55 protein-coding genes (1 of these 55 running past the window's edge) are annotated in these 56294 nt (G+C 65.8%); 34 read left to right on the top strand and 21 right to left on the bottom strand.

Annotated features, from left to right (window positions below; all coding sequences use genetic code 11):
* Window positions 1-349 (top strand): TAXI family TRAP transporter solute-binding subunit (locus tag FHP89_RS12555; RefSeq protein WP_144173670.1); only part of this gene is annotated, 349 nt, incomplete at its 5' end.
* 89 nt (window positions 350-438) lie between these two features.
* Here the strand turns inward: FHP89_RS12555 and FHP89_RS12560 are convergent.
* The 3 genes from FHP89_RS12560 to FHP89_RS12570 all read right to left on the bottom strand — a co-directional run bounded on the left by FHP89_RS12560 (window position 439) and on the right by FHP89_RS12570 (window position 2846).
* A complete protein-coding gene (locus tag FHP89_RS12560; protein ID WP_144177285.1) occupies window positions 439-852 on the bottom strand; it encodes a hypothetical protein in 414 nt (137 codons plus the stop codon).
* Window positions 853-914: 62 nt separating this feature from the next.
* Window positions 915-1829: a DMT family transporter gene (locus tag FHP89_RS12565; RefSeq protein ID WP_144177287.1), complete on the bottom strand. Its 915-nt coding sequence runs from the start codon at window positions 1827-1829 to the stop codon at window positions 915-917.
* Window positions 1830-2096: 267 nt separating this feature from the next.
* A complete protein-coding gene (locus tag FHP89_RS12570) occupies window positions 2097-2846 on the bottom strand; it encodes a winged helix-turn-helix transcriptional regulator (protein WP_222105386.1) in 750 nt (249 codons plus the stop codon).
* A 116-nt stretch (window positions 2847-2962) separates the two neighbouring features.
* Between FHP89_RS12570 and FHP89_RS12575 the strand changes: the two genes are divergently transcribed.
* Window positions 2963-3550 (top strand): carboxymuconolactone decarboxylase family protein, encoded by a 588-nt coding sequence (locus FHP89_RS12575; RefSeq protein ID WP_144177288.1) that lies wholly within the window; start codon window positions 2963-2965, stop codon window positions 3548-3550.
* 224 nt (window positions 3551-3774) lie between these two features.
* Complete coding sequence (locus FHP89_RS12580; RefSeq protein ID WP_144177290.1) at window positions 3775-5196, top strand: FAD-binding oxidoreductase; 1422 nt, start codon at window positions 3775-3777, stop codon at window positions 5194-5196.
* Between the two features lie 328 nt (window positions 5197-5524).
* Here FHP89_RS12580 and FHP89_RS12585 read toward each other — a convergent pair whose 3' ends face one another.
* The 7 genes from FHP89_RS12585 to FHP89_RS12615 form a co-directional block, all read right to left on the bottom strand.
* Window positions 5525-6313: an SDR family oxidoreductase gene (locus tag FHP89_RS12585; RefSeq protein ID WP_144177291.1), complete on the bottom strand. Its 789-nt coding sequence runs from the start codon at window positions 6311-6313 to the stop codon at window positions 5525-5527.
* 22 nt (window positions 6314-6335) lie between these two features.
* Window positions 6336-6968, bottom strand: a complete 633-nt coding sequence (locus tag FHP89_RS12590) for a thiol:disulfide interchange protein DsbA/DsbL (protein WP_144177293.1) — start codon at window positions 6966-6968, stop codon at window positions 6336-6338.
* A 66-nt stretch (window positions 6969-7034) separates the two neighbouring features.
* Window positions 7035-7604: an SPOR domain-containing protein gene (locus FHP89_RS12595; protein ID WP_144177295.1), complete on the bottom strand. Its 570-nt coding sequence runs from the start codon at window positions 7602-7604 to the stop codon at window positions 7035-7037.
* Between the two features lie 21 nt (window positions 7605-7625).
* Entirely contained in the window at window positions 7626-9359 is a 1734-nt protein-coding gene (gene argS / locus FHP89_RS12600) for an arginine--tRNA ligase (RefSeq protein WP_144177297.1), read from the bottom strand.
* A 74-nt stretch (window positions 9360-9433) separates the two neighbouring features.
* A complete protein-coding gene (locus FHP89_RS12605) occupies window positions 9434-10009 on the bottom strand; it encodes a D-Ala-D-Ala carboxypeptidase family metallohydrolase (RefSeq protein WP_260851589.1) in 576 nt (191 codons plus the stop codon).
* A gap of 13 nt (window positions 10010-10022) precedes the next feature.
* Complete coding sequence (locus FHP89_RS12610) at window positions 10023-15461, bottom strand: CHAT domain-containing protein (RefSeq protein WP_144177301.1); 5439 nt, start codon at window positions 15459-15461, stop codon at window positions 10023-10025.
* Between the two features lie 27 nt (window positions 15462-15488).
* Entirely contained in the window at window positions 15489-16283 is a 795-nt protein-coding gene (locus FHP89_RS12615) for a caspase family protein (protein WP_144177303.1), read from the bottom strand.
* Window positions 16284-16491: 208 nt separating this feature from the next.
* On the opposite strand from FHP89_RS12615, the gene ubiB reads away from it, so the two are divergent.
* From ubiB to FHP89_RS12670, 11 genes are all read left to right on the top strand, one after another.
* Window positions 16492-18021, top strand: coding sequence for a ubiquinone biosynthesis regulatory protein kinase UbiB (ubiB, locus tag FHP89_RS12620; protein ID WP_144177304.1), 1530 nt, complete (start codon window positions 16492-16494; stop codon window positions 18019-18021).
* A gap of 157 nt (window positions 18022-18178) precedes the next feature.
* Window positions 18179-19588 (top strand): sodium:solute symporter family protein, encoded by a 1410-nt coding sequence (locus FHP89_RS12625; RefSeq protein ID WP_144177312.1) that lies wholly within the window; start codon window positions 18179-18181, stop codon window positions 19586-19588.
* A gap of 180 nt (window positions 19589-19768) precedes the next feature.
* On the top strand, window positions 19769-20548 hold the full coding sequence (locus FHP89_RS12630) for a PEP-CTERM sorting domain-containing protein (protein WP_222105387.1): 780 nt from the start codon (window positions 19769-19771) through the stop codon (window positions 20546-20548).
* Window positions 20549-20753: 205 nt separating this feature from the next.
* Entirely contained in the window at window positions 20754-21767 is a 1014-nt protein-coding gene (gene ubiU, locus FHP89_RS12635) for a ubiquinone anaerobic biosynthesis protein UbiU (protein ID WP_144224972.1), read from the top strand.
* A gap of 9 nt (window positions 21768-21776) precedes the next feature.
* Entirely contained in the window at window positions 21777-22679 is a 903-nt protein-coding gene (locus FHP89_RS12640; protein WP_144177638.1) for a U32 family peptidase, read from the top strand.
* A gap of 22 nt (window positions 22680-22701) precedes the next feature.
* On the top strand, window positions 22702-23184 hold the full coding sequence (gene ubiT, locus FHP89_RS12645) for a ubiquinone anaerobic biosynthesis accessory factor UbiT (protein ID WP_144177323.1): 483 nt from the start codon (window positions 22702-22704) through the stop codon (window positions 23182-23184).
* A gap of 80 nt (window positions 23185-23264) precedes the next feature.
* Window positions 23265-24323, top strand: a complete 1059-nt coding sequence (locus FHP89_RS12650; protein ID WP_144177324.1) for a VanZ family protein — start codon at window positions 23265-23267, stop codon at window positions 24321-24323.
* Between the two features lie 53 nt (window positions 24324-24376).
* Window positions 24377-24685: a (2Fe-2S) ferredoxin domain-containing protein gene (locus FHP89_RS12655; RefSeq protein ID WP_144177326.1), complete on the top strand. Its 309-nt coding sequence runs from the start codon at window positions 24377-24379 to the stop codon at window positions 24683-24685.
* A 9-nt stretch (window positions 24686-24694) separates the two neighbouring features.
* Window positions 24695-25342, top strand: a complete 648-nt coding sequence (locus tag FHP89_RS12660) for an alpha/beta hydrolase (RefSeq protein ID WP_144177328.1) — start codon at window positions 24695-24697, stop codon at window positions 25340-25342.
* A 12-nt stretch (window positions 25343-25354) separates the two neighbouring features.
* Window positions 25355-25960: a glutathione S-transferase gene (locus FHP89_RS12665; RefSeq protein ID WP_144177330.1), complete on the top strand. Its 606-nt coding sequence runs from the start codon at window positions 25355-25357 to the stop codon at window positions 25958-25960.
* A gap of 8 nt (window positions 25961-25968) precedes the next feature.
* The gene (locus tag FHP89_RS12670) at window positions 25969-26913 is read left to right on the top strand and encodes an ATP-binding cassette domain-containing protein (protein ID WP_144177332.1); all 945 of its coding nucleotides are present in this window, start codon (window positions 25969-25971) and stop codon (window positions 26911-26913) included.
* On the opposite strand, the gene FHP89_RS12675 is transcribed toward FHP89_RS12670, so the two are convergent.
* Window positions 26902-29619: a PAS domain S-box protein gene (locus FHP89_RS12675; RefSeq protein WP_144177334.1), complete on the bottom strand. Its 2718-nt coding sequence runs from the start codon at window positions 29617-29619 to the stop codon at window positions 26902-26904. The two genes, FHP89_RS12670 and FHP89_RS12675, sit on opposite strands and share 12 nt — an antisense overlap.
* 115 nt (window positions 29620-29734) lie before the next feature.
* Complete coding sequence (gene queF, locus FHP89_RS12680) at window positions 29735-30577, bottom strand: NADPH-dependent 7-cyano-7-deazaguanine reductase QueF (protein ID WP_144177336.1); 843 nt, start codon at window positions 30575-30577, stop codon at window positions 29735-29737.
* Between the two features lie 75 nt (window positions 30578-30652).
* Between queF and FHP89_RS12685 the strand changes: the two genes are divergently transcribed.
* Genes FHP89_RS12685 through dsbD form a run of 3 tightly spaced genes read left to right on the top strand, consistent with a single transcriptional unit; the run spans window position 30653 to window position 33633 of the window.
* Complete coding sequence (locus FHP89_RS12685) at window positions 30653-31444, top strand: ABC transporter permease (protein WP_144177338.1); 792 nt, start codon at window positions 30653-30655, stop codon at window positions 31442-31444.
* Window positions 31445-31451: 7 nt separating this feature from the next.
* Entirely contained in the window at window positions 31452-31781 is a 330-nt protein-coding gene (gene cutA, locus FHP89_RS12690) for a divalent-cation tolerance protein CutA (RefSeq protein ID WP_144177340.1), read from the top strand.
* A 7-nt stretch (window positions 31782-31788) separates the two neighbouring features.
* Entirely contained in the window at window positions 31789-33633 is a 1845-nt protein-coding gene (dsbD, locus tag FHP89_RS12695) for a protein-disulfide reductase DsbD (protein ID WP_144177342.1), read from the top strand.
* A gap of 296 nt (window positions 33634-33929) precedes the next feature.
* Here dsbD and FHP89_RS12700 read toward each other — a convergent pair whose 3' ends face one another.
* The 3 genes from FHP89_RS12700 to FHP89_RS12710 form a co-directional block, all read right to left on the bottom strand.
* Window positions 33930-34490, bottom strand: a complete 561-nt coding sequence (locus FHP89_RS12700) for a YbhB/YbcL family Raf kinase inhibitor-like protein (RefSeq protein ID WP_144177345.1) — start codon at window positions 34488-34490, stop codon at window positions 33930-33932.
* 93 nt (window positions 34491-34583) lie between these two features.
* Window positions 34584-35405: an AraC family transcriptional regulator gene (locus FHP89_RS12705; RefSeq protein ID WP_186300288.1), complete on the bottom strand. Its 822-nt coding sequence runs from the start codon at window positions 35403-35405 to the stop codon at window positions 34584-34586.
* Window positions 35406-35414: 9 nt separating this feature from the next.
* A complete protein-coding gene (locus FHP89_RS12710) occupies window positions 35415-36092 on the bottom strand; it encodes a helix-turn-helix transcriptional regulator (RefSeq protein ID WP_144177349.1) in 678 nt (225 codons plus the stop codon).
* Window positions 36093-36200: 108 nt separating this feature from the next.
* Here FHP89_RS12710 and FHP89_RS12715 point away from each other — a divergent pair, with 108 nt between their 5' ends.
* From FHP89_RS12715 to nusB, 5 genes are all read left to right on the top strand, one after another.
* Complete coding sequence (locus FHP89_RS12715; RefSeq protein ID WP_144177351.1) at window positions 36201-36569, top strand: VOC family protein; 369 nt, start codon at window positions 36201-36203, stop codon at window positions 36567-36569.
* 93 nt (window positions 36570-36662) lie between these two features.
* A complete protein-coding gene (locus FHP89_RS12720) occupies window positions 36663-37262 on the top strand; it encodes a riboflavin synthase (protein WP_144177353.1) in 600 nt (199 codons plus the stop codon).
* Between the two features lie 43 nt (window positions 37263-37305).
* The gene (ribBA, locus tag FHP89_RS12725) at window positions 37306-38436 is read left to right on the top strand and encodes a bifunctional 3,4-dihydroxy-2-butanone-4-phosphate synthase/GTP cyclohydrolase II (RefSeq protein WP_144177355.1); all 1131 of its coding nucleotides are present in this window, start codon (window positions 37306-37308) and stop codon (window positions 38434-38436) included.
* Window positions 38437-38439: 3 nt separating this feature from the next.
* Window positions 38440-38913, top strand: coding sequence for a 6,7-dimethyl-8-ribityllumazine synthase (gene ribH / locus FHP89_RS12730; RefSeq protein WP_144177356.1), 474 nt, complete (start codon window positions 38440-38442; stop codon window positions 38911-38913).
* Window positions 38910-39362: a transcription antitermination factor NusB gene (gene nusB, locus FHP89_RS12735; protein WP_144177358.1), complete on the top strand. Its 453-nt coding sequence runs from the start codon at window positions 38910-38912 to the stop codon at window positions 39360-39362. The genes ribH and nusB overlap by 4 nt, the downstream gene beginning before the upstream one ends.
* Before the next feature lie 69 nt (window positions 39363-39431).
* Here nusB and FHP89_RS12740 read toward each other — a convergent pair whose 3' ends face one another.
* From FHP89_RS12740 to FHP89_RS12750, 3 genes are read right to left on the bottom strand one after another with little or no spacing between them, the layout of a single operon-like run.
* On the bottom strand, window positions 39432-40634 hold the full coding sequence (locus FHP89_RS12740; protein ID WP_144177359.1) for an osmoprotectant NAGGN system M42 family peptidase: 1203 nt from the start codon (window positions 40632-40634) through the stop codon (window positions 39432-39434).
* Entirely contained in the window at window positions 40634-42382 is a 1749-nt protein-coding gene (gene ngg / locus FHP89_RS12745; protein WP_144177361.1) for an N-acetylglutaminylglutamine synthetase, read from the bottom strand. Before ngg ends, FHP89_RS12740 begins: the two co-directional genes overlap by 1 nt.
* A 12-nt stretch (window positions 42383-42394) precedes the next feature.
* Window positions 42395-44167: an N-acetylglutaminylglutamine amidotransferase gene (locus FHP89_RS12750; RefSeq protein ID WP_144177363.1), complete on the bottom strand. Its 1773-nt coding sequence runs from the start codon at window positions 44165-44167 to the stop codon at window positions 42395-42397.
* 392 nt (window positions 44168-44559) lie between these two features.
* Between FHP89_RS12750 and thiL the strand changes: the two genes are divergently transcribed.
* The 11 genes from thiL to FHP89_RS12805 all read left to right on the top strand — a co-directional run bounded on the left by thiL (window position 44560) and on the right by FHP89_RS12805 (window position 52620).
* Entirely contained in the window at window positions 44560-45522 is a 963-nt protein-coding gene (gene thiL / locus FHP89_RS12755; protein ID WP_144177364.1) for a thiamine-phosphate kinase, read from the top strand.
* Between the two features lie 35 nt (window positions 45523-45557).
* On the top strand, window positions 45558-46037 hold the full coding sequence (locus FHP89_RS12760) for a phosphatidylglycerophosphatase A family protein (protein ID WP_144177366.1): 480 nt from the start codon (window positions 45558-45560) through the stop codon (window positions 46035-46037).
* Entirely contained in the window at window positions 46034-46540 is a 507-nt protein-coding gene (locus FHP89_RS12765; protein WP_222105389.1) for a CinA family protein, read from the top strand. Before FHP89_RS12760 ends, FHP89_RS12765 begins: the two co-directional genes overlap by 4 nt.
* Window positions 46541-46569: 29 nt before the next feature.
* Window positions 46570-47607, top strand: coding sequence for a recombinase RecA (gene recA / locus FHP89_RS12770; RefSeq protein ID WP_144177370.1), 1038 nt, complete (start codon window positions 46570-46572; stop codon window positions 47605-47607).
* A gap of 5 nt (window positions 47608-47612) precedes the next feature.
* Complete coding sequence (recX, locus tag FHP89_RS12775; protein WP_144177372.1) at window positions 47613-48059, top strand: recombination regulator RecX; 447 nt, start codon at window positions 47613-47615, stop codon at window positions 48057-48059.
* Window positions 48046-48768, top strand: a complete 723-nt coding sequence (lptB, locus tag FHP89_RS12780; RefSeq protein ID WP_144177374.1) for an LPS export ABC transporter ATP-binding protein — start codon at window positions 48046-48048, stop codon at window positions 48766-48768. Before recX ends, lptB begins: the two co-directional genes overlap by 14 nt.
* 15 nt (window positions 48769-48783) lie before the next feature.
* The gene (locus tag FHP89_RS12785; RefSeq protein WP_144177376.1) at window positions 48784-50196 is read left to right on the top strand and encodes an RNA polymerase factor sigma-54; all 1413 of its coding nucleotides are present in this window, start codon (window positions 48784-48786) and stop codon (window positions 50194-50196) included.
* Window positions 50197-50210: 14 nt separating this feature from the next.
* Window positions 50211-50534, top strand: coding sequence for a ribosome hibernation-promoting factor, HPF/YfiA family (hpf, locus tag FHP89_RS12790; RefSeq protein WP_144177378.1), 324 nt, complete (start codon window positions 50211-50213; stop codon window positions 50532-50534).
* Between the two features lie 123 nt (window positions 50535-50657).
* Window positions 50658-51146 carry a PTS IIA-like nitrogen regulatory protein PtsN gene (ptsN, locus tag FHP89_RS12795; RefSeq protein ID WP_144177380.1) on the top strand — a complete coding sequence of 163 codons (489 nt, stop codon included), beginning with the start codon at window positions 50658-50660 and terminating at the stop codon, window positions 51144-51146.
* Window positions 51115-52053 carry an HPr(Ser) kinase/phosphatase gene (gene hprK / locus FHP89_RS12800; RefSeq protein WP_144177382.1) on the top strand — a complete coding sequence of 313 codons (939 nt, stop codon included), beginning with the start codon at window positions 51115-51117 and terminating at the stop codon, window positions 52051-52053. The genes ptsN and hprK overlap by 32 nt, the downstream gene beginning before the upstream one ends.
* Window positions 52054-52392: 339 nt before the next feature.
* The gene (locus FHP89_RS12805; protein ID WP_144177384.1) at window positions 52393-52620 is read left to right on the top strand and encodes a PsiF family protein; all 228 of its coding nucleotides are present in this window, start codon (window positions 52393-52395) and stop codon (window positions 52618-52620) included.
* 70 nt (window positions 52621-52690) lie between these two features.
* On the opposite strand, the gene FHP89_RS12810 is transcribed toward FHP89_RS12805, so the two are convergent.
* The 3 genes from FHP89_RS12810 to FHP89_RS12820 all read right to left on the bottom strand — a co-directional run bounded on the left by FHP89_RS12810 (window position 52691) and on the right by FHP89_RS12820 (window position 55472).
* Window positions 52691-53560 carry an adenylate/guanylate cyclase domain-containing protein gene (locus FHP89_RS12810; RefSeq protein WP_144177386.1) on the bottom strand — a complete coding sequence of 290 codons (870 nt, stop codon included), beginning with the start codon at window positions 53558-53560 and terminating at the stop codon, window positions 52691-52693.
* A 123-nt stretch (window positions 53561-53683) separates the two neighbouring features.
* Complete coding sequence (gene ttcA, locus FHP89_RS12815; protein ID WP_144177388.1) at window positions 53684-54592, bottom strand: tRNA 2-thiocytidine(32) synthetase TtcA; 909 nt, start codon at window positions 54590-54592, stop codon at window positions 53684-53686.
* 130 nt (window positions 54593-54722) lie between these two features.
* On the bottom strand, window positions 54723-55472 hold the full coding sequence (locus tag FHP89_RS12820; protein WP_222105390.1) for a pteridine reductase: 750 nt from the start codon (window positions 55470-55472) through the stop codon (window positions 54723-54725).
* 116 nt (window positions 55473-55588) lie between these two features.
* Here FHP89_RS12820 and FHP89_RS12825 point away from each other — a divergent pair, with 116 nt between their 5' ends.
* Window positions 55589-56294, top strand: partial view of a class I SAM-dependent methyltransferase gene (locus tag FHP89_RS12825; protein WP_144177390.1) — the 5' portion only. Its footprint extends 455 nt past the window's final position; the window shows 706 of its 1161 coding nt (coding positions 1-706); the start codon lies at window positions 55589-55591; its stop codon lies off the right edge, out of view.

A 56294-nucleotide genomic window follows, 5' to 3' on the forward strand; every position in this document is an offset into this window, starting at 1 on the left:
GACCACCACCTGCGGCGCCAAGCTGGTGCCGCTGACCGGTCCGGCGATCGACAAGCTGGTGGCCGACGCGCCGTTCTACGCCAAGGTTGAAATCCCCGGTGGCCTGTATGCCGGCAACCCCGAGCCGACCCCGACCTACGGTGTGGTGGCCAGCTTCGTGAGCTCGACCAAGACCTCGCCCGAGGTGGTGTATGAACTGGTCAAGTCGGTGTTCGAGAACCTCGACGACTTCAAAAAGCTGCACCCGGCCTTTGCCAACCTGAAGCAGGAGCAGATGATCAAGAACGGTCTGTCGGCTCCGCTGCATGAAGGTGCCATCAAGTACTACAAGGAAAAGGGCTGGATGTAATGGCCTGAACGCGAAAGGGGCACGCCCCTTTCGCTACAACAAAAAAGGGCGGTCCATGTGGCCGCCCTTTTTTGTTGTGCCTCGCCGATCTACACCAGCGAGGGCCCGTCCACAATCTCGCGCGCCTCCTGGTCGGTCAGCGGCACACCGGCCACTGCCGCCACATGCGCCGACAGCCACTGCGCCAGGCGCTCCCGGCCGTCGTCGTCAAAGGCCGTCACATGGCAACCGGCAATGCCCGACTCGGCCGTGGCGCCGCGCACGAAGTTGACCGCCCTCGCCCGCCCGGTCACCACGCCATCAACACCACTGCGCGTGAGCGAAAACCGGAACTCCGTCTGACTGTCGGGTGCCGTCGACACATGCATCGAAAAGCCTTCGAGCGACACGTCGCGCACCGCGATAAGCGCGTTATCGCATTCGAGCATGAATGCCGGTGCCGGCACATGCGCCGATTCAACCATGATCCGCTGACGCTGGCGGCGTTCGTTCACATCGCTCATCACCTGACTCCACTGGGCTGTTCTCTGCCCTATTACGGCGTCACACTGCCGGACTTGACCCCTCAATCCGAATCGGGTCGCAGGACCGCACCCGGGCGGTTGGCCAGAATCACCCCCGTGATCACCATGGCGCCACCGACCAGGCTGGCAAGCACCAGGCGCTCGTCGAGCAACACCACCGACATCACCACCGCAAACACCGGCACCAGATTGGTAAACAAGGTCGCGCGCGCCGGGCCGATCGCTGCCACCGCCTGGTTGTACCAAAAGAACGCCACCGCCGTGCCAAACACCCCGAGATAAGCCATTGCCACCCACGACCAGCCATCCGGCCACGCCAGCGTTGGCGACATCAGGTCGGCACTGGCCGGCACCAGCAGCATCAGCGTGCCCCACAGGGTGGACCAGGTGGTGGCCGACGCCGCACTCATGCCCGCCAGCGTGTAACGCCCGATCACCGTGTACGCCACCCACGACGCCACCGCGATGAAGATATACAACTCGCCGCGCCCGATCGCACCACTGAACACGCTGGCGTAGTCGCCCCGCGTAATCACCATCGACACCCCGCTGAGCGACAGCAACACCCCAAGCACCCGCAGCCAGGTCCAGCGCTCGTGCGCAATAAATCGCATCACAAACATGGTCATGATCGGCGACAAAGCCACGATCAGCGCCGCGCGCGACGCGGGGATATGGCCCAGCCCGCCGAGAAAGAAGGTGTTGTAAGTAAACACCCCCGTCGCCCCCAGCAACACGGTGCCAATCAATTGCCGCTTGTTCAACCGCGTCAGGCCACCACCCACCGTAAGCGTGAACAGAAACAAGGGAATCAGCGCGATCAAAAAGCGCCCGCTCGCCGCCAGAAAATGCGGCATCTGCTGCGCCACATAGCGCCCCGCAATGAAGGTGCCGCCCCAGAAGGCGGTGGTCAGCACCAGCTTGATGTAGATGGACGTCAAAGGAGGCGCGGACATGGGCGACAGGGCCGGAGATCAAGTGCGAGCAGAATAACCGTACGGTCGCGTATCGGCCAGAGACGCTTCCGTCACGACCCGCCGTGACACCCCGACAAACACCCACACGTCAGGAGCCAAGGGGGCGAAAACTGCGTCAATTCGGCGAAAAATTTCGGCCCAACTCATGCAAGAAAATGCCAATCTCGGCACTGTCGCTCGCGAGCGACTTGCGTGGAGCGCCTCCGCTCACCGGTCACTATTGGCCCGGACGGCCGCTACCTCGATCTATTCCACCTTCGAAAACGCGGGATCGACAAAGATGGCGTTGCGCATCCATGCGCCGACGTTCTGTGTCAGCGCGCTGTGTCCCACCACACTCAACCCGCCATCACGCATGGCCTGACGGTATGTGTTTTCGCCCATCCAGATATCGGCCAGGGTCTTGACGCCGCAGGTGAAATAGACGTCGACGTCCTTGCCCGGATCCTTCACGCAGAGATCGATCTCGCCGCCGGCCACTACCAGCCACCAGTCCGGGTAAGTCTCGACATCGGTGAACTTGAATCGGACCACGGTTTCGTTTCCAACCAGCTTTTCGGTCACGATGCTGCGCTTCAGGTACAGCATCAGCATCTCCACGTCATAGTCTTTGTCGGTCAGATTGGATCGCGCCCAGCGCATGCCCCAGCCACCAAGCGCAAGGATGATGGGCTGGAGCTCCCGGCAACATTCGGTCGGAAAGTATTCGTGGCCGCGCTGCCCGGCGATCTTCTTCTTCATGACCAAGCCATGGTCCACAAGCCAGTCGAGGCGCTTGGAGAGCAATGTGGGAGAAATCAGGCTCAACCCCCGGTGCAACTCGTTGAACCGCGAGCCGCCCATCAACAGCTCGCGAATGATCAGCAGCGTCCACTTTTCTCCAATGACCTCGGTCGCCTTGGCGATCGGGCAGAACTGCCCGTATTCCATATGGATCACCCCCGCATTCGACTGGTGGTCGGCGCCAACTACCAAACGTGTAGTGGCCAGCTCCAAGATGTGTAGCGCATCACTACAGGTTCGTGAGTATCCGTCCAAACGCTCTTTTTTTATCGTCTAGGAACCGTAACACACACGCTGTTGCGGTATCCACTCGACACAGGAGCGCCATCATGACCCCATTCAAGATCTATTCCCCCGAGACAGCCCATTCCCCCGCGGACGAATTGCTGACGGGCATCCGGAGCACGTTGGGTTTCGTGCCCAACGTCTTCGGGACCGCTGCCGAATCCACGCCTGCGCTGCAAGCGTTCATGGAGCTCAACGGCCGCTTCGCTGAATCCTCCTTCGACGCCACAGGCCGGGAGTTGATCCAGATCGCCGCCAGCATGGAGAACCAGTGCGGCTACTGTGTGGCCGGCCACACCGCTTTTGCGCAGATGCAGGCCGTTCCCAGCGAGGTGATCGACGCTATGCGCAACAACCGCCCCATCGATGATCACAAGCTCGAGGCCCTGAACCGCTTTACTCGTGCTGTCGTGCGCGAGCGAGGCATGCTCCGCCAGCAGGATCTGAAACGATTCCTGGACAACGGCTATTCACGCGCGCAGGTGCTCGAAGTGATTCTTGGCGTCTGCATCAAAACCTTCAGCAATCTCGCCAGCAATGTGATTGGCATTCCGCTCGACGACGCCTTCGTCGGTCACGCCTGGTCACCTGAAACACCCCATGCGCGCCAGCGCGTTCGCGCAGTCAACTGAGTCGGAGAACGCAACCGCCCGCGGGCGCTGACCCTGAGGCCACGCCGGCATCTGGTGCACACAGTGGCGCGTTGTTCCCCACCCTGCCTGGCAAGGCCGAAGGGTCTATCCAGTGATATCTGCACGCGCCACTTGGCAGCGTCGCGTCACATCGTCAATGCGGTCGGACGCTGTGCGATGCAACAAAAAAGCATTCCGACCGCACCCCATAGGAGATTAATCCCATGATTGAATTCAAGACATCCCAAGGCGGCAAGGCCCGCATTGATGACGACAAACTCGAGGCCCTGCGCTGCGCGCTACGCGGCAGCCTGCTGATGCCGACGGACGATGGCTACGACATATCGCGCACGCTGTGGAATGGCATGATCGACCGCCACCCCGCGGCCATCGTGCGTGCCGCCGGTGCCGGCGACGTGATGCAGGCCATCAATTTTTCGCGAGACAACAACTTGCTGCTGGCGGTGCGCGGCGGAGGCCACAACATCGCCGGCAAGGCTGCCTGCGACGGCGGGCTAATGCTCGATCTGTCGGCAATGAAGTCGGTGCGTGTCGATCCGGCCACCAAGCGGGCACGGGTCGAACCCGGCGCACTGCTGAGCGACTTCGACCGCGAGACGCAGGCCTTCGGCCTGAGCACGCCCACCGGCATCAATTCCACCACCGGCATGTCCGGCCTCACGCTCGGCGGCGGTTTTGGCTGGCAGAGCCGCAAGCGCGGGCTGACCATCGACAATCTCGTGGCTGCCGATGTGGTGCTCGCCTCGGGCGAGTTTGTGCAGACCAGCGCCACGCAGCATCCCGATCTGTTCTGGGCACTACGCGGTGGCGGCGGCAACTTCGGTGTCGTCACCTCCTTCGAATACCGGCTGCACCCACTGGGCCCGCAGGTGCTGGCCGGGCTGGTGGTCTATCCACTTGACCAGGCCAAGCAAGTGTTCGAGGGCTATCGCAAGTTCACTGCGACGGCCAGCGACGATATGACCGCGTGGTTAGTGATGCGCAAAGCACCGCCGCTGCCCTTCCTGCCGGTCGAGGTACATGGCAAGGAGGTGGTCGTCGTTGCCTTCTGCTGGATCGGCGACCTGAGCAGGGGCTCAGAAGTCACGAAACCGCTGAATGGCTTCGGCAAACCCTACGGCGCTCACGCCGGGCCCATGGCCTTTGCCGACTGGCAGACCGCCTTCGACCCGTTACTGGCGCCGGGCGCGCGCAACTACTGGAAGTCGCACGATTTCAAGGCCATGACCGTGGATGTCGAGCGCATCCTGTGCGACGCGGCCGCCAAGCTACCGACCGACGAGTGCGAGGTTTTCATTGCTCATTTGGGCGGCGCGACGAACCGTATCGGTACAGCCGCTACCGCCTACCCGCACCGCGACGCCGAATTTGTCGTCAACGTACACACACGCTGGCGCGAGGCCGCCGACGACAAGACATGCATCGCCTGGGCGCGAGCCCTGTTCGATGCGCTAACGCCGCACGCCACTGGCGGCGTATATGTCAATTTTATGCCCGAGGACGAAGCGCAGCGCGTGGCGGCCGGCGCCTATGGCGCCAACTTCGATCGGCTGTCGGCATTGAAGGCAAAATACGATCCGGCGAACCTGTTCTCGCAGAATCAGAACATTGCGCCCAAAGCGTAAATTCCGGAACGGTCGCCGCTGTTAGCCTCGCAGCCAACAGCAAGCGCAGATTGGGCAGACGAAGGAAGCCCAACACTCGGCGTTGCACGATTGCACTGCTGAGCGTTGGGCTTCGCTGCGCTCAACCCAACCTACATGGTGCCGTTGCGCACTTGCGACGGGCGGCTCCGGGTCGTCAGCGGACCACGCGTATGGACGCATGCCAATGGAATGGATTCTCACTCTCTGCGTCCCAGTGCGACGAGGCGTGTGGCATGGGTGGTAAAAAGACCTAAAAAATGTTGATCGCCGTCTTCATCATTTGTGGCGCCCGACCCGACCGTTCGAACTAGAGCGGCAATCCACGCGGCTTGCGGCCGGCTCGGGCGAAGATGCGGTCGTACACCGGGTCGGGCAGCCAGCCCAGCACCCAGGCGACGAGCCCCATCTGCCACGGAATCACCACATGCCGGCGGCCGGCATCAATGGCGTTCGCCATGCGTTTGGCGGCTACATTAGCGGGCAGCAGGAAGGGCATGGGGTAGGTGTTGACGGCCGTCATCGGCGTATCGATGTAGCCCGGCGAGATTGTGACCACACGCACGCCGCTGCCGTGCAGTTCGACGCGCAGGCTTTCGAGGTAGCGCCGCACGGCGGCTTTGGAGGCGCTGTAGGCGCCGGCGCCAGGCAGGCCGCGCACGCCGGCGACCGAGGCGATGCCGACCAGCGTGCCGGCGCCGGATGCTCGCATCGGCGCGACAAAGGGCTGGAAGGTGTGCAGCATGCCGAGCACATTGGTTTGCATCACGCGCGCGAACGCGTCGGCGTCTTCGGCGTACTCGGTGAGCGTGCCGACCGACACGCCGGCACTGGCGATGACGATGTCCGGCACACCCACGGAGGCGACAAACTGCGCGGCGGCGGTCTGCATGGCTGCGGCGTCGGCCACATCGGCCACAAACACCTGGGCCTTGCCGTCGCACTCGGCGGCCAGTGCTTCCAGTGTGTCGCGCCGACGGCCGACCAGACCGAGCAGCACATCGCCCTGTGCGTAATGACGCACCAGCGCGGCGCCGATGCCGCTGGAGGCACCGGTAATGAAAATGCGCCGTGGCCGGCGGTCGGCGTCACGGCGCATGATCTGGCCCGAAAACGACGGTTTAAGCCTTGGCCTTGCGCGCTTTGGCGATCAGCTCGTCAGCCACTTGCAAGGCGGCCTCGTGGCTGCCGGCCATGGAGGCCGAGGTGGTCCACTGACCATCGATGGCCAGCGTCGGCACACCGTTGATCTTGTAGGCGCGCGCGACCTGGTCGGCGCGCTGGATCTTGCCCTGCACGCCAAAGGACTTGTAGGCATCCATGAAGCGTTTGGCATCCACGCCCTTGCTGGCGACCCACTCGGCCACACCTGTTTCGGTGGTCAGCGGTGCTTTTTCGTCCTGCAGCGCGACGAAAGCGGCTTCGTGAAGCTTGCCAATATCGCCCGACGCTTCGGCGGCGTAGTAGAACTGCGCCAGCGCTTTCAGTTGAGGATTGCCCCAGATCGCCGGCACACGGATGAAGCTCACGTCTTCGGGCAGCTTCTTGAGCCAGTGCTCCAGCAGCGGGTCGAAATCGCGGCAGTGCGGGCAGCCGTAATGGAAGAACTCGATCACCTCGACCTTGGCCTTGTCGGCCGTCGGCTGGATCGGGCTCACCGGCGCAAACCGTGCCCCTTGGGCAAAGGCCGGGGTGCCGATGGCAGTGGTTCCGGCCAGGGCGGCCATCTGGAGCAACAGCTGACGTCGATTCATTGTGTCTTCCTGATCAGTTAAGTGCCTGGTTCAGACGCGGGCGTGGACGCAGAGTTCCCGACCCGGTCAGGGCTTGACCCGCACCAAGGAGCTTTCCATGCCAGCGCGCGCCAACTCGGCACGCGCGGCGTTCATGTCTTCGACTCGATTATAGGGGCCGACGCGCACCCGGTGCACCGTACCCTTGTTGGCCGATTCACCGCGCTGCACCGAGGCCTCGATGCCCATCAACGCCAGACGCGCCTTGAGGTTGTCGGCTTCAGTCGGGTCTTCAAAGGCGCCCACCTGCAGATAGAAACGCTCGGCCGCGGGCCGCGTCGCCTCGACCGGCGCGACGGTGGTCGGCACTTCGACCGCGCCATCGCCCTTGGGCAGGATCTTGTAGAAGTCGAACTGCGGCTTCTCGACCGGCCGATCGCCCGGCTTGCCCGGCAACACGCGCGGTGCCAGCGGGCTGGTGGCCTCGGTGGGCGCGCGGGTGTCTTGGCCGGCAAAGGGGTTGGACCGGGTGAGATACCAGGCCACGCCGGCGGCGAACACGGCGCCGAGCATCAGACCGATGACGATACCGACAAAAACGCCGCCACCGCTGCGCCGGGCCGGCGCCTTCTTGCTGGTTTTACGATTACCGCTCACGCCATCGACTCCTCGGGCGGGTTACATGGAGGTCGGCGCAGACACGCCGAGCAGGGCCAGGCCGGATACCAGCACCTGGCGCACGGCGGCGGCCAGCGCCAGGCGCGCCATCATCAGGGCTTCATCGTCGACCAGCATGCGTTCGGCGTTGTACCAGCTGTGGAATTCGCCCGCCAGATCCTTCAGATAGAAGGCCACCTGGTGCGGCGCATAGTCGGCCGAGGCTGATTGAATCACTTCGGCAAACGCCGCCAGCCGCGCGCACAGCGCCAGTTCGCGCTCGCCGTCGAGGCGCGACAGGTCCACCTCAAGCAGATCGCGCTCGACGCCGTTCCACTGGGCGAGCACCGAGCAGATGCGCGCATGGGCGTACTGGATGTAATAGACCGGGTTTTCGTTGCTCTGGCTCTTGGCCAGATCGAGATCGAAATCCAGATGCTGATCGCTCTTGCGCAGCACATAGAAGAAGCGGCAGGCGTCGTTGCCGACGTCCTTGCGCAGATCGCGCAGGGTGACAAACTCGCCGGAACGGGTCGACATCGCGGCTTTCTGGCCGTTGCGATAGAGCACCGCAAACTGCACCAGCGCGACTTCAAACTTCTCGACCGGCAGGCCAAGCGCGGCGATCGCACCGCGCACCCGCGGGATGTAGCCGTGGTGGTCAGCGCCCCAGATGTCGATGATGCGGTCGAAGCCACGCTCGTATTTGTTGAGGTGGTAGGCGATGTCGGAGGCGAAGTAGGTGTACAGCCCGTTCTCGCGCTGCACCACGCGGTCTTTCTCGTCGCCGAAAGTGCTGGAGCGGAACCACTTGGCGCCGTCCTGCATATAGATGTGGCCCTGCTTTTCGAGGGCCGTCACCGCGCGCTCGACCAGACCGGTGTCGAACAGGCTCTTTTCAGAGAACCACTTGTCGAAAGGCACGCCGAAGCCTTCGAGGTCTTCGCGGCAGTCGCCGAGCTGTTCGGTCAATGCAAAGTCGTGAATCCAGGCGTAGTCCTCGCCCAGCAAGCGCTTGGCGTTGGCGATCAGGCCGTCGAGGTGATCTTCCTTGTCGGCCTCGACCGAGCACACGCCGGCCAGCACCTGCTCCGCGGTTACTTTGGCAAAGCGGTCGCCGTGGGCGTTGCGAATCTCGCCGCCCATGTCGATCACATAGCTGCCCTGATAGGCGTTCGGCGGGAACGGCACGACGATGTCGAAATTGGCCAGATAGCGCAGCCAGGTCGACAGCGCCAGGATGTCCATCTGCCGGCCGGCGTCATTCACGTAGTACTCACGCGCCACGGTATGGCCGGCGAAGTCCATCACCGAGGCCAGCGAAGCGCCGTAAGCCGCGCCACGGCCATGGCCAACATGCAGCGGGCCGGTCGGGTTGGCCGACACGAACTCGATCTGCACTTTTGTACCGGTGGCCGCGCCACGGCCAAAGCGCTCGCCCTGACTCAGCACCGCCTGCACCACCGAGGTCTTGGCGTCTGAGGCGAGCGTGAAGTTGATGAAGCCGGCGCCCGCCACCTCGACCTTGGCCACCTGCGGTGACGCGGGCAGCTCGGCCATCAGCAGCGCGGCGAGATCACGCGGGCTGCGGCGCATCGGCTTGGCCAGTTGCAGCGCCAGGTTGGACGAAAAATCGCCATGGCTGGCCTGCTTTGGCCGCTCCAGCACAATGGGCGTATCCACATGGTCTGGCGCCACGCTTTTCAGCGCCTGGCGCAGCAAGTCGGCAAGAAGGGTTTTCGGGTCGGCGCTCATGGGCACGAATCAGGCTGGAAAACCGCGCATTATACAAGAAGCGCGGGCTTCCTCCGGTGCGCCGACCGCTGGCATCAGGCCACCGCGGCGCGCAGCCCCTCCACATAAATCATCCGCCCCGAGTCCGGGTCGCGGATATAACTCAATTCCACCCGCCGGTTCGCCCCGACGCCGGGGGGTTTTAGCGACACATGCACCCAGCCGGAATTCGGCCCCTTGCTCGGGTCATAACACTCGCAAATCACCTGATCGAAATCGGGCAGATGCTTGACCACCCAGCGCGCCAGGTCCAGCGTGGCCACGCCGGGGACTTCGATATCGCAGGCGCAGCCGGTGGTGTGCTGGCTGGTGCTGATCCAGCTGGCCGGGCGCTGTTTGAGCGCGCGCTCCAGCGCTTGCGAGCGGAACACGCTGTTCGGCGAGTAAGAGCCAAACTGATCGCGCACCGGCTGCAGCACCTGCCGCGCCAGATGCACCGCGGCCTGCAACTGCGCCTCGGTTTCGAAGCCGTTGTCGATGCCACGACGCTCGGCCAGATCGGAGCGGGTCAGCTCGTAGAAGCGAAAATTCGGCGAGATCACATCGCGTGGCGCGAGTCCGCCCAGATGCAGGTCGGCAATCGGTGTCTGGCTATGGTCGGTCGTTGTCATGGTCGTCTCCGAGTCATAGTCCGGCACGGATGGCGGTGATCGCATCGCGCAAGGGTTTGCGTGCGCCCTCGCACAAGGCCACCAGAAAATCGAGATGCTCATGCAAGGTGGCGCGCTGTCGCGGGCTGGCCCCGCGGACCAACGCGCGACGGTACAGCTCGACCACCTCGTCGGCCCCACGACGCGCCGCCCGGGTATTGGGCGCGCGGGCAATCAGGCGCACCAGCGCGCAGTCGGCCTCGCTGGCGGCGTCCCAGAAGTTGGGGTTGGCCGCGTTCTTGGCCCGCGCCACCTCGATCATCGCCTCGCACTCTTCGAGCAGAATTGCCGCGCTGGTGCCGGCCGCGCCGCCCAGCGTGATCGCCAGCACCTCGGCCAGCGCCCAGTTGGTAAAGCCGTAGATCGACCGCCCCTTGCCGGCCGCCTCCATCGCCAGCCGGTAGTAATTGCCCATGTTGATCAGCGCTTCGAGCCGTGGCCCCTCGGCCGCGTGCAGCCAGGCCAGGCGTTTGCAGGCGCTGCCGAGCAAGGTGTAGCGTTCTTCGGTCGGCGCGCGCCGGCAGATCAGGTCCAGCTCGGAGATGGCTTCTTCGATGCGCGTGACCAGCTCGGCGCGCCGCACCTCATCCGCACTCGACGACGCCCGCAAGGCAGCCCAGGCCTGCCCGGCGAGGCGCACCTTGAAGTTGGCGCACTGCTCCACCGCGCGCACCGGGCAGTCGCCCTCGTCATAGCCGAGCGCCCGGTTCAGCCAATCGACGGCCTCGGCAAACGCGCCCGTCTCGCCCCAGGCAAAACCAATGGCGGCAGCCACATCGGCCCGCGCCAGCCAGCGCTCGGACAAGCTCTGCGGCACCCGGCCGAGAATGGCGGCGATGCCGTCGCGCATGCCGGCCAGCGCCTCGGCATCATCGCCATGGCGCTGCACCTGCATCTGCACCCACTGCACATGGTTTTCCAGCGCCACCACCAGTTCGGAGGGCGCATAGAACGGACGCTGGGCGCGCGGCGTGCTGACCCCGGCCTGCCCGCGCAAGCGGTAGCTCGGGTCGCCGTAGCACTGGTAAGCGCCCCAGGTGTTGATGCCGGGGAAGCTGGTCCAGGCTTCTTCGCGCGCGGCACGCACCGCCTCACCGAAGGGCTGGCCCGCCAGCAGATGCTTGTAGAAACTCGCGGCAAAAGCGTTGGCGGCGGCGTCGTCTACCGCCCAGCCGGCGGCCACCACGGCCTTCACGCCCATCTTCACGAACTGCACCGCCAGATTGGCGGCCAGGATATTGAACCGGGCAGACTCACTGCGCGCGGTCTTGCCCAGATGACAGCAGTTGATGAACACCAGCTCGGGCACCCAGCGCATCTGCTCCACATCCCCCGGCGTGAGCACCGCGTCGCGACCGATCACCATGCCCGACACCGTCCGGCCGCGATCCGACGTCATTTCATGCACGCCGTGGCCGGCCAGATGCAGAATGCGCCAGGCGTCGCGATGCAGGCCGGCGAGGATCGAATCGGCCCGTTCGTCGATGCTCTCGCGCACCTCGAACCCGCCGCTGCGCAGCATGGCGACCACGGTTTCGGCCTCTTGGCGCGCGCCGGGCAGATCGGAAAAACTGGCCCAGGCGTCGAGATCGGGGTTGCCCACCACCAGCGCCTTGGCATGCGGCGCATGGGCCGGCTGCTGGCGGAACTGGCTGGCCTTGAGCTGACGCACCAGCCCGGCCGCCACCGCCGGTGGTCGGTCGCCCGCGCTCCAGCGGTTCTCGAGCAGCTCCCACGGATAACGCGCCGAGCGGTCATCGACCATCACCACCATATTGGACTGGCGCGGCGCCATTTCCTTGAGGCTGTTGGGCAACAGCATCTCGAACAGGGTTTTGGCGATTTCGCTGTTGGCCGCCGGCGAGGCCGAGGCCTGGGCGATGAAGGCATCGGCCAGCTCCAGCTGCCCGGCCATGAGGGTTTCTTCGGCGCGGGCACGGTCGGTGGCGAAGATGAAGCGCAGCGCTTCGCGGCCCGGCTCTTCGACAATCTCCAGGCGGTGCCACCAGTCGGGCATCTCGTCGCAGCGCACGCGCCGCCGCCGGCCTTCACCCGACTGGATGTCTCGGCTGTCCCAGCGCAGCTTGCCGGCCAGGTCGCCATCGCGCAGGCAGTTCTCCAGCCCCTCGGCGGCCGAGATGGCCACGTCTTCGAAAATCTCGATGATCTCCACCGCGTCGATCACCACCCGGTTTTCCAGCCCTTGCTCGACCAGCGCGGCACTGGCCGATACGGCCCCGCGCAGGATGGCGTCCACCGAGGCGCCCACCGGCATGCCGCCCGCGCCCGAACCGACCAGCAGGCAACTCACCGCCGCCGAGCGTGGCGCCGAGGCGGGGCCGAAGCGCACATCGTCCGGCCACTGCGCGACCTGCAAGGCGAAGTCGAGCAACGCGCTGCGCACGCCCGCCTCCAGCAGCCCCGGCGACAACTCACCGACCAGACCGAGGCCCACCACGATGGCGCCCGAGGGCTTATGCGTGGGCACTTCGTTGAAGAACAGCGCATGCGTACCATTGGCGGCCGGATACATGCCGAGGTTGAGCCGCTGCGACAAGGCGCCACCGAGGCGCTGGTTAACCGCCGCTTCGGCGCTGACGATGGTGTCGCCCGCGTAGTGGCCGACCAGCACCGGGTAGCGCGCATAGGCCAGATCGCCATGGCGGATGCTGACCGCCAGCGTGGGCGCGGCGGCGGCGCTTTGCGCCTCGGCCGCCGGCCGGCCCGGACCAAAGCCCAATGCGCGCACCGCCGCTTCGTCGGGGAAATCGTCAGTGAAGGGCGTGATCGGCATCGGGAAGCGTGTCGGCTCGGTCACGCCCGCCCGCGCACGCTGCGGCGGACTCGCCGGCAAGCGCTGGGTGGTGCCGGTCATGAGCAGATCGAGCAGGCCGGGGAAGGCGCGCTTTTGTGTACACAGCGCGTCATGGGCGGTGTCTTCCACATACCAGGTCGGCACGCCGGGCAAACGGCCCGAGGCCCAGGTGACGGTGCCATCGCCTTCCGAGGTGGCCTCGAAGGCCAGCGTGCGATCGCTGGCCGGGTCCCATTCGTTGCGCGGCACCACCGCGTAATCGACCACCGTGGCCGGTTGGCAGCCGGCGAGGTAGATCATGTGGCGCGGCTCGGGCGGCGCGTCGAGCAGACGCTGCCAGGTCTTGCGCGCCTCGCGCAGGGCGGCGGCATCGGCCAGCGGCCACACCGCGGTCAGCTCGGCCTTGAGCGCCTTCCAGCGCGCGGCATCGGCGAAGTCGGGGCCGGTGGGATCAAAGGGCAGCAATTCGAGCAGACCGGCGTATTCGCGCACGATATCGGTCACGCCGGTGGTGCTCTGCGTCATATCGAGCAGCGCCAGCTTTTGCTGGGTGGGGTTGCAGGCGGTCAGCCAGCGCACAGCCTCGTGGGAGCCGAGGTTGGGCGTGCCGAGCATCACGAAGCGGCTGTTGGGCAAGGCGGTGATGCGCTGCCACGCGGCGGCACCGGCGCCGCCGTCGGCGATCATGGCGCGCACCACCAGGCCGCCCATGGAGTGCGCCACCAGATGCACCGGCTGGCCGCTGGCTTCGATCTCGGGCAGCCATTGGGTGAGCGATTCGGCCAGGCGCGCGGCGGCGACGGTGACCGACTGGCGCCAGTCGTAGGGGAAGATCTCGACCCGGTGGCTGCGGGCGAGGAACTCGATCATCGGGCCGTAAAAGTCGCCGATCAGGTCCACCGGCTCGACATCGGGCTGACCCATGCGCAGGCGCTTGAGCTGGCCGCGCAGCAGGCGCCAGTAGTCGAGCCAGACGGTTTCGCCGCGCTGCTGCAGCACGCTGCCCATGGTGCCGGGCAGCACCACTGCCAGCGGCCGCGGCGCGCCGCCGGAGCGGCTGCGGCGCACGGCCTCGCGCCAGCGTGGCGCCTCGTGCGGGGCGCTGGCAATCGGCAGGAAACCGCCATCGTTGCCCTCCGGCCGGGTCAGGCCATGGCCCAGCCATTTGACGGTTTTTTCGTTGTTGAAATAGCGGAAGTGATTGACCTCGCCCCCCGCGTCGCGCAGGAAACGGGCGCCGCCGTCGGGGCGACGCAGGCCGCCGAGCATGGAGCCGGTATTGACCACCAGATCGTGATCGGCGCCATAGAACCAGTCGGTGGCCAGCAGCTTGATCTGCTGCCACAGCGAGTCGCCCTCGATGTCGCCGGCGATCACCGACAGGTCGGCGGTGACGGTGAGATCGGGCGACTGCAGCAGCCGGGTCAGGGCCGAGCCTGGCATCATCGCCTCGACGCCCGGCAATGTGCGCGGGTCGGTGCGCGCCTTGACCACCGCGAGCAGGAAGTCGACCGCCTCGCCAAACAGGCCGCCGCCGGAGATGAAGTCCATCACCGACAGCCAGCGGTCGAGCCGCCCGGCCGCCAGCGTGGTGCCGCGCGCCGGACAGGCCACGCGCACGAAGCGGGTGATGCGCAACTGCTTGGCGTCGAGTTCGGCGACGAGCGCCTTGAGCGCTTTGCGGTCGCCGTCGTAGGCGGCATCGCGCGCCTTGGCGGCGGCGGTGTCGAGCGGCGACAGGCCGATCTGCTCGGCCACGGTGCGGTCGGCGGCAAACAAGGTGTCGATCAGCTTGCTGTCGAGCGGGTCGGTGTTCGCGTCGCGCATGCCCAGGCACAGCAACTCGCCGACCAGACCGCCGCGCGAATGGCTGACCAGATGCACCTCGGCACCGGCCGGCAGGGCACGGGCCAGGGCCAGCGCGTTTTCGATGGGGCTTTCGGTCAGGGTGCGATGCTGCAGCGCGAAGGCCCGCTCGCCATAGCGCTCGGCCAGCCGCGCGCGCAAGGCGGCACCGGCGGCGTTGTCCTTTTCCCACAGCCCGCCAAAGCTGCCGGTAGCACTTGAGGCCGTGCCATGCAGAAACACCAGCAGCGGCGTGGCGCCCGCGGACACGCTGCCGCTGACCGCCTGCAGGTCGGGCGAGCTGCCATCGAGCGACACCCGATACAGGCCCGGCGGGCCGTCGAGCGCGCGGTCTTCCAGCGCCTTGCCAAGTCTGGCCGCGGCGATGTTCTTGAGATCAACGCCAAAGACTTCGAGCACCCGCACACCGAGCCCGAGCCAGCCGCGCGAAGTGCCCGCCGTGGCGTGGCCGGGGCGCGGACCGAAATCGAGCCGCCACAGCGCCTCGCCGTCGCGCCCGACACTGCGCTGCCCGCGCTCGCGCAACAGGTCGTCGGCGCGCGACCACAGGACGAAGCCGTTTTCGAGCTCGACCCGCAACACGGCGTCGGCGTCGATCTCGGTCGCCGACTCGCCGCCTCGCGCCACCCCCGGCACGATCCGCCGTGCCGAGGTCACACTCACCTGATCGGTGCGGGGCTGACGGGCGGCGGCGGCAGCGCCGCTGAGGCGAAAACGCGGATCGATGGGCATGGGCAGAGTCCTTGGCGGTGGCGGGGATCAGGAGAAGAGTTCGAAGTGACGAGCGGTGCGCGAGCCGAAAATTTGCGGGCTCTGCGGCAGGCGGGTCGAGGGCAGGTAGTGGCTGATGGCGCGGAACCACTGCTGGTAGCTGGCGCCCGGCAACAAGGTGTGGAGGCTCTTGATGGCGTAGTAGGTGAAGGCGCCGTTGGGTCGGCCGCGGAACTGGGTGTCCCAGCTGAACTCGGTGTCGCGGCAGCCGGCCAGCAGCAGGTCGCCGCCGGCGCGGGTCATGCCGCCCATCAATGTGGGCGGCCGGCTGCGGGTGGCGGCGAGTGCGCTGAGGCTCATCCAGCTGGCCGGCGGCAGAAAACGGGCGCGTGGCAGGCTGGGGTCGAGGTCGGCCTCGTCGCCGCGGGTGACCGAGCCGGAGTGGCAGCTGTCGGAAATGAGCACCACCCGCACGCCGGCGGGTCGCTGGTCGAAAAGCGTGCGCAGATCGTCGTCGAGCAGGATCTTGCCGTCGCCGATGTCGTGCGGACACAGCGCCTCGTCGCGCCCGTCGGCCTCGTCGCCTGAGCGGTCGGGCACCCAGGTGCCGTGGCCCGAGTAAGTGATGATCAGCGAGTCACCCTTGACCGCGCTGGTGATCAGATCGCCGATTCTCTCAACCATGGCGTCCAGCGTCGCCTCGTCGTCGAGCAGCGAGCTGACCGCGTAGCCTTTGCCGCCCAGCACGGCCGCCCAGTCGCGGGCGTCGTTGATGCATCCCGACAGATCCCCGTCGGTGCCGGGGTAGTCGTTGATGCCGATGGTTAAAGCGCGTTTGCTCATGAGGCACCTCGCTTGCTGCGTCATCGGGCGGGCACAGGCCGGCCCCGGTCATGACGATGGCTTCTTCTGATTAAAGCATGTAGCCCCCTCAGAGCAAGGCGACACTTTGTATCAAGCCACGATATCGGCGCCCGCGGCGCCGACGCGGCGCGCCCCTGAGGGGGTGTTTGGGGCACAATTGCGCTTTTGCTTTTGTTGGCTTCTGCCCGTGCGTCTGTTGCGTCTCGCCAAAATCGTCATCGTCAGCCTGCGCTTCGGGCTCGATCGCATGGTCCTCACCGCCGACCGCAGCGGCCAGCTGGTGCGTCTGTGGCGCATCGTGTTCTTCTGGCGACGCTTCTCCGAGCCGCGTGCGGTGCGTTTGCGCAAGGCGCTCGAATCGCTCGGCCCGATCTTCGTCAAGTTTGGGCAGATGCTGTCGACCCGGCGCGACCTGCTGCCGCTGGACATCGCCGAAGAGCTGGCGCTGCTGCAGGACCGCGTGCCGCCCTTCCCCAGCAACGAGGCCATCGCAGTCATCGAAAAGCTCTACGGTCGGCCGGTCGACGAGGTCTTCGCCAAGTTCGAGCGCACGCCGGTGGCCTCGGCCTCGGTGGCGCAGGTGCACTTCGCGCAGCTGCAGGACGGCACCGAGGTGGCGATCAAGGTGCTGCGCCCCGGCATCGAACGCGTCATCGCCCACGACATGGCCTTGCTCGACGCCGGCGCCACACTGCTCGACCGCCTGTGGCCCGAAGGCCGCCGACTCAAGCCGCGCGAAGTGGTGGCCGAATTCGCCAAGCACCTGCGCGACGAACTCGACCTGATGCGCGAAGCGGCCAACTGCTCGCAGCTGCGGCGCAATTTCACCGACTCCAAACTGCTGGTGGTGCCCGAGGTGTATTGGGACTACTGCGGCAAGTCGGTGATGGTGATGGAGCGCATGCACGGCGTACCCATTTCGCGCACCCCGGCGCTGCTGGCACAGGGCACCGACCTGTCGGCGCTGTCGCGCGCGGGGGTCGAGATTTTCTTCACCCAGGTCTTCCGCGACGGTTTCTTCCATGCCGACATGCATCCGGGCAACATCTTCGTGCATGCCGACGGGCGCTACATCGCGCTCGATTTCGGCATCATGGGCACGCTCACCGATGTCGATAAAAACTATCTGGCGCAGAACTTCCTGGCCTTCTTCCAGCGCGATTACAAACGCGTGGCGCAAGCGCACATCGACGCGGGCTGGGTGCCGGCGCACACCCGGGTGGATGAATTCGAATCGGCCATCCGCGCGGTGTGCGAGCCGATTTTCGACAAACCCCTGAAAGACATCTCCTTCGGCAAGACGCTGTTGCGCCTGTTCCAGACCGCGCGCCGCTTCGAAATGGAGGTGCAGCCGCAGCTCGTGCTGCTGCAAAAAACCCTGCTCAATATTGAAGGCCTGGGCCGCCAGCTCGACCCGGAGCTGGATCTGTGGACCACCGCCAAACCCTTCCTGGAACGCTGGATGGGCAATCAGGTCGGGTTCAGCGCGCTGGTCCGCCATGTCAAGGAAGAAGCGCCCTACTGGGCCACGACCCTGCCGCAACTGCCCCGCCTGATCCACCACGCACTCAGCACGCCCGACCGCATCGAAGCGGCCCGACGCGACATGGCGCGGCTGGCGCAGGCCCAGCGTCGGCAGAGCCTGGGGCTCACCGTGGTCGGCACCTTGCTGGCCGCGCTGCTGGCACTTGAGCTGTGGCGCCTCATCGGCAGCTGATGATCGCGGCATGATCTCCAACGATCCCGGCACGATGCGGTAAAAAAACCGCCCCCTGCCAGGGCATCGTTGCTAAAATCGCGCCGAAAAAAATGATCGGGGCGATCGCAGCAAAAACCGGCCCCGCCTATCCGCATCTGCTCTGGAGCCCACCGCCATGCTGCTCTGGCTTGTCGCTGCCTATCTCGCCCTGTCCATCGGTGTCGGCCTGGTGGCCGCCATGCGTGTCCACAACGCGAAAGACTACATCCTCGCTGGCCGCAATCTGCCGATGTACGTCGTGGTCGCCATGGTGTTTGCCACCTGGTTCGGCGCCGAAACCGTGCTTGGCATCTCGGCCACCTTCCTCGAAGAAGGCTTTCACGGGCTGATCTCCGACCCGCTCGGCGCCTCGATCTGCCTGATCCTGTTCGGCCTGTTCTTCGCTCGCCGCCTGTATCGGCAAAACCTGCTCACACTCGGCGACTTCTTCCGCAAGCGCTACAACCGCACGACCGAACTGATCCTCTCGATGTGCATCGTGGTGTCCTACCTCGGCTGGGTGTCGGCACAGATCACCGCCCTCGGCCTGGTCTTCAACGTGCTGACCGAAGGCAGCCTCAGCATGAATCAGGGCATGATGATCGGCGCCACGGTGGTGCTCGCCTACACGCTGCTCGGCGGCATGTGGTCGGTCGCCATCACCACCTTCATCCAGATGATCGTCATCGTGCTCGGCCTGCTCTACATCGCCTTTGAGGTCTCCGACCTGGCCGGCGGCGCGGGCAAGGTCATCCGCCACGCGGCCGACGCCGGCAAGTTCGAATGGCTGCCCGAGGCCAACATCGGCGCCATCATCGCCTGGATCGCCACGCTGCTGACCATGGCCTTCGGCTCGATCCCACAGCAGGACGTCTTCCAGCGCGCCAACTCCGCGCGCAACGAAAACGTGGCGGTCAACGGCACGGTGCTCGGTGGCATCGCTTACTTCCTGTTCGCCGGCATCCCGCTGTTTCTCGCCTACTCGGCGGTGCAGATCGACCCGGCACTGGTCGAACGTTACATGGCGGAGGACTCGCAGCTCATCCTGCCGAACCTCATCCTCAACCACATGCCGTTCACCGCCCAGGTCATCTTCTTCGGCGCGCTGCTGTCGGTGATCATGAGCACCGCATCGGGCACCCTGCTCGCCCCGTCGGTCACCTTTTCGGAAAACATCCTGCGCGGCTTCATGCCCAACCTCAGCGACCGCGCCTTCCTGCAGCTGACCCGCGTCACCGTGGTGGTCTTCGCCATCATCGTCACCGGCTACGCCATGCAGACCGAGAGCACCATCCACGAAATGGTCGAGAACGCCTACAAGGTCACCCTCGCCGCCGCCTTCGTCCCGCTCGCCGCCGGCCTCTACTGGCGCCGCGCCAACAACCTGGGCGCCGCCCTGGCCATCGTCTTCGGCCTCACCACCTGGATCGCGCTCGAATTCATCTCGCCCGAAGGCATCATCCCGCCGCAACTGGCCGGCCTGTGCGTCAGCGCGGTGGGCATGCTGATTGGCGGTCTGGCGGGCCGGCAACAGCGCGCTTACTAATCTGCCCGCACGCCGCCACAATGAGGCCGATGCCCAACAATGGCGTCGGCCTTTTTTACATTAGGGCATAGGCATATCGAGAAGGCCACACCAACCGACTGAAACAAAAAGAATATTTGGTTTGGCTCGACTTTTGCTTAAACCGGCTCGTCGCATTAATAATCACGCAAGGAGCCCATAATGCTATCCAAGACCTCACTCAAGTCCGCCCTCGCCATTGGCGTAATGACCGCCTCCGCGTCGGCATTCGCCCTGCCGAACGTCTTCAACGACACCATCGCCAACGGCATCAGCCAGTTCGATTCCACCGTAGCACTGGCCGGCTCGACTGTCGCAACGGCGCAAATCGTGAGCGGCACCAGCGTGTATAACTACACCGACCTGGGTGGCAATCCGGCCACCGTCACCATCACCCGCCCCGACGGCAGCGCGGCCAGCTTCCGCGGCCCTTACACCAGCGGCGGCATAACAACCACCGGCGGCATGATCAACATCAATCCGCAAGACGGCGGCGAAACCATTCCCGGCTTCAATTCCGGCGTGACCTTCACCTTCTCCTCTGCCATCAATGCCCTGGGCTTTGAAGTTGGTGACTGGGCCACCTGCTGCATGTCCGGCACTCGCCCGGTGGGCACGCCCTCGACCGGTTCGGGCCTGTGGATCGCCTTCGACGGCGGCCAGGCCTTCCTGACCGCCAACGCCCTGACCGCGACCGACAACCCGGGTTACGCCGCCGCCAACAGCTTCACCAACTTCATCGGCGCCATCGACGACACCAGCACCTTCACCTCCGTGACCTTCTTCGGCGACGGCTTTGGTGAAGTTCTGAACGTTGGCGGCACGCTGCGCTTCTCGGCCGTGCCGGAAGGCTCCGTGACCAACCCGGTGCCGGAACCCGGCACCCTGGTGCTGGCCGGTCTGGCGCTGGTCGGCCTGGGTCTGTCCCGCCGCAAAATGTAATCCTGCCCGCGGCAGCGCACGAAGCGCTAACGCCAAACGGATCGCACACAATGCCCACGCCTCGCGTGGGCATTGTGCTTTTCAACCCGGGACGCCACGCGAAATATGAGCACGCCCGACCAAGGTGTCGGCGCTATTGACACGTATCAATCCCATTTTTCCGGCGGCGCCCTAGACTCTGGCGGCACTTTTTCTTGCTGCCGCCATGACTGCCAACCACCCGATCGAACTCGTCTGCCCCGCCGGCAGCCTGCCCGCCTTGAAAACCGCCGTCGATGCCGGCGCCGACTGTGTTTACGTCGGCTTCAAGAACGCCACCAACGCGCGCAACTTCACCGGTCTGAACTTTACCGACGCCAGCATGCGCGAGGGCATCCGCTACGCGCATGACCGCGGCCGAAAGGTGTTGCTGGCGCTGAACACCTATCCGCAAGCCGGCAACTGGCCGGAATGGACCAAAACCATCGACGCCGCCGCCGAGATGGGCGTGAATGCGGTGATCCTGGCCGATCCGGGCCTGATGCGCTACGCCAACCGCACCCATCCCGAGCTGCGCCTGCATCTGTCGGTGCAGGGCTCGGCCACCAGCTACGAAGCCATCAATTTTTATCACGAGCACTTCGGCGTCCAGCGCGCGGTCTTGCCGCGGGTGCTGTCGCTGCCGCAGGTCGAGCATGTGATCAAAAAGACCCCGGTCGAGATCGAAGTCTTCGGTTTTGGCGGGCTGTGCGTGATGGTCGAGGGGCGTTGTTCGTTGTCGGCCTACGCCACGGGCGAGTCGCCCAACTGCAACGGCGCCTGCTCGCCGGGCAAACATGTGCGTTGGGAGCAGACCGCCAAGGGCATGGAAACCCGGCTCAACGGCATCCTCATCGATCGCTTCGCGGACGACGAGCGCGCCGGCTACCCCACGCTGTGCAAGGGCCGCTTCGCCGTCGGCGACGACACTTACTACGCCATTGAAGAGCCGACCAGCCTGAACACGCTGGAATTGCTGCCCGATCTGGCCCGCGCCGGCGTGCGCGCCATCAAGATCGAAGGCCGCCAGCGCAGCCCCGCCTATGTGCAGCAGGTCACCCGCGTGTGGCGCGCCGCCATCGACCGGCTCAAGACCGACGGCGACCGCTTTGCCGTCCAGCCCAAGTGGATGGCCGCGCTGAACAATGTCTCCGAAGGCCAGAGCCATACGCTCGGCGCCTACTATCGCCCCTGGAAATAAGTCGTGCCCATGAAACTCGCGCTCGGACCGCACCAATACTACTGGCCACGTCAGGCCATGATGGATTTCTACGCCGATGTGGCCGACTCGCCCGTCGACATCGTCTATGTGGGTGAATCGGTGTGCTCGCGCCGCCACGAAATGCGCCTCGAAGACTGGTTCGACGTCGCCCATGTGCTGGCCGAGGCCGGCAAGGAAGTGGTGTTTTCCTCGCTGGTGCTGATCGAATCCGAATCGGACCTCAAAGTGCTGCGCAAACTCGTCGGCCAGCCGGACTTCCGGGTCGAGGCCAATGACATGGCCGCGGTGCAGGCGCTGGTTCGCGCCGGCCACAAACACTGGATCGCTGGGCCGACGCTGAATGTCTTCAACCCCGCCACCATGGACGTGTTCGCCGAACAGGGCGCCACCCGCTGGGCCGTGCCGCCGGAGATGGCACGCGAAGCCATGGACGGCCTGCTCGCCGGCTGCGCGGTGCGCCCCGAGGTCGAAGTCACCGCCTACGGCCGCCTGCCGCTGGCTTATTCGGCGCGCTGCTTTACCGCCCGCCACTTCAATCTGCAAAAAGACACCTGCGAGTTCCGTTGCCTGCAGCACGCCGAAGGCATGCCGCTCAAAACCCGCGAGGGCGAAGCCTTCCTGACGCTCAACGGCATTCAGACGCAGTCGGCCAAGGTCTACAACCTGCTCGGCGACCTGCCGGCGCTCCAGGCCTCCGGCGTCGATGTGCTGCGCGTGCTGCCACAGTCCGAACACATGACCGAGCTGCTGGCCCTGTTCCGCCGCGCCATCGACGGTGAGATTGCGCCGGCCGAGGCCTTTGCGCAGTCCCAGCCGCTGATGCCCGAGGCGCCCTGCAATGGCTTCTGGCATGGCAAGCCGGGCCTCGAACAATACGTTGCCGCCGCCTGAGCGCGGCTTCACGGAGATCTCCATGGCCAATATCCCCGCCTTTCGTGTGCCCCCCATCGTCGGCCGTGTGGTCGCCCGCCTGCCGCAACTGCCGCCCACGCTGGCGCTGGTCGGGGCACTGAATCTGGCGCTCGGCCGCATCCTGCCCAAGGATGACCTCGAACCGCTGACCGGCAAACGCCTCCAGCTGGACGTCACCGACGCCGGCCTGAGCCTGCGTTTTACCCTGTCGGCGCGCGGTTTCCGCCCGCGTTTCGACCGCCAGAAGGCCGACCTCACCCTGCGCGCCGCGACCCGCGACTACCTCGCCCTGGCGCTGCGCGAGGAGGACGCCGACACCTTGTTCTTCAGCCGCCGTCTGATCATGGAAGGCGACACTGACATCGGCTTGCTGGTCAAGAACACGCTCGACGCGGTGGACTGGGACGCGCTCATCGCCGCGGCCAAACCGGCCACCGTGCTGGCCCGCTTCAAGACGCCCCGCCTCGGCACGCCCGCCGCCTGAATCACCGCCGGCCCGCCCCGGCGAGCCGCTGCGCGTACAATCGACGCATCTTCGCTGTCCGGTCGCCGACCGCCCGACGAGTGCGCGCATCCACCCAGCTCCCCCGCTATCTGACGCTGGCCTACGGCCTGCTCATCGCCTATGCCTGCCTCCACCCGTTCACCGGGTGGAAGTCGCATGGGCTGCCGCTGTTCGACTTCCTTCAGGCGCCCTGGCCAAAGTACTACCGGGTCGAGGACATCATCCTCAACGTGCTCGGCTTCATTCCGCTCGGTTTCGTGCTGACGGCGGCCTGGCCCGAGCGTTGGTCGCGGCTGCGCGCGCTGGTGCTGAGCGTGCTGGTGTGCGGCGTGTTGAGCCTGTCGCTCGAAACGGCGCAGAACTTCCTGCCCACCCGCGTGGCGTCCAATGTCGACCTCGGCGCCAACATCCTCGGCGGACTGCTCGGCGCGCTCATTGGCATGGCGCTCGGTCAGCGGATTTTTGATACCCGCGGCTGGCTGCATCAATGGCACGACAAACGCATTCTGGATGGTCACCTCGGCGACCTGGGCGTGGTGCTGCTGGCGCTGTGGCTGCTCGCCCAGCTCTCGCCGGAGACACTGCTGTTTTCGGTCGGCGACCTGCGCCGGCTCTTCGACCTCCCCGCGCCGCTGCCCTTCAGCCCGGAGCGTTTCATGCGCCTGGAAGCGGCGATCGTCGCCACGCATCTGGTGGCGATCGGACTGGTCGCGCGCGCCAGCCTGCAGCGCTTCTCGCTGACCATCGTGGTGCTGATCTGCCTTGGGCTTGGCGCACGCACGCTGGCTGCGACCAGCTTCTATATTCCACCGCGGCCCCTGCTGTGGCTGACGCCCGGCGCCATTGCCGGACTCGGCGCTGGCCTGCCGGTGCTGGCCACGACCCTGGCGCTGCCCCATGGCCTGCGCCAGATGCTGGCGGCGATTGCCCTGCTGGCGGGCACCGTGCTGGTCAATCTGGCGCCCGAGAACCCGTATCTGAGCTTCAACCAGACGCTGATCAATCAGGGCCACTTCCTGAACTTCAACGGCCTCACGCATCTGGTCGCCAGCCTGTGGCCATTTCTGGCGCTGGCCTACCTGAGCGCGGTCAACCTGCGTCGGGGTAGCCCCCACTGAAACCGGGCGCAACGCATGGCTATAATGGTCGGCACTGACCGGAGACCCGCCCTATGAGCTATTTTTCCCATCACGTGTTTTTCTGCTGCAATCAGCGCGAAGCCGGCGACACCTGCTGCAACGCCCATGGCGCCAGCGAGCTGCAAACCTACGCCAAAGACCGCATCGCCAAGCTCGGCCTCAAAGGCAAGGGCAAGGTGCGCATCAACAAGGCCGGCTGTCTCGATCGCTGCGACGAGGGGCCGGTGATGGTCGTGTACCCCGAAGAGGTCTGGTACACCTACGTCGACAAGGAAGACATCGACGAAATCGTCAACGAACATCTGGTCGGCGGGCGCGTGGTTGAGCGCCTGCGCATCTGAGGTGAGGCCATGAGCAAATCCCTACCCACAGAATCCGCCCTGCTCAACGGGCCGGACGGCAGCATCGAGGTGCTGATCGACGCCCCCGTCGAGGTGCGCGGCATCGCCGTGGTGGCGCATCCGCACCCGCTGTTTGGCGGCGCCAACACCAACAAAGTGGCGCACACGCTGGCGCGCACGCTGCGCGATCTGGGCTATGCCACGCTGCGGCCCAACTTCCGCGGCGTCGGCAAGAGCGAAGGCACGCACGATCACGGCATTGCCGAAACCGAAGACATGCTGTCGGTGATCGCCTGGGCGCATTCGCGCTGGGGCATGCTGCCGCTGGCGCTCGGCGGCTTCTCGTTTGGCGGCTTTGTGCAGACCCGCGTGGCCAAGCGGCTCGCCGAGGGCGTCACGCCGATCAAGCGCATGGTGCTGGTGGGACTTGCCACCGGTGAAGTCACCGGCGCACGCCAATACACCACCGAAACCGTGCCGGCCGACACGCTGATCATCCATGGCGAGCAGGACGAAACCGTCGCGCTCACCAATGTGCTCGACTGGGCGCGGCCGCAGGTGCTGCCGATCGTCGTGGTGCCCGGCGCCGATCACTTCTTCCACGGCAAGCTGCATCACATCCGGGACCTCATCACGCAGCGCTGGGCTCCCCTGTAACCGGACGCCGCCATGAAACTGACCGCCTCGCTCACCAGCCCCTACGCCCGCAAGATCCGCATCCTGCTGGCCGAAAAGCACATTCCCTGCGACCTCATTGTCGACTCGCCATGGGAAACCGCCACCTCGGTGCCCGCGCTCAATCCGCTGGGCAAAGTGCCAGTGCTCGAAACCGACGAGGGCGAAGCCTTCTTCGACTCGCCGGTCATCGCCGGCTTCCTCGAAGCCCTCGACATCCCGCCGCGTTTCATCCCGCAAGACGGCATGCCCGCGGTGCGGGTCCGCCAGACCGAAGCGCTGGCCGACGGCATTCTCGACGCGACCGTGCTCGCCTACCTGGAAACCCTGCGCCCCGCCGAGGCGCGCATGCAAAGCAGCATCGACCGCCAGTTCGACAAGATTCGCCGTGCGCTTGGGCTGCTCGACAGCCAGCTCAGCGGCGAGTTCTTCCATGGCGATCACATCAGCCTGGCCGATGTGGCGGTCGGTTGCGCGCTGGAGTATCTCGATTTGCGCGCCGCCAGCCTCAACTGGCGCGAGCACTATCCGCGTCTGAAGGCCTTCCACGCGAGCATCGGCGAACGCGACAGCTTCGTCAGCACCCGCCCGCCCGGCTGAGCACAAGCATGGCGGCAGCACGCCCTGGCGCCAGCTCGCCGCTACAGATTTCGCGTCTGGTCAAACGCTATGGCGAGCAGACGGTGGTCGACGATCTGTCGCTGAGCGTCGCGCCGGGCGAGTGCTTCGCCCTGCTCGGCCCCAACGGCGCCGGCAAAACCACCACCTTGCGCTGCGCACTCGGGCTGACCCTGCCCGACGCCGGCCAGATCACCCTGTGCGGCGAACCCGTGCCCGAGCGTGCCCGCGAAGCCCGCATGCGGGTCGGCGTGGTGCCGCAGTTCGACAGCCTCGACCCCGACTTCACCTGCGCCGAAAACCTCAGCGTCTTTGGTCGCTACTTCGGCCTCGACGCCGCCACCGTGCGCGAGCGCACCCCGGCCCTGCTCGCCTTTGCCGGGCTCCAGAACAAGGCCGGCGCGCGCATCCAGGATCTGTCCGGCGGCATGAAGCGCCGCCTCACCCTCGCCCGCGCACTGGTCAATCATCCCGAACTGCTGATGCTCGACGAGCCCAGCACCGGGCTGGACCCGCAAGCGCGCCACCTGATCTGGCGCCGGCTCAAACAGCTGGTGGCCGAGGGCACCAGCGTGCTGCTGACCACCCATTTCATGGACGAGGCCGAACGCCTCGCCGACCGGCTGGCGATCATGGACAACGGCCGCATTCTGGCCACGGGCAGCCCGCGTGAGGTCATTGCCGCGCATATCGAGCCGCATGTGGTGGAGGTGTATGGCGACTGGGCCGACGGGATGGCCGGCTGGGCGCGCGCGCATGGCGAGCGCCTGTCGGTGCGCTGTGAGCTGAGCGGCGACACCGCATTCTGTTATGTGAATGACGCCAGCCCGCTGCTCGAACAGCTCGCGCAGCAACACACGCTGCGCTACCTGCACCGCCCGGCCAACCTCGAAGACGTTTTCCTCAAGCTGACCGGTCGCGACTTACGCGACTGAGGGGGGCAACGGCTCGCCCGCCACCGGATCGGGTGCCACGCGGGGCAGCCGCATCTCGACCCGCACGCCGTCGCCGGGCGCGCTCTGAATACTGACCGTGCCGCCGAGCACACCGGTCACCAGATTGAACACAATGTACAGGCCCAGCCCGCTGCCGCCTTCGCCCATCCGGGTAGTGAAGAACGGATCGAACACTCGATCGAGTAGCGCGGGCGCAATCCCATGACCATCATCGGTGTAGCTCAGGCACAGAGACGCATCGCTCAGCGCCTCGGCCGACACCACGATCCGACCCCGCGTGCGGCCGGCAAACCCGTGGGTGATCGAATTGCCGACCAGATTGGTGATCACCTGCTCGAGCGGCCCGGGGTAGCTTTCCAAGGCCAGGTCCGGCGGCATGTCCACCGTGATCTCATGGCCGCCCTCACGCAGCAAGGGCTTGAGCGCCGCGCAGATTTCATCGACCACCGCGCGCAGCGCGAAGTGCCGTCGACGCGAACTGGCCTGGTCGACCGCCACCTGCTTGAAGCTGCTCACCAGGCTGCCCGCCCGCGTCAGGCTTCGGTTCAGCAGGGCCGTCGCGTTGCGGGCGTCATCCACAAACGCCTCGAGCTCGCTGCGCGTGATGCTGCCCGTTTCAAACGATTTGCCCATGGCCTCCACCCACTCACTGAGCGTGGAGGCGACCGTCACCGCCGAGCCGAGCGGCGTGTTCAGCTCGTGCGCAACGCCGGCCACCAGGCTGCCGAGCGAGGCCAGCTTCTCGGACTGGACGAGTTGCCGCATCGCCTGCGACAGCTCCGCCGTGCGCACATCGACACGCGCTTCCAGCTCCTCGGCGTGACGCTGGATCCGTTCGGACATCACCGAATGCCGCAAGGCAATGGTCAGCCCGCTGACCGCGTCACCCAGTTGCGACACCACTGCTTCATCAAACCGCCCGGGCGTCGCGCAGGCCAGATTCAGGGCGCCGTAGAGTTCGGCATCGAGCCGCAAGGGGAAGACCGCCAGCGCCCGCGCGCCCTCGGCATACAGCCGCGCCTCCATCACCGTGCGCTCGGCGTGCTCGAGATCATTATTGATATACGCCCGCCCTTCCTTGAGGCAGCCGAGGACCTCGTATTCGCTCAGCGGCGTGCGATGGCCCGCCGGCATGGCGGTCGAGGCTGCCACCGCCAGGGCCAGGATTTCAAGCTCCTGCGCCGGCACATCAATGCGCGCAAAGCTGACCCGCAGCACCCCCAGCCACGACTGGATATGATCCACCGTGATCTGCGCGACCTCGTCGAGCGACTGGGCTGACAGCACCGCGTGCTCGATATTGCGGAACTGCGCCAGCCGCCTGGCCTGGGAGGCCACGCTCTCGCGCAGGCGCGCGCTCTGCAAACAAATGCCCAGCGACACCACCGCCCCGCGCGTCATCTCGATGTCGCGCTCCGAAAATCGGCCAGGCTGACGGTCGGCGAGGTTCAAGGTCCCCACCAGTTCACCGTCCACCATCAGCGGCAGCAGCACCACCGAGCGCAGGCCGGCGTCGCGCAAACGCTGCCGGGCCGGGGCCAGATCCGCGACCTGGGTCAGGTCGTCAATCCGATCCACGCGCCCGGCCTCGCACGCCGCAATCTCGCCAAAATCAGCGATGGGAATCACATTGCTGGTCAGCCGAGGCGTGGCCACGCCCGGCTGCTGCGCGACGGCGAACAACACCATCTGCTGTCGCGGACGGTCGAGCAGCGTCACCACCACGCGGTCACAGCCGACCAGCTCACGCACGCCATTGACGGCGGTGTTTGCCACCTCATCCACGGAGTGCGACGTCGCAATCGCCAGATCAATCTCGCGCAGCCGCCGCAAACGCTCGGCGTAGCGCGCGCGCTCCGCCTCGGCACGCTTGCGCGCCGAGATGTCGCGCACGGCAGCCATCACACGCTGCTGCCCGCCCAGATCAATCACCTCGAGCACCACTTCGGCCCACAGCGAGCTGCCGTCACGATGCCGGCATTGCCACTCGAAACACTGCGCTCCCGTATCCACGGCACGACGAATCCAGCGTTCAGCCGTCGAGCCATCGTAGGGCGCCTCCCCCAGGCTCAGGTCGCCGACAGTCATGGTTCCGATGATCTCGTCCGGCCGGTAGCCCAGCAAGGCTTCCACCCGGGCATTGACGTCAAGCACGACACCGCTCTCCAGGTCGTGCAGGAACACCGTGTCGGCGACCGCATTGAAAATTGCCCGGTAACTCTGCTCGCTGCGCAGCAGCGCCGTCATGTCCCGGATCACCACCAGCCGCGCGGGCCTCTGACCCACGTCGATCCCGCAGGCGCTGACCTCGACCGTGCGCGCCTCGCCCGCCTTGGTCTTGTGACGCCAAAGCGCGCCGTGACGGTCGCGCCGAGCGGTGTCGAGCTGATCGATATGGGCCTTCAAACGCGGCAGTTCATCCGCCGGCCGCAGATCCTCGAGGGAAAGCGACAAGGCCTCGGCACGGGTGTAGCCGTAGATATCGACAAAGGATTGATTGACATCGAGAATGCGCAAGCTTGCCGGATCGTAGATCAGCATCACTTCGGGGTTCTCAGCAAACAGCGCACGGTGCTGCGCCTGCGATTCACGCGCCAGGCGCTGATGCCGAATCACGCTGACACCCAGCAGCGCCAGCAACAGGAGCGCCGGAAACAGCAGGAACAGAACGAGTGTTGCGAGCATGCAGTCGCCTCAAGATCCGGGCGAGTCGCGATGCATCACCCGTCAATCAACATCGGCAAACCCCCGGCGGTCTTGAGCGCGTGGCGGCTTGCCCGGGCGAGTGGCGGGTGGCGGTCTATTGCCGCGGGTCGCCCTGATTGAGCGGCGGCGCGCCGGCCACGCTGCTGCGCCAGGGGTTGATGTCCAGCCCGCCGCGGCGGGTGTAGCGCGCCCACACCTCCAGCCGGCTCGGCGCGCAGCGCGCCATCAGGTCGCAGAACATGCGCTCGACACATTGCTCGTGAAACTCGTTGTGCTCGCGGAAGGACACGATGTAGCGCAGCAGGCCGGCGCGGTCGATGGGCGCGCCGGTGTAATTCACATACACCGTCGCCCAGTCGGGCTGGCCGGTGACCAGACAGTTCGACTTGAGCAGATGCGAGACCAGGGTTTCGGACACCGGCGCGGCGCCTGCCTCAACACTCAGCAAAGTCGGCGCCGGGTGGTAGTCGGTGATGTCGACCTCGTGATCGTCGATCAGCGTGCCGGGCAGGCTGCTCACCTGGCGCGCCGCCACATGCAGCGACTGCAATTGGACGCTCACCGGCGCGCCGGCCGCGGCGGAGAGGTCGCGCGCGATCACCGCCTCGACCTCGGCCATGTCGTCGAACGCGCTGGCATTGAAGGAATTCAGATACAGCTTGAGCGACTTGGATTCGATCAAGCGCGGTGACACCGCCGGCACCCGAAACTCGCCCATCGCCACCACCGGCTTGCCGCGCGCATTCAGCCATGACAGTTCGTAGGCGTTCCACAGATCCTCGCCATAAAAGGGCAGCGTCTCGCCCACGCCGATCTCGGCCCGCTTGGGCGCGCGATCAACCGGAAACAGCAGCTCCGGTGCGTAGGTGTTGCGGTAGGCGGTGCTGCGGCCGAGCGGGGAGGCTTCGGCGCCGTGGGGGGTGGGCGTATCAGTCATCAAGGTCTGAGCCATCTCAAGGGCAATCAACACAGGGCGATTATAATCAGCCCGTCTCCCGCCGACCGCCGGATCATGTCTGCCCCTGCCGCCCACTTCCGATTGCCTTGCCTGTCTTGGCGCTTTGCGTCGGTGTGGTCGCGCAATTTCCGCGTGTGGCGCAAGCTCGCATTGCCGTCGCTGCTGGGCAATCTGGCCGACCCGATGATCTACCTGCTCGGCCTGGGCTACGGCCTCGGCGCACTGGTCAAGACGGTCGATGGCGTGCCCTATGTGCACTTTCTGGCCGCCGGCATGGTGTGCTTCTCGTGCATGAACACCGCCAGCTTCGAAACGCTCTACTCCGCCTTTTCGCGCATGCATGTGCAGCGCACCTGGGAGGGGCTGATGAACGCGCCGCTGGCGCTGGACGACATCGTGCTGGCCGAGATGGTGTGGGCGGCGAGCAAGGCGGCGCTGTCGGGCACGGCCATTTTACTGGTGGTGGCGCTGTTCGGCTTCACCGCCAGCCCGTTGGCGCTCGGCGTGGTGCCGCTGATCTTCCTGATCGGCCTGACCTTCGCCGCGATGGGTCTGGTGGTCACCGCGCTAGCGCCGAACTACGACTTCTTCATGTACTACTTCACCCTGTTCATCACGCCGATGGCGCTGCTCTCGGGCGTGTTCTTTCCGCTCGACCAGCTGCCCGCCGCGCTGCAGATCGGCGCGCAACTGCTGCCATTGGCCCACGCCATCGCCATCGCCCGGCCGCTGATGCTCGGCGAGCTGCCCACGGCGGTGCTGCCGCATCTGGCGGTGATGGCCGCCTACGCCGCCGTCGGCTTCTGGCTGGCGGTATCACTCACACGCCGCCGCCTGCTCAAATGAGGTTGCCATGACCGCTCACGTATTGCTGGTGCTCACCAATCTGCCCGACGCCGACAGCGCCCACGCGCTGGCTGCTCATCTGGTCGAGACGCGTCTGGCCGCCTGCGTGAACGTGCTCGCCCCGGCCAACTCGGTATACCGCTGGGACGGCGCCATCGAGACCGCCACCGAGGTGCCGCTGCTGATCAAGACCACCGCCGGACGCTATGACGCGCTCGAGGCGGCGATCCGCGCGCAGCATCCGTATGAACTTCCTGAAATCGTCGCAGTCCCTGTTACGCACGGCCTGCCCGGCTACCTCGACTGGGTACGCACTGAAACCACCCCGGACGCCTGACCCCCACATGATCCGCATCCTCGCCCCGCTCCTGCTACTCCTCGGCCTGCTCGGCCCGGCACAGGCGCAAGAACTTCTCCCCCCCGAACAGGCGTATCGCGCCAGCGTCAGCACGCTCGCCCCCGACCAGCTCGAAGTGCGCTTCGAGATCGTCGATGGCTACTACCTGTACAAGGACAAGTTCCAGTTCCGCACCGAGCCCGAATCCGTGGTGGTCGGCACGCCGGCGCTGCCGGCGGGCAAGAAAAAGAATGACGAATTCTTTGGCGAGGTCGAGACCTATCGCGACGAGCTGATCTTCACCCTGCCGGTGCAAGCGCCCGCCGATGTGCGCCAGTTCGAGCTCACCGTCATCAGCCAGGGCTGCGCCGACATTGGCGTGTGCTACCCGCCCACCCCGCAGAACCTGACCGTCGACCTCACCAAAACCGTCGCGCCCACCGCCAGCGGCGGCTGGCTGCAGAAGCTGGGCATCGGCGGCAAGACACCCGCGCCGGCCATGGACACCCCCGCTGCAGCCGCCCCGGCCGCCAACGTGGCGCCGACCGGCGGCGGTGATGAATCCGGCCGCATCGCGCGCTTGTTCACCGGCGCCAGCGTGCCGCTGATTCTCGTCTCCTTCTTCGGCTTCGGCCTGCTGCTGTCATTCACGCCCTGCACCTTCCCGATGATCCCCATCCTCTCGGGCATCATCGTCGGCCACGGCCACAAGATCACCAAGACCCGCGCCCTGGTGCTCTCGCTGGCCTATGTGCTGGGCATGGCGGTCACCTATGCGGCGGCCGGCGTGGCGGCGGGCATTTCGGGCACGCTGCTCTCGGCCGCCCTGCAAAACGCCTGGGTGCTCGGCAGCTTCGCGCTGCTCTTCGTGGTGCTGTCGCTGTCGATGTTCGGTTTCTACGAACTGCAACTGCCCACCGCGCTGCAAAGCCGATTGTCCGACACCGCCAGCCACGAAAAAGGCGGCTCGCTCGGTGGCGTGGTGATCATGGGCGTGCTCTCGGCGCTGATCGTCGGCCCCTGCGTCGCCGCCCCGCTGGCCGGCGCGCTGCTGTATATCGCACAGACCGGCGACGCGGTGCTCGGCGGCGTGGCGTTGTTCGTCATGGCGCTGGGCATGGGCGCCCCGCTGATCGTAGTCGGCGTGGCCGCGCGCTCGGTGCTGCCCAAGGCCGGCCCGTGGATGGAAGGCGTCAAGAAGGCCTTCGGCATGATGCTGCTGGCGCTGGCGGTGTGGATGATTTCGCCGGTGGTGCCGGCCGTGGTACCGATGCTCGGCTGGGGCGCGCTGCTGGTGTTCTCCGGCATCTTCCTGCATGCGCTCGATCCGCTGCCGCCCAACGCCCACAGCTGGCGCCGCTTCTGGAAAGGCGTGGGCGTGATCGCCCTGCTCGCCGGCGCCGCCATGCTGATCGGTGCCCTGGCCGGCTCGCGCGATCCGCTGCAGCCGCTGGCCGCGCTGCGCGGCGGTCAGGCCGTGGCTGCCACGACGGCGCCGCAGTTCGAAAAAGTCAAAACGGTGGCCGAACTCGACGCCCGCATCGCCGCCAGCACACGGCCGGTGATGCTCGATTTCTATGCCGACTGGTGCGTCTCATGCAAGGAGATGGAGCGCTTCACCTTCTCCGACCCGGCCGTGCAGGCGCGCATGGGCCAGATGCTGCTGCTCAAGGCCGATGTGACCGCCAACACCGCCGACGACCAGGCCCTGCTCAAGCGCTTCGGCCTGTTCGGCCCGCCGGGCATCATCTTCTTCACGCCGGGCGGCAGCGAGATTGCCGGCCAGCGCGTGGTCGGCTTCATGCCGGCGGACGATTTCACCGGCCAGCTCGATGCCGTGCTGACGCGGTAGGGCGGGCTTCAGCCCGCCGCGGCCGGTTAAACCTAGAAACCGTAGTTGGACGCGCCCGAGTGTGCGTCTGGCGGGCTGGCTGGCAAGGCGCGACGACGCACAGCCTGCACGCTGTAAGGAGGAGCAACGCAGCAAGGCGGCCCGCCAGACGCGCAATCGGGCGCGTAGCGCGACCACCCACCGGGTGATCGGCCTCGAAGCCGAAGAGGTTCGCATGTTCAATACCTTGCTCATGGGCACAAGCGGTCAACTGCGGTTTCTAGGTTAAAACCGGCCCTACCCCACGTCGCGCGTCCCTACCGCGAATACGTCGCCGTCAGGCTCGCCGAGCCCAGGCTGTTGGCGCGCATCATGAAGCCCGCCAGCGCCGCCGTGGCATTGGCCGGCAAATCCAGATGCGGGGTTTTCAAGGCATGCACCGTAAAGACGTAGCGATGGACGCCGTGCCCCTGCGGCGGGCACGGTCCGCCGTAGCCCGGCACACCAAAATCGGTACCAATCTGTCGCGCACCCGCCGGCAAAGCACCTTGCGGGTTGCCCGCACCGGCGGCCAGGCCCGTCGTCTGCGCAGGGAGATTGACCACCACCCAGTGCCACCAGCCGCTGCCGGTTGGCGCGTCGGGGTCGTACACCGTAAGCGCATAGCTCTGCGTGCCCTCGGGCGGATTGCGCCAGACGAGCGCGGGCGACACATTGCCACCCGCGCAGCCAAAGCCATTGAACACCTGCTGCTCGGCCATACGCTGACCGTCGCCAACCGTCGGGCTGCCAAGGGTGAATCCATCGGCCCATACCGTGGCGCTGGCAGCCAGCGCGCAGGCGCCGAGAACTCCGGCTTTCCATGTATTCGCGAACATGCATCGACTCCCATACGTTAAAGAACACTTGCATATTAGCCAATGCGCCACCGCGCGGCTGCGCGCAAACCGCCAGATACTGTGCAGAACCGATCAGCGCCGCAGGCTCGACGGGGTCACGCCGAAGCGCTGTCGAAAACGCGCGGCAAAGCGCGACGGCGAGGCATAGCCGCACTCGCCGGCGATCTGCTGCAGGCTCATCGCACTGCCCTGGATCAGCGCCAGTCCGGTAGACATGCGCACATCGTCGAGCACGGCGCGGAAGCCGGTGGCCTCGCCGCGCAGCGCCCGTCGCAGGCTGGCCTCGCTCATGTGCAGGCGTTGCGCCACCGCGGCGGCGGTCCAGTTGGCGGCCGGCTCGCCGGCAAGCAAGCCACGCACTCGCTCGGCCGCCGTCGCCGCGGTGCTGATCCGGCACCAGCACCCCAGGTCATCGAGCGCAATCAACAGCTCTTCGAGCCGGTGGCGGATGAGTCGGTCGGACACCGTCGGCCCACCCAGCATGCCGGCCGCCGCGTGGCGCACCACGTCGGCCAGCGTCGATTGGGCAGGCGCATGGCTCAGCGCTCGCCACGGCGATCCGGGCAAAGCATTGCGTGCAGCGGCATGCGCACGCACCAGATCCGGCGCCATGGCCACACAGGTGGCCGCGTAGACGCCATCGGCGTCGGGCCTGTTGCGCATCGCGGCTGTCACCCCGGCGTTGATGAACAGCAACTCGCCGGGGCCGGCACCGAGCTGTTGATCGCCTGCGCTCAAGGTCTTGTGACCCCGGGTCACCAGGATCACGCACGGGTCCGGGAAAGACACATCGGCAATGTACTGCTCGCGCCGCACGCGCAACTCCAGCGTTCCGCCCAGGCCCACGCGCCCGGCGCACGCCGGCGTCGGCGCGGCTCCACTCTCTTGACTCATCGGCATGCCTCAGTCACATCTGACCGCGTCAATATAGTCTTGCAGGCGCCGCCCGCGCGAGGCATCGAAGCGCTCGGACAGGATCGCGATCTCGCCAATGCGGTCGAGCCGGAAACTGCGAAAGTCATCGCGCAGCTCACACCACGCCCCCAGCGTCCAGCTGCTGCCCCAGAAGATCAGCCCGAGCGGCCACAGCACGCGCTGCGAGGCTTCGCCGTCGGCCCGCACATAGGCGACCCGCACTTTCTGCGCGCCGGCCATCGCCTGACGCAAGCTGGCCAGCGGCGCCACCATGGCCGGCGACACATGAAAGCCAGGCACAATCACCGGTGCATCGCGCAAGCTGCGCCGGGCCGCCGGCATGACCGCATCGATGCGCGCCAGCGCCAGCTCCGCTGCCCGGCCGAGCGCCGGGTCGGCCCAGCCGCCAACCATGCGCAGGCCGACCGCCAGCGCCGACAGTTCGTCTTCCGAGAAATGCAACGGCGGCAAGCGGTATTCACGCCGCAGGCGATAACCGACGCCGGCTTCGCCATCGATGGGCGTGCCCGAGCCGATCAGGTCGGCCACATCGCGGTAGATGGTGCGCTCCGACACTTCGAGCAGTTCGGCCAGTTGGCGGGCAGTCATCACCCGCGCGCCGCCGAGCAGGGTGACGATCCGGAACAGGCGGTCAGCACGTCGCATCAAGACTCTCCTTTGAGGTACCCCATCGTGCCCGAGGGCTCCTGACACCAGGCTGTCAGGAGAGACTCGCGATACTGGCCGGGCACTATCAACTCACGGAGAATTCTCATGAAAAACGCCATCAACTGGTTCGAAATCCCGGTATCCGACATGCCCCGCGCCTGCCAATTCTACGGCGCCATCCTCAACACGCCCCTGAACGCTTCGCCCATGTGCGGCGGTGAAGTGGCCGTGCTGCCGTATGCCGACGGCGCGGTCGGCGGCAGCCTGTTCAAGCACACCGACCTGACCCCGACGCCGAAGGGCACGGTGGTGTACCTGAACGGCGGCGACGACCTGAGCGCCATTCTCGACCGGGTAGGCGCCGCTGGCGGCAGCGTGGCCTTGCCCAAGACGGCAATCACCCCGGAGATCGGCTACATGGCGCTGTTTATCGACAGCGAGGGCAACCGGGTTGGGCTGCATTCGCCCAACTGACACGCGCAGCCGTTTGGCACCGCCGGCAACGCCGCCGGCGCGGCGGTGCCAAAATCGCTTAAAATGCAACGTTTTAAGCGCAGCGCAAACCTCATGTTCTCCGGTATCGTGGCCGCAACCGGCCGAATCCAGTCGATCACCCTCCTCGAAGACGGCGTGCGCCTCAGCGTCGATACCGGCGCGCTCGGTCTCGACGACGTAGCCATCGGCGACAGCATTGCCAACAATGGCGTGTGCCTGACCGTGGTCGGCATGGAGGGCAGCCGCGCGCAATTCGACGTCTCGCGCGAGACGCTCAACTGCACGGTTGGCCTCGACAATGCCGGTCAGGAAGTGAATCTGGAGAAGGCGCTGCGCGCCGACGACCGCCTCGGCGGGCATATCGTCACCGGCCATGTCGATGGCGTCGGCAAGGTCATCAAGTTTGAACCGGTGGGCGAGAGCCACGAGTTGGTGATCCGCGCGCCGCACGATCTGGCCGGCTACATCGCACGCAAGGGCTCGATCACGGTCAATGGCGTGAGCCTCACCGTCAATGCCGTCACCGGCACCGATTTTTCGATCAACCTGATTCCCCACACCGTCGAGGTCACCACGCTCAAGGCGCTGGCGCCGGGCGCGCGGGTGAATCTCGAAATCGACATCATTGCCCGCTACGTCGAGCGCATGCTCGCCTGGCGTCAGGGCGAATAAAAACAACACCGAAACGCGGCCACCGGCCCGACAGGAGAACACCGTGAGCGCACTCGCGCCTATCACCGAAATCATCGAGGACATCCGCGCCGGCCGCATGGTCGTGCTGGTGGACGAAGAAGACCGCGAAAACGAGGGCGACCTGGTCATCGCGGCCGAGCATGTCACGCCCGAGGCGATCAACTTCATGGCCAAGTACGGCCGTGGCCTGATCTGCCTGACGCTCACCGAGGCGCGCTGCGCGCAGCTCGGCCTGGGCCAGATGGCGCGCAGCAACAAGAGCTCGCACGGCACCGCCTTTACGGTGTCGATCGAGGCGGCCGAAGGCGTCACCACCGGCATCTCGGCCGCTGACCGCGCACTCACCGTGCAGCGCGCCGTGGCCCGCAACGCCAAGCCGGCCGACATCGTGCAGCCCGGCCACATCTTCCCGATCATGGCGCGCCCCGGCGGCGTGCTGATCCGCGCCGGCCACACCGAAGCGGGTTGCGATCTGGGCGCCATCGCCGGGCTGGAGCCGGCCTCGGTGATCTGCGAGATCATGAACGACGACGGCTCGATGGCCCGCCTGCCCGACCTGATCCCCTTCGCCAAGCAGCACGGGCTCAAGATCGGCGCGATCCGCGACCTGATCGAATACCGCGCCGCCACCGAACACCTGATCGAGCGCGTGTCCGAAAAAACGGTCGATACCGCGCACGGCCCCTTCCGCCTGTGCGCCTTCGAAGACAAGACCTCCGGCGACATCCACCTGGCCATGGCCTGCGGCACCATCACCGCCGACACCGAAGCCTTGGTACGGGTGCACGAGCCGATCTCGGTCATCGACTTTCTCGACACCAGCAGCGACCGCCACAGCTTCCCGGTCGACTCGGCCCTCAAGACCATCGCCGAGGCCGGCAGCGGCGTGCTGATCATGCTGTATCGCCCGCAAACCGGCCGCGACCTGCTCGCCCAGCTCACCAACGACCCGGCCGTGCCGCGTGCCGCCGTCAAGTGGGACCCGCGCCTGTTCGGCGTCGGCGCACAGATCCTGCGCGACTTGGGCGTGGGCAAGATGCGCCTGCTCGCCAGCCCGCGCAAGATCCCCAGCATGGCCGGCTTCGGGCTGGAAGTAACTGGCTACTACCCGGGCTGCGACGCCACCGACTCCAACGATTCTTCAGAGGCCTGATCCATGCCCCGTTTTGACAACATCACCGAAATCACCCCGAATCTCGACGGCAGCGGCCTGAGCATCGGCATCGTCATGAGCCGCTTCAACCAGGACGTGTGCGAGGGCCTGCTCTCCGCCGCCGTCGATGAGCTGCTCAACCTCGGCGTGTCCGACGAAGACATCCTGATCACCACCGTGCCCGGCGCGCTGGAGATCCCGCTGGTGCTGCAGACCATGGCCGACTCCGAGCAATTCGACGCACTGATCGCCCTTGGCGCGGTGATTCGCGGCGAGACCTACCACTTCGAGATCGTCTCCAACGAGATGGCCGCCGGCATCAACCGCATCGGCCTCGACACCGGCATGCCCATCGCCAACGGCGTGCTCACCACCGAGGACGACGACCAGGCCATCGCCCGCATGCACGAGAAAGGCAGCGACTGCGCCAAAACGGCGGTCGAGATGGTGCATCTGCTGCGCGCGGTGGTGGCATGAGCAGCAAGTCCGCCCGCCGCCGCGCCCGCGAGTTTGCCCTGCAGGGCATCTATCAGGCCCTGCTCTCTGGCAACAGTCTGGCCATGATTGAAGACCAGATGCGGAGCACTCCCAGTTTCGACAAGGCCGATGGCGAGCTGTTCACGACCTTGCTGCGCGGCACGCTGAATGACACCGCGGCGCTGGAAGCCGAGTTCGCGCCCTTCATTGGCCGCACCGTGACCGAGCTCTCGCCCATCGAACGTGCCGTGCTGTTGCTGGCCACGCACGAGCTGGAGCGCCACATCGAGGTGCCCTACAAGGTCGTCATCAACGAGGCCATCGAGCTGGCCAAATCCTACGGCGGCACCGACGGCCACCGCTTTGTGAACGGCGTGATGGACAAGGTCGCGGCCAAGCTGCGTCCGACCGAGTTCGCCGCCCGCGAAGCGGCGCGCAAGGGCGACTGACACCTCGCCCGAACCACAAAAAAGGCCGCGACGATCGCGGCCTTTTTTGCTGACGTGCTTACCCGGCAATCAGTCGGGCTCGCCACCGCCCGCCTTCGGGTCGTGCGGCAGGAAGTCGCCCGGCACCGGCAGCGGCGTGCTGGGCAGCACCATGTCCTCCGGGCTGAGCTGTTCGGTGAAGCCGTCGAGCGAGCCGAGCATGCGCTCGTCGCGACGCGCCACCGGCTTGCTCATCAAGTAGTACGTGGTGAGCCGCGTGAGCGCCGACAGCGCACGTCGATGCGTGCGCTCGTAGGCGTGCGAGGCGTCGGCGCCAAAGCCGATCAAGGCGGTGCGAATATCGTTGCCGGCCTCAACCGCCGCCGCGCTGTCGCTGCGGTAAAAACGGAACACGTCGCGACGGTGCGAGATGTTGTACTTCTCGGCGATGCCGATCAGCTTGCGCGTCAGGTGGTAATCGAAGGGGCCGCTCATGTCCTGCATGCAGATGGTGACCGCGTGTTCGTCGGTGTTCTGCCCCGGCGCGGCGATGGCGATGTCGAGGCTGAGCATTTCGGCGATGTCGCCGTGCAACGCGGCGGAAGCGCCAGAGCCAACTTCTTCGGTAATGGTGAACAGCGGGTGCACATCGACCGGCGGCACCAGCTTGCCGTCCTGTACCGCCTTGCAGGCGGTGAGCAGCGCAGCCACGGCGGCCTTGTCGTCCAGATAGCGCGACACGATGTAGCCGTTCTGGCAAATCTCGGGCTGCGGATCGAAGGCCATGGTGTCGCCCACCCGCAGGCCGGCCGCTTCGAGGTCCATGGCGTTGCGCGCCGGCACGTCCACCCGCACCTCGACATGGTCCCAGCTACTGGGCTGGGTGTCGATTTCGGGGCCGAAGGCATGGCCGGAGGTTTTGAGCGGCAGGCAGGTGCCGCGCACCTGGCCCTTGTCGGTGAACACCGTCAGCCGCCCGCCTTCGGCAAAGCGTGACGACCAGTGGCCGATCGGCACGATGCCCAGACGTCCGTTCGACTTGATCTCGCGCACCATCGCACCCAGCGTATCGAGATGCGCCACGATGGCCCGCGCCGGCCGCGGCTGTTCGCCCTTGAGCGTGGCGCGGATGGCGCCGCGGCGGGTCATCTCGTAGGGGATGTTCATGGCCTCGAGCTGGCCCGCGGTATAGCGCGCCACGGCATCGGTGAAGCCCACCGGGCTGGGAATGGCCAGCAGCTGGAGCATGGTTTCTTCGAGGTAGTCGTAGTCGAACGGGAAGTCTTTTTCCATTAACGATCTCCGGGGTGAGTTTGCGCACGAGTGCGCGGAAACAGCAGGTCGATAAAACGCTCTGCCGTCGGTTGCGGCTCGTGGTTGGCCAGACCCGGCCGTTCATTGGCTTCGATGATCACGTACTCGGGCGCCGCCGGATCGGGCACCATGAAATCCAGCCCGGTGACCGGGATGTCCAGCGCGCGGGCGGCCGCCTCTGCGTCACGACGCAGCACCGGATGCAGGTTGTCGGTCACATCATGGATCGTGCCGCCGGTATGCAGATTGGCGGTGTTGCGCACGGTCAGCGGCTGCTGCGCCGGCAGGATGTCGTCCAGCGTATAGCCCTGACGGGCCACGCAGCGGCGGGTTTCGTCGTCCACCGGAATGCGCGACTCCCCGCCCGTGGCGGCCTGGCGCCGGCGACTCTGTTTGTCGATCAGCGCGCGGATCGGGCTGGCGCCATCGCCCACCACCGCCGGCGGACGCCGCACGGCCGCCGCCACCACGCGGTAATCGATGACCACCACGCGCAGATCCTGGCCGGGACAAAAGGTTTCGATCAGCACCCGGTCGCAGAACTGGCCGGCGCGCTCGATGGCCGAGAGCAGCTCGTCGGCGCGGGTCACATTGACGCTGATCCCCTTGCCTTGCTCGCCCTCCACCGGCTTGACCACCACCGCCGCGTGCCTGGCGAGGAAGGCCAGATCCGCCTGCGAGCCGTCGGCGACGCGCTGATCGGGCACTTTCAGACCCGCCTCGGCCAGCAACTTGAGCGTCACCCGCTTGTCCTGGCAGCGACTCATGGCAATCGCCGAGGTCAGCTCGGTGAGCGACTCACGGCACACCACGCTGCGCCCGCCCAGCGACAGACGGAAATAGCCGTTAGCGGCGTCGAGCACTTCGGCATGAATGCCGCGCTTGCGCGCTTCGTCGGTAATCAGCCGGGCGTACGGGTTGAGCTCGGCCTCGTCGCTCATCGGCTGGGTATAGAAGGGCTCGTTGATCGCGTTGCGCCGCTTGACCGCAAACACCGCGATGCGCTGAAAGCCGAGCTTCTCGTACAGCGCGATGGCCTGTTCGTTGTCATGCATCACCGACACATCCATCCAGGCGCGGCCGCGGGCATGAAAATGCTCGGCCAGATAACGCACCAGCGCCTCTCCCACGCCGGGGTGGGCGGCCTGCGGCGCCACCGCCAGCGACCACAGGCTGCTGCCTTGCTGCGGGTCGGAAAAAGCCTCGACATGATCGAGCCCCATGGCCACGCCAATGATCTCGCCCGAGGACAAATCCTCGGCCAGCGCCCAAGTGATGTGTCGATCGGCGCGTTGAGCCCACACCTGCGGCGCCCCCACCGGCACCATCTTGCGACTGTGGTACAGCGCATTGATCGCCGCCACATCACTGCGGGTGCGCAGGCGCCGCAGCGTGAAACCGCGACGCGCCGGGCGCTGCGCGCGATAGCCGCCGAGCCCGAGCCGGAAGGACTCGGAGGGGTCGAGGAAGAGTTGCTGCGGCGCCTGCGCGACCACCACGTGCGGGCGCTCGACGTAGTAGGCGATGTCGCGCTGGCCGGGGCGCTCTTCGAGCAAGGCGGCGGCAAGCTCGCCCGCATCGGAGTAAGTCTGGGCGGGCAGCCAGCGTCCCCAGCCGCATTCGATCACCACATTGGCCGGCATGTCGCGCTTGTCGGGCTGGCTGTCCGACAAATGCAGCGGTTGGCTGCCGGGGCGCAGGGCGCGGGTGACATGTTTTCGGATCATGACCGTTGTCCGTCAGGCAAGATGGGTCTGCAGCCACCACTCGAGCAGACCGAGCTGCCAGAGCTTGGAGCCGCGCAGCGGCGTGATGTGTTCGCCCGGGTTGGCGAGCAGACGATCGACATACGCGGGATTGAACAATCCCCGCTCGCGCGCCGCCTGGCTGTGCAGGGCGTCGCGCACGGTGTCGAGCGTGGAGCCCTGCAGATACTTGAGGCCGGGCACCGGGAAATAGCCCTTGGGCCGGTCGATCACTGCCGCCGGAATGACCTTTCGCGCGGTCTCCTTGAGCACGCCCTTGCCGCCGTGGGCGAGCTTGTGACGGGCCGGGATACGGCCGGCGAACTCGACCAGCTCGTGGTCGAGGAAGGGCACGCGCGCCTCCAGACCGAAGGCCATGGTCATGTTGTCCACCCGCTTGACCGGATCGTCCACCAGCATGATCGAGGTATCCAGGCGCAAGGCCTTGTCGACCGGGTCATCGGCCCCCGGCCGCGCAAAGTGTTCGGCCACGAAACGGCCGCTGAAGTCCTCGGCGTGATAGTGCGGCTGCACCAGATCGCGGTAGTCGGCATGGTCGCGGTCGCGGAAGGCGGCGAGGTAGTCGCCCACCGCATCGGTGCTGCCGTCGAGCTTGGGGTACCAGTGGTAGCCACCAAACACCTCGTCGGCGCCCTGCCCGCTCTGCACCACCTTGGTGTGGCGCGACACCGCCTCCGAGAGCAGATAGAAGCCGATGCAGTCGTGGCTGACCATTGGCTCGTTCATCGCCGCGATGGCCTCGGGCAGACGCTGCAGCAGCTGCGCCTCGGGCACGAAGATGCGCTCATGCCGCGTGCCGAAGCGGTCGGCGATGATCTGCGCAAACTCGAACTCGTTGCCCTTCTCGCCGCCCACATCGGCAAAGCCCACGTTGTAGGTGTGCAGATCGCGCACGCCGGCTTCGGCCATCAGCCCGACGATCAGGCTCGAATCGACGCCGCCCGATAGCAACGCGCCCACCGGCACATCCGCCACCAGCCGGCGCTTGACCGCGGCCCGCAGCTGCTCGAGCAGCATCTCGCACCACTCCTCAAAGCTGCGCGCCTCGTCCTCGGCCGTGCGCACGGCCTGCATGGCCCAGAAGGTTTTCTCTTCGCGGCGACCGTCGGGATGCACCACCATCAGCGTGCCCGGCGCGAGTTTGCGCACGCCCTTGAGCAGCGTGTAGGGCGCCGGCACCACGGCATGAAAAGACAGATAACTATTGAGCGCGACCGGGTCGATCGCGGTATCCACGCCGCCCGCCTTGAGCAGCGCCGGCAGCGAGGAGGCGAAGCGCAGCGCGCCCTTCACCTCGCTGTAGTAAAAGGGTTTGATGCCGAGGCGGTCGCGGCCGAACACCACCTTGCCGCTGTCGCGCTCCCAGATCGCGAAGGCGAACATGCCGTTGAGGCGCTGCACGAAGTCCAGCCCCCAGGCGTGGTAGGCCTTGAGCAGCACTTCGGTGTCGCCGTGGGAGTAAAACGTGTAGCCCAGGCCTTCGAGCTCGGCGCGCAGTTCCGGGTGGTTGTAGACCGCACCGTTGAACACGATGCCCATGCCCAGCATCGGGTCGAACATCGGCTGCTGCGCCGCTTCGGTCAGATCCATGATCTTCAGCCGGCGGTGCCCGAAGCCCCGCCCCAGCTGCATCTCGAGACCCGCGCCGTCGGGGCCGCGGCTTTCCTGCGCCGCCACCATCCGCCCCAGCGCCGCCGCGTCGGGCAGGGCCCCATCAAACCGAATTTCACCTGCTATGCCACACATGCTTTGTCCTCGTGAGTTCATCGCGCGTGCCGGCTGACGCAATGACGCTCGCCAGCTCACACAAAACGCTCTGACTCACCCCGCCAATACGGCGCGAGGCGACAGGGACAACACCGTGACGCCGAAACGGCGACACCGCATGACAGCCGCACGGGTGCGACAGGTGGCCGTGGTCAAAAGACCTTGAGCGTTTTGCACGCGCCTCCCGATCCGCGCCGGCCAAAGAGCGCACCAGGATTCAAGAATGTTGCATTGTAACAAAACTATTTTGCACAAACGTTTCAAGACGCAACGCATATTCCTGGCGCATCCAGCCGCCTCTCCGGCACGCTGACACTTGGGGGCGCCCCCCGACCGCGCTATGCTTGCAAACCCCACCGCACAGCTCGGCCATGACTTCCGAATTCGACCTCATCCGCCGCCACTTCACGCGCCCCACCCGACACACCGATCTGGCCGGCGGCGATGATGCGGCGCTGTGGCGCACCACGCCCGGCCATCAGCTGGTGGTGTCGGTCGACATGCTGGTCGAGGGACGGCACTTTTTTGCCGACGCCGACCCGACCGATCTGGGCTGGAAGACCCTCGCCGTCAATGTATCCGACATCGCCGCGATGGGCGCCACGCCGCGCTGGGCGCTACTGGCGCTGGCCCTGCCCGACGCCGATGCCGACTGGCTGGCCGCCTTTGCCGAGGGTTTCTACGCCTGCGCCGACGCGTTCGGCGTGGACCTGGTCGGCGGCGACACCACGCGCGGCCCTCGCAATCTGAGCGTCACGATGTGCGGCGAAGTCCCCGCCGGCCACGCCATTCGCCGCGACGGCGCCCGCCCCGGCGACGATCTGTGGGTCTCCGGCCAGCCCGGCCGCGCCGCCCTGGCGCTGTGGCATCTACGCGACGCTCTGGCGCTGGACCCCGGCCATCGCGACGCCTGCCTCGCCGCCCTGCACCGCCCCCAGCCGCGCGCCGCGCTCGGTCTCGCGCTGCGTGGCGTGGCCAGCGCCATGCTCGACGTGTCCGACGGGCTGCTCGGCGACCTCGGCCACATTCTCGACGCCAGCGCCGTCGGCGCGCAGATCCTCGCCGCCCAACTGCCCGAAGCTGCGCTGATCGCCGCCTGTGGCGACACCACCCGCGCGCGCCAGGCCTGCCTGTCCGGCGGCGACGACTACGAATTGTTGTGCACCGCCCCAAGCGACCAGCGCGACGCCATCGCCCGCCTGAGCGCCGAACTCGCCCTGCCGCTGCACCGCATCGGCATGATCACCGCGCCGGCCGACGGCCTGACACTGCGCGCCGCTGACGGCAGCACCGCGCCACTCGCGCGACACGGCTTCGACCACTTCAGCGCCTGAGCCTATACTCGGCCCTTTCCTGAACACTCAGACCGATGCGCCCCACTGTCCGCTTCCTGTTCGCCAAACCGGCGCATTTCATCGCCCTCGGCTTCGGTTCGGGCCTGTCGCCCAAAGCCCCCGGCACCGCCGGCACGCTGGCCGCGTGGCTGCTGTTCCCCTTGCTGGCGTCACTCAATGGCACCGAGTTTCTGGTGTTTGTCCTCAGCGGCTTCGTGCTCGGCGTCATCGTATCGGATCGCACCGGGCGCGCACTGGGCGTGTCGGACCACGGATCCATCGTCTGGGACGAGATCCTGCCCTTCTGGGTGGTGCTCTACTTCACCCCCGACACGCTGGCCTGGCAGACGGCCGCCTTCGTGGCGTTCCGCTTCTTTGACATCGTCAAGCCGCAACCCATCAAATGGGCCGACAGCAAGGTCAAGGGCGGCTTCGGCGTCATGCTCGACGATGTCATCGCCGCCGGCTACACCCTGCTGGTGCTGGCCCTCGCCGCCCGCGCGCTAGCCCTGTGATGGACGCGCAGCTTGACGCCCTCGCCCGACGCACCGGCCACTGGCTGCTCGAACGCGGCTGGCGACTGGCCACGGCCGAATCCTGCACCGGCGGCTGGATCGCCGAAACCGTAACGGCCATCGCCGGCAGTTCGGACTGGTTCGACAGTGGCTGGGTGACCTACTCCAACGCCGCCAAAATGCGCCAGCTCGACGTGCCGGCCAGCGCACTCGACACCTTCGGCGCCGTCAGCGAACCCGTGGTCAGCGCCATGGTGCAGGGCGCGCTGGCGCATAGCGACGCGCAGGTCGCGATCGCCGTCTCCGGCGTCGCCGGCCCAAGCGGTGGTCGCCCCGGCAAGCCGGTGGGCACGGTCTGCATCGCCTGGGGGTGGCCGGACCGGCCGGTACGCACTACCACATTTCACTTCGATGGCGACCGGGAGCAGGTGCGACGCCAGGCCGTGATTCACGCCCTCGACGGGCTGCTTCTGGCCGACACACCAGCAAACTCTGTGCCATAATCCAACGCACGTTTTCAGAGGACGACACCATGGACGACAACAAGGCCAAAGCCCTTGCCGCCGCGCTCGCGCAAATCGAAAAGCAGTTCGGCAAAGGCTCGATCATGCGGATGGGTGACGGTGATGTCGCCAAGGACATCCAGACCGTCTCCACCGGCTCGGTGGGGCTCGACATCGCACTGGGCCTGGGTGGCCTGCCGCGCGGCCGGGTGGTCGAGATCTACGGCCCCGAATCGTCCGGCAAGACCACGCTGACCCTGCAAGTCATTGCCGAAATGCAGAAGCTCGGCGGCACCGCCGCCTTCATCGACGCGGAACACGCGCTCGACGTCAATTACGCTGAAAAACTCGGCGTCAAGGTCAGCGATCTGCTGATCTCGCAGCCCGATACCGGCGAGCAGGCGCTCGAAATTACCGACATGCTGGTGCGCTCCAGCGGCGTCGACGTGGTGGTGATCGACTCGGTCGCCGCCCTCACGCCGAAGGCCGAAATCGAAGGCGAGATGGGCGATCAGTTGCCCGGCCTGCAGGCCCGCCTGATGAGCCAGGCGCTGCGCAAGCTGACCGCCAACATCAAGCGCAGCAACACGCTGGTGATCTTCATCAACCAGATCCGCATGAAGATCGGCGTGATGTTCGGCAGCCCCGAGACCACCACCGGCGGCAACGCGCTCAAGTTCTACTCGTCGGTGCGCATCGACATCCGCCGTACCGGCGCGATCAAGAAGGGCGATGAAGTGATCGGCTCCGAGACCCGCTGCAAAGTGGTCAAGAACAAGGTCGCCCCGCCGTTCAAACAGGCCAATTTCGACATTCTCTACGGCGAAGGCATCTCCCGCGAAGGCGAGATCATCGACCTGGGCGTGGAAGCCAACATCGTCGACAAGGCCGGCGCCTGGTACTCCTACAGCGGCACCAAGATCGGTCAGGGCAAGGACAATACGCGCGAATTCCTGCGCAACAATCCGGCCATGGGTCGCGAAATCGAGAACAAGGTGCGCGCGCACTTCAATCTGCCGGCCATGCCGGAGATCGCGGCCAGCACCCCGGAACCCAGCGAAGCCTGATCTGCATGAGCGAGTCGCTCAAGACGCGTGCCTTGCGCCTGCTGTCGCAGCGCGAACATAGCCGCGCCGAGCTGACTCGCAAGCTGGCGCCCCATGGCACGCCCGAGGAGATCGCCGCGCTGCTCGAACGGCTTGAAGAAGTCGATTTGCAGTCGGACGCGCGCTTCGCTGAAAGCTATGTGCGCAGTCGTCAGGCGCGTTACGGCAGCCGGCGCATCGCGCTGGACTTGAAGCAGCGCGGCGTCAGCGATGACTTGATCGCCGCCGCGCTGGATGAAGGCAGCGAAGGCGACGATCAAGTACGGGCTCGGGACGTATGGGCAAAAAAGTTTGGCACCCCGCCGGTCGATGCCCGTGAGTGGGCAAGGCAGGCGCGCTTCCTTCAGGGACGCGGCTTTGGTGCCGATGTGATTCACAGGATATTGAAAGACCGCGACGATGAGTCTGCTTAAGGTCACCGGCCTCCGGAAGAAGTACCGCGCACGCACCGTGGTGCACGACGTCTCCTTTGACGTCGGCAGCGGTGAGGTCGTCGGTTTGCTGGGCCCCAACGGCGCCGGCAAGACCACCTGTTTCTACATGATCGTTGGCCTGGTGGCTGCCGATGGCGGCGAGATCACGCTCGACGACCAGGTGCTCACCCATCTGCCGATCCATGAACGCGCCCGGCTCGGTCTGTCCTACCTGCCGCAGGAAATGAGCGTGTTCCGCAAGCTCACGGTGGCCGAGAACATCCAGGCGGTGCTCGAACTCCAAGGCCTGAGCGCCGATGAAGTCACCAAGCGCCTCGACGAACTCCTCAACGAACTCGGCATTGCTCATCTGCGCGACAACACCTCGGTCTCGCTCTCGGGTGGCGAACGCCGCCGCTGCGAGATCGCCCGCGCGCTGGCCACCTCGCCCCGACTGATTCTGCTCGACGAGCCCTTTGCCGGCGTCGACCCCATCGCCGTGCTCGACATTCAGAAGATCATCCGCTACCTCAAGGAGCGCGACATCGGGGTATTGATCACCGATCACAACGTGCGCGAAACCTTGGGCATCTGCGAGCGCGCCTTCATCATCAACGCGGGCGAGGTGCTCGCCAGCGGCACGCCGACCGACATCGTGACCAATGACCAGGTACGACGGGTCTATCTGGGCGAGCATTTCCGTCTCTGACCCCCCGCGCCGATCATGAAACCGACCCTCCAGCTCAAACTCTCGCAACACCTGACGCTCACGCCTCAGTTGCAACAGTCGATCAAGCTGCTGCAACTGTCGACCATCGAGCTGAACCAGGAGATCGAGCAGGCCTTGCTGGACAACCCCTTGCTCGAGCGCGACGACGAGCCGGGTGAGGACACCAGCGAAACCCCGCCCGAGGCCCCCACCGAGGGCCCGAGCGAGCGCGACGAACCCGCCGCCGAGGCCCCGCTGGACGACATGAGCGACTGGATGAGCGTGGGCACCACCAGCACCACGCATCGCGACGACGAAGACGACTCCGACTTCCAATCTTTCCAGGCCGCCGAAATCACGCTGCGCGAACATCTCGACCAGCAGGTGGCACTGACGCCGCTGTCCGACCGCGACCGCGCGCTGGTGCGCTTCCTCATCGAGGCGCTGGACGACGACGGCTATCTGAGTCAGCCGCTCGACGAACTATTGACGCTCCTGTCCGAAGACGCCGAGATCGAACTCGACGACCTGCAGATCGCCCTCCAGCACCTGCAGCACCTCGACCCCGCCGGCGTCGGCGGCCGCGGCCCGGCCGAGTGCCTCGCGCTGCAACTGCGCATCCTGCCCGACACCGACACCCGCCAACTGGCGCTGGCGATCGTCACCGAGCACCTCGACACCCTCGCCCAGCGCGACTTCAACCGCTTGCGCCGGGCACTGCAGTGCTCAGAAGATGCTCTGCGCGATGCCCATCACCTGATCTGCAGCCTCAGCCCGCGCCCCTGCGCCCGCTTCGCCACCAACGAAACCCGTTACGTGATCCCCGACGTGGTGGTACGCAAGCACAAGGGCCGGTGGGCGGCGGTACTCAACGCCGACGCCATGCCCAAGCTCAAGGTCAATGCCTTGTACGCCCGGATACTCCAGCAGAACCGGGGCAACAACGGCGACCTCGGTGGGCAACTGCAAGAAGCGAAGTGGCTCATCAAAAACGTCCAGCAGCGTTTCGACACGATTTTGCGCGTCGCACAGTCAATCGTTGACCAACAGCGTCAGTTCTTCGATTATGGAGAGGTGGCGATGCGCCCACTGACACTGCGGGAGGTCGCGGAAGAGCTGGAGTTACACGAGTCCACCATTTCCCGCGTCACCACTCAGAAGTTCATGTCCACGCCGCGCGGCGTACTGGAGTTCAAATATTTCTTCGGCAGTCATGTCTCCACCGACACCGGTGGGGCAGCCTCTTCGACGGCGATCCGCGCGTTGATTCGTCAACTGGTGGACGCCGAAGACAGCAAAAAACCTCTTTCCGACGCAAAAATTGCCGATTTACTCAGCCAGCAGGGCATGGTTGTGGCCCGACGGACGGTCGCCAAGTACCGCGAGTCGCTCAACATCCCGCCGGTTAGCAAGCGCAAGACGATCTGACAACAGGAGCGATCATGAATCTCAATATCACCGGACATCATGTAGAAGTGACCCCCGCCATCCGTGAATACGTCAATGCCAAACTGGATCGCGTGATCCGGCATTTCGACAACGTCACCAGCGTGAACGTCATCCTGTCGGTGGAAAAGCTGGTCCAGAAATCGGAGGTCACGCTGCATGTTCGCGGCAAGGACCTGTTCGCCGAGAGCACTGACGAAGACATGTACGCCGCCATCGACACCATGGCAGACAAGCTCGACCGTCAGGTCATCAAGCACAAGCAGAAGCTGCAAGACCACGCACACGACGCGCTCAAGCATCAAAGCACCGAAGTGTGATCGATTCCCTCGGCGTCTTGGCGGTGGGTTGCGTTTATAATGGGCGTGTCGCACTCCATTGATCGCTCCCGCCTCCATCGCCGAGTCTGTTCCGCCCACCTCATAGGGCGCCTAGTTCGTTACATGAATCTTATCGCCCCCCTCCTTTCTCCCGACAATGTGCTCGTCGATCTCGACGCCAGCAGCAAGAAGCGTGTCTTCGAGCAAGCCGGCCTGATCTTCGAAAACAACCAGAGCATCGGACGCAGCGTCGTGTTCGACAGCCTGTTCGCCCGCGAGCGTCTGGGTTCGACCGGCCTCGGTCAGGGTGTTGCCATTCCCCACGGCCGAATCAAGGGCCTCAAGGACGCAACCGGCGCGGTCATCCGCCTGAGCACCCCGATCCCCTTCGACGCGCCGGACGGCAAACCGGTCAGTCTGCTGTTTGTGCTGCTGGTGCCCGAGCAAGCTACCGAACACCACCTGCAACTGCTCTCGGAGCTGGCGCAGCTGTTCAGCGACAGCGCCTTCCGTGAGCGTGTGGCCGAAGCCACCGACGCCGCCGCAGTGCATGCGCTGTTTACCACCTGGGGTACTGCCCATGCGGCAGACCAGCGTCGCGCGGCTCTTTGAGAAACTCGGCAAACGCCTGCAGCTGACCCACATCGGCGGTCGTCTCGACCGCTCGCTGTCTGTCACCGAAGCGCATACTTGGCCGGCCGATCTGGTCGGCCACCTCAACCTGATCCACCCCGATCGCTTCCAGATCCTCGGCACGGCCGAGATGGCCTGGGCACGCAAGCAGTCCGGCGACAAGGTGGCCCACCATGTGCGAGAAATTCTCGCTGCCCGCCCACCCGCCATCATCGTTGCCGACCATTGCGACGTCCCCGGCATCATCCGGCGCTGTTGCGAAGAAATGGATGTCGCACTGTTCACCTCGGCCATGGCATCGGCCAGCGTCATTGATCTGATGCGGCTCTATCTGTCACGCGAACTGGCCGAACGCACCGCCTTGCATGGCGTGTTCATGGATGTCCTCGGCCTGGGCGTGTTCATCACCGGCGACTCCGGCGCCGGCAAGTCAGAACTCGCGCTGGAGTTGATCTCGCGCGGCCACGGTCTGGTGGCCGATGACATGGTCGATTTCGCACGGATTGCCCCGAATACGCTGGAGGGGCGATGCCCCGAACTGCTCGAGAATTTTCTCGAAGTGCGGGGCATCGGCATTCTCAACATTCGCACGATTTTTGGCGAAACGGCCTGTCGCCGGAAGATGCAGCTCAAGCTGATCGTCTACCTGCAACGCCGCCGCCCCGGCGAAGACGACCCCACCCGCCTGCCCGTCACTCACGAAGCGCAGGACATCCTCGGCGTGCCCATCCGCAAGATCATCCTGCCGGTCGCCGCGGGCCGCAACATCGCCGTGCTGCTCGAAGCGGCGGTGCGCAACACCATTCTCCAGCTACGCGGCATCGACTCGACCCACGAGTTCATCTCCCGTCAGCGAGAGCTCCTGAGCAGCAACGACCCCGACTGAATTCCCCGAGAGAAATCATCCTAGAAACCGTCGTTGGACGCGCCCGAGTGTGCGCCTGGCGGGCTGGCCGGCAAGGCGCGACGACGCGCAGCCTGCACGCTGCAAGGAGGCGCAACGCAGCCAGACGGCCCGCCAGGCGCGCAGTCGGACGCGTAGCGCTATCACCCACCGGGTGATCGGCCTCGAAGCCGAAAAGCTTCGCATGTTCAATACCAGGCTCATGGGCACAAGCGGTCAACTGCGGTTTCTAGGATCATTGTGCACCTAGGGGTGCATGATCAGCCGCGGCCATGATATATTCATTCTTCATTTATGCCATTCAGCTATCTGAGGAAGAAAATGACCATCACCAAAAAAATTGCAATCGCCGCCAGTCTCGCCGCACTCCTGCTCCAACCGCTTGCCGGCCAAGCGAATCCACAACATGACAAGATGCGCAACTGCAACAAGACCGCCAAGGAAAAGGCACTCAAGGGCGAACCGCGCAAGGCCTTCATGAAGACCTGCCTGTCCGGCAAAGCCACGACCCCGGCGCCGCTGGCGGCGGCAAAGCCGGCCAAGAAGTAAGCGCCCGGTCGACGAAAAACGCCCCGAACAGATCGGGGCGTTTTTTGACTCACGGCATGCCAGGGTGGCGCTAGACGATCTCGAAAAACACCAGATCGCGCTCCACCTCCAGCGCCGAGAACCCACAGCCGATGCGGCCCTGCCCGGCCAGCAGCGCTTCCCCGCCGCGGATGCATTGCTCGCTGCCCGATTCATTGGCCACAAAGGTGCCGTTGGTGCTCTGATCGACCAGGAAAAAACCTTCGCGCCGGCGCTCCACCCGAGCGTGCTGCCGGGAGGTCCGCGGGTCGATCACGACCACGTCGTTACCCATCTCGCGGCCTAGCAACAAAATCGGACGCAACTCCTCGATCAGATGAACATCTTGCTGGTGGCGCAAGCGCAGACGCTGCGAAACGCGCGTTGCCGGCGGCACCGAGGTGGCCATGCCGGCACGGCCAGACAAGGCAAACACCGGCCATTCGAAGCCCTCGACCTTGAGCCCGGCCTCGTCGCGCTCGCGAATGACTTGCCGGGAGGCCGGCGACAACAGCAACACGGTCGCGCCGCTGACCAGCGCCTGACCGGCGTGCGCCATGCCCGCCAGACGCATCGCGACCGACAGCGCCTCACCCGAGGGCGGGCCTTCCATATCGATTGCGCCATGATGCAGACCGATCCGGATACCGAGCCGAACACCACGCACCGGCGGCAGGCTGGCCACCCGGTCGATCATTTCGCTGGCGGCCAGCACGGCACCGTCGCAGCGCTCGAATGCAGCACAGATCTCGTCAGTGGCCCGACGCAGAATTTCGCCGCCCTGGCCTTCGACCACGCGCTCAATGCGATTCATGCTGCGCTCAATGGCATGCCCCGCCTCGGTCTCGCTCAGCAGCGCGGCCAAGCGCTCGCCGCCGACCAGTTCGGCATACATCATGCATGCATTACGTTGTTGTGCCATGGATCGTTCCACGTCCCGTCCAAGCGCCTTGCCGCGTCTGACGACAGTCAAGGGCCTTAACCGGCTCCTGTTATAACTTCATGATCGGACAATGCCATGCCCGGTGCAAGTGCTTGCATGGGGTCAGTCCTCACGGGACGATGGCATCAAGGGAACGACGGTTTGCATCGTGCGCGGCAACTCGGGCGGATCGAATGCCACGTCCCCCTCACTCACCGGCGTATCACGGGTCAGCCCCTTGAAATCAAACAAACTGGCGTCGGACAGGTGCGATGGCACCACATTGCGCATGGCGGTCGTCAACGACTCGATACGGCCGGGATGCTGCTGCGCCCAGCCTTGCAACATGCCCTTGATCTGCTTGCGTTGGGCGTTCTCGAGCGATCCGCACAAATTGCACGGAATGATCGGGTAGTCCATGCCGCGCGCGAAGCGGACGATATCGGACTCAGCGCAATAGGCGAGCGGCCGAATCACCATGTGCTCACCATCGTCGCTGACCAGCTTGGGCGGCATGGACTTGATCCGCCCGCCGAAAAACATGTTGAGGAACAGGGTTTCGATCATGTCATCGCGGTGATGACCCAAGGCGATCTTGGTCGCCCCCAGTTCCCGCGCCGTGCGGTAAATGATGCCGCGGCGCAGCCGCGAACACAGCGAACAGGTGGTCTTCCCCTCGGGGATCTTGTCCTTGACGATGGAGTAGGTGTCTTCGGTGACGATGCGATAGTCGACACCGATCGACGCACAATACTCAGGCAGCACATGGTCAGGAAACCCCGGCTGCTTCTGGTCGAGGTTCATGGCGATGAGACGGAAATCCACCGGCGCGCGCTCGCGCAAGGCCAGCAGCACCGACAGCAGGGTGTAGGAGTCCTTGCCACCCGACAGGCAGACCATGACCGTATCGCCATCTTCAATCATGTTGAAGTCGGCGATGGCCTCTCCCACCGCACGCTCAAGCTTCTTCTTGAGGCGGAGAAAGGTGTTGGAGTGACGCCCTTCGGGCGCTTCGCTCGGCGCAGTCGTCATGGACACTTTGAGCCTTGATCAGGAAAACAAGAATGTAATGATTATGTTGCGACGCAGCATATCACGCGGATATCCAAGATATCAATACGATAGCGTACTGTTAAAACGATCGTTTATTCCATTTGGCTGCCTACAGATGCGCACTACGCCCACCGTCAACGGCCAGAATCTGGCCGGTCATGTAGCCTGCATCAAACAACAAAAAACGCACCGTCGCAGCGATATCGGCAGGGGTTCCCTCTCGCTTGAGCAAGGTGTGCTCGACAATGCCGGCGCGTTCGAGCGGATCGAACTGCCCATCGTCAGGCCACAGCACCGCCCCGGGCGCCACCCCATTGACCCGAACCGCCGGCGCCAGTTCGATCGCCATCGCCCGGGTCAGCCCGGCCAGGCCGGCTTTTGCCGCGCAATACACCGGGTAATCGGCCAGCGGACGGTCGGCGTGAATGTCCACGATGTTCACAATGGCGCCGCCGCTGGCCTTCAGTGCAGGTGCGGCGGCTTGCATCAGAAACAGCGGTGCCTTGAGGTTTGACCCGATCAGATCATCCCAGGCGGCTTCATCAATCTGACCGAGCGGCGTCGGGAAGAAGCTTGAGGCGTTGTTCACCAGACCATCGAGCCGGCCAAAATGCGCCACCACCGACGACACCAGCGCCGGCAAGGCCGCCGTATCGGCCAGATTGGCCGCAAACACGGCCGCCGAGCCCGGTCGCTGGCCGTTGAGTTCATCGGCCAAGGCCAACGCGGCCTCGGTGGAACTGCGGTAATGCACTGCCACGCGCGCGCCGGCCGCGTGCACCGCGCGCGCAATCTGCGCACCCACGCGCCGCGCGGCACCGGAAATCAAAACAACGGGAGACACATCCACAGCAGACACAAAACACTCCCAAAAGGAAGGAATGACGATAGCGTGCAGTATCCCATACCCGGCCCGCCGGCTAACGACAAGCCCTGGCCACCCATGTAAACTTTGCACTTTTGCCCGGATGCGCCATGAACCTGCCCCAACCCTCGGACGAAGCCCTCGCGCAAAGCGACGCACTGGTCGCGCGTCTGCGCACGTCCATCACCGAGGCGGGTGGCTGGATCAGCTTTGCCGACTACATGCATCAGACGCTATACACGCCGGGGCTGGGTTACTACAGTGGTGGCGCGCACAAGTTTGGCCCGGCGGGCGACTTCATCACCTCCCCCGAACTCACCCCGCTGTTCGGCCAGGCCCTGGCACAGCAAGTGGCCGAGGTCACTGCGCAGTCCGCGCCCCACGTGCTCGAAGTGGGGGCTGGCACCGGACACCTTGCGGCCGACCTGCTGCTGGCGCTCGACCGGCTCGGCTGTGCGCCCGAGCAGTATTCGATTCTTGAAGTCTCCGGCGAACTGCGCGGCCGTCAGGCCGACACCCTGCGCGAGCGCGCGCCTGCGCTGGCCGACCGGGTGCGCTGGATCGACGCGCTGCCCGAGCACTTCTCGGGCGCGGTGGTGGCCAATGAGGTGCTCGACGTGATGCCGGTGCATGTGCTGGTCTGGCGCGACGGCGCGGTGTTCGAGCGCGGCGTGGCCCTCAACGATGAGGGCGGGTTCGCCTGGGCAGACAGCCCCGCCAGCGAACACTTGCGCCTCGCCAGCCAAACCCTTGGCGCGCCGATGCCCGCCGACGGCGAGTACGTGAGCGAGTTGAATCTGGCCGGACCGGCCTGGG

This window comes from Denitromonas ohlonensis (assembly GCF_007625205.1).
Classification (GTDB): domain Bacteria; phylum Pseudomonadota; class Gammaproteobacteria; order Burkholderiales; family Rhodocyclaceae; genus Nitrogeniibacter; species Nitrogeniibacter ohlonensis.

Coding starts and splice junctions, on each gene's coding strand:
- FHP89_RS12575 (WP_144177288.1), top strand. CDS start 2,963: ATGACCCCATTCAAGATCTATTCCCCCGAGACAGCCCATTCCCCCGCG.
- FHP89_RS12660 (WP_144177328.1), top strand. CDS start 24,695: ATGAGCAAATCCCTACCCACAGAATCCGCCCTGCTCAACGGGCCGGAC.
- ttcA (WP_144177388.1), bottom strand. CDS start 54,592: ATGACGACTGCGCCGAGCGAAGCGCCCGAAGGGCGTCACTCCAACACC.
- FHP89_RS12640 (WP_144177638.1), top strand. CDS start 21,777: ATGAAACTCGCGCTCGGACCGCACCAATACTACTGGCCACGTCAGGCC.
- ptsN (WP_144177380.1), top strand. CDS start 50,658: ATGAATCTTATCGCCCCCCTCCTTTCTCCCGACAATGTGCTCGTCGAT.
- FHP89_RS12710 (WP_144177349.1), bottom strand. CDS start 36,092: ATGCGACGTGCTGACCGCCTGTTCCGGATCGTCACCCTGCTCGGCGGC.
- FHP89_RS12605 (WP_260851589.1), bottom strand. CDS start 10,009: ATGACAACGACCGACCATAGCCAGACACCGATTGCCGACCTGCATCTG.
- ribH (WP_144177356.1), top strand. CDS start 38,440: ATGCCCCGTTTTGACAACATCACCGAAATCACCCCGAATCTCGACGGC.
- FHP89_RS12705 (WP_186300288.1), bottom strand. CDS start 35,405: ATGAGTCAAGAGAGTGGAGCCGCGCCGACGCCGGCGTGCGCCGGGCGC.
- FHP89_RS12700 (WP_144177345.1), bottom strand. CDS start 34,490: ATGTTCGCGAATACATGGAAAGCCGGAGTTCTCGGCGCCTGCGCGCTG.
- FHP89_RS12805 (WP_144177384.1), top strand. CDS start 52,393: ATGACCATCACCAAAAAAATTGCAATCGCCGCCAGTCTCGCCGCACTC.
- FHP89_RS12720 (WP_144177353.1), top strand. CDS start 36,663: ATGTTCTCCGGTATCGTGGCCGCAACCGGCCGAATCCAGTCGATCACC.
- FHP89_RS12560 (WP_144177285.1), bottom strand. CDS start 852: ATGAGCGATGTGAACGAACGCCGCCAGCGTCAGCGGATCATGGTTGAA.
- lptB (WP_144177374.1), top strand. CDS start 48,046: ATGAGTCTGCTTAAGGTCACCGGCCTCCGGAAGAAGTACCGCGCACGC.
- dsbD (WP_144177342.1), top strand. CDS start 31,789: ATGATCCGCATCCTCGCCCCGCTCCTGCTACTCCTCGGCCTGCTCGGC.
- ngg (WP_144177361.1), bottom strand. CDS start 42,382: ATGATCCGAAAACATGTCACCCGCGCCCTGCGCCCCGGCAGCCAACCG.
- FHP89_RS12810 (WP_144177386.1), bottom strand. CDS start 53,560: ATGGCACAACAACGTAATGCATGCATGATGTATGCCGAACTGGTCGGC.
- FHP89_RS12585 (WP_144177291.1), bottom strand. CDS start 6,313: ATGCGCCGTGACGCCGACCGCCGGCCACGGCGCATTTTCATTACCGGT.
- FHP89_RS12715 (WP_144177351.1), top strand. CDS start 36,201: ATGAAAAACGCCATCAACTGGTTCGAAATCCCGGTATCCGACATGCCC.
- FHP89_RS12685 (WP_144177338.1), top strand. CDS start 30,653: ATGTCTGCCCCTGCCGCCCACTTCCGATTGCCTTGCCTGTCTTGGCGC.
- hprK (WP_144177382.1), top strand. CDS start 51,115: ATGCGGCAGACCAGCGTCGCGCGGCTCTTTGAGAAACTCGGCAAACGC.
- hpf (WP_144177378.1), top strand. CDS start 50,211: ATGAATCTCAATATCACCGGACATCATGTAGAAGTGACCCCCGCCATC.
- queF (WP_144177336.1), bottom strand. CDS start 30,577: ATGACTGATACGCCCACCCCCCACGGCGCCGAAGCCTCCCCGCTCGGC.
- FHP89_RS12565 (WP_144177287.1), bottom strand. CDS start 1,829: ATGTCCGCGCCTCCTTTGACGTCCATCTACATCAAGCTGGTGCTGACC.
- FHP89_RS12760 (WP_144177366.1), top strand. CDS start 45,558: ATGCGCCCCACTGTCCGCTTCCTGTTCGCCAAACCGGCGCATTTCATC.
- cutA (WP_144177340.1), top strand. CDS start 31,452: ATGACCGCTCACGTATTGCTGGTGCTCACCAATCTGCCCGACGCCGAC.
- FHP89_RS12625 (WP_144177312.1), top strand. CDS start 18,179: ATGCTGCTCTGGCTTGTCGCTGCCTATCTCGCCCTGTCCATCGGTGTC.
- argS (WP_144177297.1), bottom strand. CDS start 9,359: ATGAGCGCCGACCCGAAAACCCTTCTTGCCGACTTGCTGCGCCAGGCG.
- nusB (WP_144177358.1), top strand. CDS start 38,910: ATGAGCAGCAAGTCCGCCCGCCGCCGCGCCCGCGAGTTTGCCCTGCAG.
- FHP89_RS12740 (WP_144177359.1), bottom strand. CDS start 40,634: ATGGAAAAAGACTTCCCGTTCGACTACGACTACCTCGAAGAAACCATG.
- FHP89_RS12610 (WP_144177301.1), bottom strand. CDS start 15,461: ATGCCCATCGATCCGCGTTTTCGCCTCAGCGGCGCTGCCGCCGCCGCC.
- FHP89_RS12590 (WP_144177293.1), bottom strand. CDS start 6,968: ATGAATCGACGTCAGCTGTTGCTCCAGATGGCCGCCCTGGCCGGAACC.
- ubiT (WP_144177323.1), top strand. CDS start 22,702: ATGGCCAATATCCCCGCCTTTCGTGTGCCCCCCATCGTCGGCCGTGTG.
- FHP89_RS12675 (WP_144177334.1), bottom strand. CDS start 29,619: ATGCTCGCAACACTCGTTCTGTTCCTGCTGTTTCCGGCGCTCCTGTTG.
- FHP89_RS12615 (WP_144177303.1), bottom strand. CDS start 16,283: ATGAGCAAACGCGCTTTAACCATCGGCATCAACGACTACCCCGGCACC.
- FHP89_RS12665 (WP_144177330.1), top strand. CDS start 25,355: ATGAAACTGACCGCCTCGCTCACCAGCCCCTACGCCCGCAAGATCCGC.
- recX (WP_144177372.1), top strand. CDS start 47,613: ATGAGCGAGTCGCTCAAGACGCGTGCCTTGCGCCTGCTGTCGCAGCGC.
- FHP89_RS12580 (WP_144177290.1), top strand. CDS start 3,775: ATGATTGAATTCAAGACATCCCAAGGCGGCAAGGCCCGCATTGATGAC.
- FHP89_RS12785 (WP_144177376.1), top strand. CDS start 48,784: ATGAAACCGACCCTCCAGCTCAAACTCTCGCAACACCTGACGCTCACG.
- thiL (WP_144177364.1), top strand. CDS start 44,560: ATGACTTCCGAATTCGACCTCATCCGCCGCCACTTCACGCGCCCCACC.
- FHP89_RS12655 (WP_144177326.1), top strand. CDS start 24,377: ATGAGCTATTTTTCCCATCACGTGTTTTTCTGCTGCAATCAGCGCGAA.
- ubiU (WP_144224972.1), top strand. CDS start 20,754: ATGACTGCCAACCACCCGATCGAACTCGTCTGCCCCGCCGGCAGCCTG.
- FHP89_RS12750 (WP_144177363.1), bottom strand. CDS start 44,167: ATGTGTGGCATAGCAGGTGAAATTCGGTTTGATGGGGCCCTGCCCGAC.
- recA (WP_144177370.1), top strand. CDS start 46,570: ATGGACGACAACAAGGCCAAAGCCCTTGCCGCCGCGCTCGCGCAAATC.
- FHP89_RS12670 (WP_144177332.1), top strand. CDS start 25,969: ATGGCGGCAGCACGCCCTGGCGCCAGCTCGCCGCTACAGATTTCGCGT.
- FHP89_RS12630 (WP_222105387.1), top strand. CDS start 19,769: ATGCTATCCAAGACCTCACTCAAGTCCGCCCTCGCCATTGGCGTAATG.